The organism is Flavobacterium sp., assembly GCF_004295795.1.
GTDB lineage: Bacteria > Bacteroidota > Bacteroidia > Flavobacteriales > Flavobacteriaceae > Flavobacterium.
The window spans coordinates 230,685-288,355 of the sequence record NZ_SEBR01000002.1 but is presented as its reverse complement, the minus strand read 5'-3'; the positions used below and the strand labels follow the sequence as shown (position 1 = coordinate 288,355).

The window sequence follows — 57,671 nt, the reverse complement described above, 5'->3', positions numbered from 1 at the left end:
TCCACAAGGAAACGCTCGAATCCGGGATCGTTTTGCAAAACATCACTTTCGGCTATCTCGAAGATAAGGTCTTGCGCGACTTTTCGCTCACGGTCAAAAAAGGCGAAACGGTCGCTTTGGTAGGACAATCGGGCAGCGGAAAGAGTACGATCGCGAATTTGCTGACGCGTTTTTACGATGTCGACGCAGGGGAAATCCTTGTGGACGGAACAGATATCCGCGACCTTGACATGCAATCGCTTCGAGGCCTTATCGGACTTGTCACGCAAGATTCGATCCTGTTCAACGACACGATCAAATCGAACGTTTCGCTTGGCCGTCCGAATGCTACTGACCAAGAAGTCATCGAAGCGCTCAAAGTCGCCAACGCCTATGAATTCGTGAAAGATTTGCCTGACGGAATTTTCACGAATATCGGTGACGCCGGAAACAAATTGTCGGGCGGACAAAAACAGCGTTTGAGCATTGCGCGCGCCGTTCTCAAAAATCCGCCGATCATGATTCTCGACGAGGCGACTTCGGCACTCGATACGGAAAGCGAGCGTTTGGTGCAACAAGCTTTGGAAAACATGATGCAGAATCGCACTTCGGTCGTGATTGCGCACCGGCTTTCGACAATCCAAAAAGCCGACAGAATCGTTGTGATGCAAAAAGGAAAAATCATGGAACAAGGCACGCACGACGAACTTATCGCCAGAGACGGCACTTACAAGAAGCTCGTCAACATGCAATCATTCGAATAACCTGATTTGTTGAAAAAGGCTTTTCTTCTCGTTTTGCTTTTATCGGTTGGAATTTCTTTCGGCCAGACGAAATACGAAAAAGATTTCGACGAATTCTGGAGCGACATCGAGGCCAATTACGGGTATCTCGACCAACAGAAAATCGACTGCAAAAAAGCCAAAGCGGTTTATGCCGATAAAATTCGAGAGGTAAAAACACGAGAGGAATTCGTGCGCCTGCTCGAAAATATGCTGAGCGAATTCCACAACGGACACGTTTCGCTGAACACGAATTTGAGTTCTTCGAACCGCATTGTTCCAACGGGTTCAGATATTTGGATTGAAAAATCCGGAGTAGATTTCATCATCAAGGATTTGCGGAAAGGCAGTTCGGCTGAAAAGTCCGGACTGAAAATCGGGATGAAAGTTGCCAAATTCAACGATTTGGAAGTCGCGCCACAAGTACAGCATTTTCTTCCGAAAGCCGAGACTTCGATCGATTCCGACGCGACGCAATACGCGATCTCAATGCTTTTCGCCGGAACGCACGACAAACCCCGCAAAATTTCAGTTCTCGAAAACGGATCGGTCAAAGATTATTTTCCGGACAGTTTCAAGCGCGATGAAACTATTTCATTGCTCGAAAGCAAGCTTGTGAAACCGAACGTCGGCTACATCAAAATCAACAATTCGCTTGGAAACAATGCGTTGATCGCTGCATTCGATTCGGCTCTCGACGAACTGGCGTACACAAAATTCCTGATTCTCGATTTGACCGAAACGCCCGGCGGCGGAAATACCACGGTGGCGCGCGCAATAATGGGAAGATTCACTACGGACAAAAAACCTTACCAACAACACGAATTTGACGAAAAAGAATTCGACACAAAACGCTCGTGGATCGAGTATGTGACGCCCAGAAAATCGCGCTATCAGGGAAAAGTCTACATTTTGGTCTCGCATTGGACGGGAAGCATGGGTGAAGGACTGGCAATCGGTTTCGACGCGATGAAAGCCGCAGAAATCATCGGGACGCAAATGGCCGGACTCATTGGTGCAATCTCGAATTTCAGATTATCGGAAACCAATATCGGTTACCAAATCCCAACCGAACGCCTGTACCACGTCAACGGCACGCCGCGCGAAGACTTCAAACCCAAAATCCTTACTTCGGATACTGACGCCACTTGGCGAGAAGTCAGGAAACGCACGAAAATCGATTAACAAAATCGCCAAAATTTGGTAACGTTTGCGTGGGTTTAGTTTCGTAGCTTTATTACAATTAATAATGGATTAACAATTAATAATTGCTCGGAGTCGAGGTTAACAAAAGTTGTTATTCATTTCCCATCGATCACCACTCATTATTCATTATTAATTATTAATTATTCATTATTAATTGAAATGTACATAAACGACGACCAGATAAAACTTCCCCCCGACCCCGACACGATCGTCTGGAAATACATGGATTTGTCGAAACTCATCGATGTTTTGCTATCGGGAAAAATGTTCATGTCGCGTTCCGACAAGTTCGAGGATCAATACGAAGGCACTTTTTCTGAACCGACATACGAGGAAATCAAGAAGCTCTCGGCCCACAATCCGGAGTTTTTGCAATACTACAAACAGCATCGCGAGCAAGTTGCGATCTCGAGTTGGCATTTGAACGAGTACGAATCGTTCGCGATGTGGCAGATTTTTACGCAAAGCCAGGAAGGACTCGCGATTCAGTCGACGATTGGGCGGTTGCAGAAAGCGCTCGCTCCCGAAACCCAATTTGCACAATACATCGGCGAAGTGAATTACATCGACTATAAAAAGGAATATATCCCGTTCGACAATGCGTTTTTCCCGTTTCTGTTCAAACGAAAAAGTTTTCAGTACGAACGCGAACTGCGCGTGATCACAGACGTTTCTGACTTCGATATCAAGATCGACAACGGCCTCAAGATCGACGTAGACATTTCGCAGATGATCGAGAAAATCTACATCCACCCAAAATCTGAAAACTGGTACAAAAACCTTGTGATCGAGCTCGTGAAGCGACTTGGATTCGATTTTGGGATTGAGAAAAGCGATTTGGAAAGCGACATACTTATTTGAAATTCCAAAAATCAAATTCCAAATTCCAATTTTTTTCCCGACAAATCGGGCTTATTGGAATAGGACCGAAGCCATCTTGTGGCACGCAGGCGAAGCGACGAATGCAAAAAACGCGTTCAAACAACTCAACGTCACCGAACACACCGATTTGCTGAATTTCATCAATTCTATGATATTTCCTGGATAAAAACTTGGGAAAGACAGCGTCAGACTTAAGCGCAATACTGGCAAAAGCGACGAAAAATAAAATCCTGATTAAAAGGAATCCCAATTAGGACAACCCGCAACTGCCACCGCTTCTGCTTCTGCTACTGCTACTGCCACTGCTTCTGCTACTGCCACTGCTTCTGCTACTGCCACTGCTTCTGCTACTGCCACTGCTTCTACTACTACCGCTACTTCTGCAACTATTTCTGCGACTGCCGCTTTCTGCAACTGCCACTGCCACTGCTACTTTCTGCAACTGCCACTACCTTAAACCGGCTTATATTCCACAACCTTCCACTCGCCCGAAAGCAAGTCGATATAATTGTAGTGCATCACGTCTTCTTTGTCGAATGCGCCACTTTTGTTCGTGTCCTCGATTGTCCTGAAGTAAAGACGATTCTTGGCTTCGACGAAATTCCAGTCGATGAGTTCCTGATATTCCGGAGAGATTTTTACCAGGCGTTTTCCTCCCACTTCGCTCATGTAAAGCGTCTGTACATCGCTTGCGTCGAGGCGTCCGTCTTGGTTCGTATCCATGTCGGCCAGCGAATAGACCATGATTTGCTGTTTGGTCTTGTCGGCGAAAGCCTTGAGAAAAGTCGCGGTCTGGATCAGGACAGGCTTGTCGAAAACAGGTTTGATGGAATCGGAAGCGACTTCCTGAACCATTAGATTCTTGAGATAACCCGTAATCTCGAATTCCCCGTAATTGGAAACCGTAAAACTGCCTTTTTCATAGCTATAACCCGATTTTCGCGCGCCATCCATTACACGATATTGTCCGACGGGATGAATCAAATACGAAGTTCCGGAAATGTGAATTGGCAGATCCGCAATCTCGATTTCGGACGTGTCCGCAACTGGCGATTGCTTCGTCTCGCGCGTCTTGTAAGTCACTTTCGGCTTTTCGGTTTCTTCATTTTTACACGAAGCCAGCACGAGCAAGGCCGAGAACGATAAGAGCAACGCTTTTTTCATAAGACGGAATTCGGTTAACGATTCAAATATAGGCAAAAATAAAAAGGCCGTTTTTCACTTAGTTCAACCTTGCGGAAAGTTTAACGTTGAAAACGCGCGTGGTCATGTAATTCGGAATTCCGTACTGGTTTTTCGTGTACACGTCGCGCACCCAGGTGTTCGTGATCGCATTTTGGTTGTTGAACATGTTGAAGATCTCGAATCCGAGTGACAGATCCTGGAATTTCTTGAGCCAATGACCTTCCGGACGTTTGTCATTCGTTTCCGTGAAAACATAAGAGAAGCCGACGTCGGCACGGCGATAATCGCGCAGACGGCTTTGATAAATATAAGGATCGGCATAAGACGGAGAACCGCCAGGCAAACCTGTGTTGTAAACCAAGTTGATGTAGACTTTGACGTTCGGGATCGTCGGCATGTAATCCTGGAACAAAACACCGAATTTCAAACGTTGGTCTGTCGGACGCGCGATATAACCGCGATCGTTGAGATTTTCCTCGGTTTTCATATAACTGAAGCTGAACCACGATTCGGTTCCGGGCACGAATTCACCGTTGAGTCGCATGTCGAGTCCGGTCGCGAACGCTTTGGCGTCGTTGTTGGCGCGGTAGCGGATTCGGACGTTTTCGAGCGTATAGGTATTGATGTCAGACATTGATTTGTAGTAAGCTTCTGCCGTAAACCTGAACGGACGGTTCCACATCTTGAAACTGTAATCGCCTCCAAAAACGTAATGGATCGAACGTTGCGCTTTCACGTCAGGATTTACCGTTCCCGAGGAATCCCGCAATTCGCGATACATTGGCGGCTGGTAATACATTCCACCGGAAATTCGGAACATCAAGTCGCGGTCGCCCCATTTCGGCTTGATCGAAAACTGCGCTCTCGGGCTGAAAACCGTCTGGCTTTTTCCGTCGGCTCCGTATTCGTTTTTGACCGTCCAATTGTGGGCGCGAACACCTAAGTTGAACCAAGCGTCGGCTCGACCGACATTGATTTTACGGCTAAATTGCGCAAAACCCGAAAGCCTGTCGATGGTCGTATAATTCAGGGCGCGCACATTTTGATAAGGAACAAGCGGCCCGGTATAAGGATTGTAAGGTTGGTCATTATTGGGAAGATTCACAATTGGCGGATTCAACGAAAACCCCGCGGAATCGATGACTTCCCATTCTACCAAGCGGTCGCGGATATCTTCACGCGAATATTTGAAACCCCATTCGATCGTGGTTTCCTTCGGAAGTTTGTGCGAACCTTTCAATTCGGCGTTCACGATAAGCGCGTCGAGGTCGTTTCGGCCGTGGTTCAATTGGGTTCCGATGCCACGATTGAAAGTCACATCTCCGAATGTATCCGATCCGATATTGGCATCGACTTCACCCAAAAAGTAAGCGGCGAAAATGTCGAAATATTCTCTCTCGATCGCGTGGTAAGCAGATCCAATGAATTTCAGGGTAAAATTTTCCGAAACTTCATAAGTCGTCTTGATCGTTCCGAAGTACGTTTGATATTTGTCTTTTTCCTGTCCGTCGTAGAAAATCTGCAACGCGATCGGTTCGTCTATCGTTCCGAAGTTCGTCTGACGCGTCAATGGCGCATAATTGTATCGGTTCTCGGAAATGTTTCCAAGGAAACTGAACGTCCATTTAGGAGACGGCTTGAAGTTGATGCTGGTTTGGATGTCGTAAAACCTTGGGCGATAATTCGTGGAAGTTTCCTGACTGTTCACGAGCAAAGAGTTGTCGCGATAGCGCGCACCGATAATTCCGCTCCATCTTTTGTCTTTGGAAACCAAGTCTGCGGAAAGCGCGCCTCCGAGGAAACTGGCTTCGGCCGATGCAGCGAATTTCGTAGGAACTCTATAAGTGATATCAAGTACGGACGACAATTTGTCCCCATATTTCGCCTGAAATCCGCCTGACGAAAAATTCACGTCCTGAACCATATCGGTATTGGTGAAACTCAAACCTTCCTGTTGGCCCGAACGGATCAAAAACGGACGGTAAATCTCGATTTCATTGACGTAAACCAAGTTCTCGTCATAGTTTCCGCCTCGCACCGAATAAGCCGTACTGAGTTCGTTATTGCTCGTGACACCTTGCAAAAGCTTGACTACGGCCTCGATTCCGCCGTTTGCGCTAGGAAGTTTCCTGGCCAATTCCGGCTTCAGGTTGGTCACGCCTTCAATTTGGTCGCGATTCGCTTTGTTGATGACAACGTCCCGAAGTTGTTCGAATTTCGCGCTCATGACAGGATTGAACTCCATGGTTTCATTTGGCGAAAGCTCGAATTTCTGGACAAGTTGCTTGTAACCCGGATGCTTTACGGAAAAGCTGAAGACCTGACCCGAAGGCACGTCGATTACGAAAAATCCGTTTTCCAGCGTCATTACCGTTTTGTCGCCCGCAGTCACGCTCGCGCCATCGATCGGCTTGTTTTCCTCGTCCAAAAGCACTCCCGTGATCCTTGCATTCTGCGCAAAAGCGACAATTCCGAACAATAGGAAAAAGAGCGAAAATAAAAGTTTGTTGGTCTTCAAATGGTTGGGTTTTACGGAGTTTTACTCCTTAAAAAATACGTTTCAAATATAGCGGAATTTCCCACATTGTCGGTCACGACGAGCTTTAATTCGTTCCTTCCGTCGACTAGGAAATCGTCTGTCGAGAACCAATGCGTGATGCGTTTGCTCTTGTAATCGAACTCAAAAAGCACCCAATGTCCGTTCAGATACCCTTTGTATTCTCGAATTCCCGAAAGCGCGTCAGAGATCGCGAACGAAATATTGGCGTCGTTCAAGGTTTTGCCCTCGATTTTTTTGACCGATGTGATCTTTGGCGCATCGACGTCCTTGGCGAGCTTGAATCCGCCGAGGTTTTTGGTGTAAGTCGAAAAAGTCGTGCCTTTGCGCTTGGTCGAATTGTAGGACAGACGCGATCCGTTGATCGAGGCGATGAAGGTTTTTTCCCTGTCGGATTCGGGAATCGATTTATCGTCGATCACGACATTGAAATTCGAGTGCACCGGAATGTCGTCGTTTCCGAAGACCATCGTGCTTGCGTTCACGTCGAAATTCAAAAAAACGTCCTCGTAAAAAGTCTTGGCCGGAACGAAAACCGAAAACGGGCCTTTCTCGAAATTGTTGTCTTTGGCTGCGTAAACAAGATAACCTGAATTTGGGATCGCGGTTTGAGGCTCGGTGGCAACCGGCGCGACATACTCGACCGGAATGTTTATCACGATCTTGTTGCCGTAAAAATCAGAAATCTCGAGACGAGAGACCTTGTTCATGCTGGGTTCGATCAAAATCGTGCCGTTGGTTTCGTCGGTTTTGGTGAGACTGAAATCGTTTGGCTGGCGTCGGAACAGCTTTTGGATTCTTTGTCCCGTTTTGCGAAACCTCGGATAATCGATCAAGGCGTTGATGTAGCGCGATTCGTCGAAAGCGAACGTGTTGAACTCGTATCCGTAGGACAAATTCCCGTTCACGTAATTCTCTACCTTATAAACACCGTTTTTTCCGGGCGAATAATCGCATTGGTCGTAGGCCGAAATCCCGATGCCGATTCGTCCGGTGCCCGTGATTTTTTCCGCCAGATAATTTCCGTCCTCGCCCATTCTCACGTCGACCATGACCGGAGTTTTTACGCCGTTCACTTCGGAATTCGCGTCTATCGGATAAACCAGAAGATTCGTCAGAACCGGCTTTTTGTTGTCGAGGATGATTTTGTCGAATCCGAAGAAAAGCGGATTGATGATCTTTTCGGACTTCGTCGCCCGGATCTCAAAGTGCAGATGCGGCCCTTCCGAACCGCCCGTATTTCCTGAAAGCGCGATCACGTCACCTTTGAGAACCTGCAATTCGCCGGGCTTCGGAAACAGTTCGACTTCGAAAGATTCTTGTTTGTACTGATTTTCGAGAATGTATTTTTCTACCGTCGCCGAACCCATTTTAAGGTGTCCGTAAACCGTTGTGTAACCGTTTGGATGGTCGATGTAGATCGCTTTCCCGTATCCGTAAGGCGAAATCTTGATTCGGGAAATGTAGCCGTCTCCGGCCGCGTAGACATTCAGGCCTTCTTTTTGTTGTGTCCGAAAGTCGAAACCGGCGTGAAAATGGTTGGAGCGCAGTTCACCGAAATTCCCCGAAAGTTGCAGCGGAATGTCGAGTGGCGAGCGAAAAAAGTCTTTGGGATAAACGTCCTGGGCGTAGATTGGCGCGTAAAAAAACAAAAGGAGTAGAAAAAATCTCATGGCGTACATATTAGATTGAGTGGTCGTCGGACGCTTGTCGTCCATTTTGCTAAGATAAAAAACCACGGCCAATTGAGATTACGTTTTTTCTGTATATAACAAGCTTTCGCGCAAATTATTATGGGCTACATCGATGGAAAAAATTGTTTTTCACTCAAAAAAATTTCGGTAATTGAAGTGAAATGCTACCTTTGTGATTCAGCTAATGATAAGGTTTTTGCATGAGCGAAATAGCAGGAATCATTGACACTCTCGAAAGCAGGATCAAAAAACTGCTGCAAAAAGTAGACGCTTTGGAAGCGCAAAACAACGTACTTCGGGAGGAGAAAACGAACGCTGCGGCAATGCTCGAAAGTCAGTCTGACGAAATTGAAGGACTAAAATCGGCAAACGAAACGCTCAGGTTAGCCAATTCATTGCTTGGCAGTGACGAAAACAAAAGAGATACGAAGCTCAAGATAAATTCATTGATACGGGAAATTGATTACTGTATCGCCCAGCTCGCGGACTAATGGACGAAAAGCTAAAAATCAAACTCTCGATCGCCGACCGCGTTTATCCGCTTACGGTGAACATGTCTCAGGAAGAAGGCCTTAGAAGCGCCGCCCGAAAGATCGAAGTCATGATCAAGCAGTTCGAGGAAAATTATGCCGTGCGCGACAAACAGGACGTTCTGGCCATGTGCGCCTTGCAGTTCGCTTCGCAATTGGAGCAAAAACAGCTTGACAACGCCATAGACGGAACAGAAACCATACAGCGTTTGAGCGCCATGAATGAAATGCTTGCCGAATATCTCAACAGATAAAAACACGTTCTTTTACAAGAAAACGATACTGCCTACATTAGTTTCCATTTGATAAACTCAACACTAAACAATTCAAATGGGTGAATCTCCGCTCCTAAAGCACGCCGGCTTGTCCCGGATCCTTGAACCGCGGGTTAACCCAAATCTTGTCATAACGAGTTTATGCAAGCGCCTAATGTAGGCTTTTTTTATGCAATCAGATTTCGATTGCGACGACAGCAAATGGAGTACGAACCAAGCTCCACTAACACTTAATTTAACACCAAATGGATAGCATTTTATTTATAATCATCGCAGCCGTAGCGGGAATCGGAGCAGGATTTGCCGTGGCCAAGTCGCTCGACAAAAAGAGCGCCGGCAGCGTAATCGGATCGGCCAAGAAAGACGCCGCGCTTATCTTGAAAGACGCCCAGCAAGAGGCCGAGAATATCAAAAAGGACAAAATCCTTCAGGCGAAAGAGAAATTCATCGAACTCAAAGCCGAACACGAACAAGTGATCCTGGCCCGCGACAAAAAAACCGCCGAATCCGAGAAACGCATCCGCGACAAGGAATCACAGGTTTCCAACGAACTTTCCAAAACCAAAAAACTCAACGACGATTTCGAGGCCAAAGCCGCCGATTACACGTCGAAAATAGAAATGCTCGACCGCAAGACGCAGGAAGTCGAGAAAATGCACAAGAGCCAACTCAACCAACTCGAGGTAATTTCGGGATTGTCTGCTGACGACGCCCGTGAACAGCTTGTGGAAGGTTTGCGCGCCGAGGCCAAAACCAGAGCGATGGCACACATTCAGGAAACCATCGAAGAGGCGAAATTGACGGCGCAACAAGAAGCCAAAAAAGTCATCATCAACACGATTCAACGCGTCGGAACTGAGGAAGCCGTCGAGAACTGCGTATCGGTATTCAACATTGAATCTGACGACGTGAAAGGTCGAATCATCGGTCGCGAAGGACGCAACATTCGTGCTATCGAAGCCGCAACAGGCGTTGAAATCATCGTGGACGACACTCCGGAAGCGATCATCCTTTCGTGTTTCGATCCGGTTCGCCGCGAGATTGCGCGTTTGTCGCTTCACAAACTTGTGACCGACGGACGAATTCACCCGGCACGTATCGAGGAAGTCGTCGCCAAAACCACGAAACAGATCGAGGAAGAAATCGCCGAAGTCGGAAAACGCACGGTAATCGACCTTGGCATCCACGGTTTGCATCCGGAATTGATCAAGATCGTAGGTAGAATGAAATACCGATCGTCTTACGGACAAAACCTTTTACAGCACTCGCGCGAAGTGTCGAAACTTTGCGGAATCATGGCAGCCGAACTCGGCCTGAACGTGAAACTCGCCAAAAGAGCCGGACTTTTACACGATATAGGAAAAGTGCCCGATACGGAAAGCGACCTTCCGCACGCCTTGCTTGGTATGCAATGGGCTGAAAAATACGGGGAAAAAGAAGAAGTTTGCAACGCGATCGGAGCGCACCACGACGAGATCGAGATGAAGTCACTTCTCTCGCCTATCGTCCAGGTTTGTGATGCGATTTCAGGTGCACGCCCGGGCGCGCGCCGCCAGGTTCTGGATTCTTACATCCAACGTTTGAAAGATCTTGAGGAAATCGCCTTCGGATTCCACGGCGTAAAGAATGCTTATGCCATCCAGGCGGGACGTGAACTTCGCGTGATTGTGGAAAGTGAAAAAGTATCGGATGAAATGGCCGGAACACTCTCTTTCGAGATTTCACAAAAAATCCAGACGGAAATGACTTATCCGGGCCAAGTGAAAATCACCGTGATTCGCGAAACCCGAGCGGTGAACATCGCGAAATAAAATTCCAACTGAATAGCCAAATCCCAATCTTCTCGGTTGGGATTTTTTTTGCGCCATCGACAACCTTGGATTAACGTTTGCACGAAACAACTCTCGGAGACAAAACTTTGACATTTCCAAATCCGATAGCGTGCTAGAACTGTATGAAGCGAAGCACAATAAATTCGACAACCGATTCCCGGTTTTTCCCCGAATTTCGACCAGAACCGCAGTCTTGCGAGGGACTTGGTAGGTCGCCAAAATCGGTCGTGCCGCGAGCCTTTTTGTTACTTTTGCGGCGAGGCAAAAGTAAGCCCCGCTGGCAGGCGACGAATCAAAATCAAAGCAAGCGACGGCGCAGCCGGCGAAAGAAGCAAAATGAGCGAAGCTCATTTCTATTAGGTTTCGAGAGTGAGATAACTTTCCGGTTTCACAGAAAATAATGAAGAAAAGATATTTGCGGCTAAAAGAAATAGCCCGGATAACGGCAACTAGCCTTTTGCAGAAAAAACCGAATTTTTCTAAGTTTAAAACAGCGACCGCAGGAAGCTCGTTTTAAACCCAAGAAAAACCGGATTTTTAAAAAAAGCTAGTGCCAGTAAGCCGGAACCAGCTCCAAAAAAAAGCGAATAACTCCAACACTTTTCGCTATGTTCAAATAGCGAACTTCAACTAATTTTGCGCCTTCAAAACGCGATCTTCTTCACCGTCCGCGATTTCGTCTCCTTTACGCCGCCTTTACTCACGATCAATTTATTGAAACGCCCTTTTTTATCGGACACAAATTCAAACGTTCGATCGGGATTTTCCCGTTGAAAGAATTTCGTCGGCGATTCCGGGACAAGTTCAATTTGGATTGAATTCAAGTACAACTTCCCTTTCTCGAACATGATCTTTGTTCCGCTGAAATCACCTGCGAACGACTGCCAACTCTTGGAATCGGCCTTTATTTCTTTGTGGACATACGGCAAATCGACCGGAATTCCGAATACAATCGCCGAGAGCGCATAACTGACGATGTGCGATTCCGAGCCGTTATTCGACAAAACCACCACGAACATATCGTCATCGGGATAGCGGTCGAATGTGGTCATCACGCCAATGAATCCGCCGCTGTGCGTTCGCAACGAATGGTTATGGTTGTAATACGGATCGACGAAAATCCCGTATCCGTAAGAATCGAAAAAGCCGCCATCGCGATATTTCGCGTTGTATTTCGTTTCCATTTTGGCGCGTGAAGCCGACGAAAGAACCGCATCTGTGTAAAGCGCGCGGTCCAACTTGTACAAATCTTCGACCGTCGAGTACATTCCGTCATGGCCGACATTCAAATTCCAGTTGAGATACGGGTTTTTCGCATATTTCCCGTCTTCCTTATAATAGATATCCGCTTTGTTTTTTACGACCGAATCGTTATTGCAAACGCCACTGTTTCGCATTCCGGCCTTGTCGAAAATATGTTCTTTCAAAAATTCCGGATACTTTTTCCCAGAAACTTTCTCCACAATCTGTCCGAGCAAAAAATAACCGATATTGCTGTATTTGCAAGACGTTCCGGGCTCGAACAAAAAAGGTTTGCGCATCAAGACCTGAAGTGCCGAATCTTTGGAAATCACTGTCGAATTCATGTACAGATCGTCGAAATCCAGCGGCAATCCTGCGGTATGCGTCAATAACATGTGAATTGAAACCTGATCTGCTTTTGGATAGTTCGGATAGAACTTTGAGAGTTTGTCATCGACCGATAACTTTCCTTGTTCGACTAACTGCATAATTGCAATTGCCGTAAAATACTTCGTGACCGATGCCAGCACGAACTTCGTCCCGACCGCATTTTCCACCGCAAATTCACGATTCGCAAGTCCGTAAGCTTTCTTGAGCAACACCGAATCTTTCTTCATCACGAGAACAGTTCCGCTGAAATCGTTGACATCAACCTGTTTGTCCATGTACCTCCCGAGTTTTTCAACTTTCGGATTCTGGGCAAAACAAAAAATCGGAATAAGAAAAAACAGCAGTTGTTTCATTGGAATTTGCAATTGGGATTTTAGGATTCTGATTTGGGATTTGGGATTTGGGATTTGGAATTTAGGATTTGGAATTTGGAATTTGGGATTTGGGATTTGGAATTTGGGATTTGGTCCCGATAGCTATCGGGATTGGGATTTGGAATTTATTTCCTCGGATGAAACCGATTCATGACCTGAGTAAGATGCTTGCGGTCGAGATGCACGTAAATTTCGGTCGTCGTGATTGATTCGTGTCCCAACATCAATTGGATCGAGCGCAGATCGGCACCGTTTTCGAGCAAATGTGTGGCGAATGAATGCCGAAAAGTGTGTGGGCTGATTTTTTTGCCGAGTTTGATCATGTCGGCCAATTCGCGGATAATCGTGAAAACCATCGCGCGCGTGAGACCTTTTCCGCGTCGGTTCAGGAAAATCGTGTCCTCGTGCCCTTTTTGGACTGCCAAAATCGTTCTGACCGAATTTATGTAGGTCTCGAGATATTTTTGGGTAACATTTCCGACGGGAACAAAACGCTGCTTGTTCCCTTTTCCCGTCACGCGGATGAAACCTTCGTCGAAAAACAGGTCGGACATTTTCAGCGTCACGAGTTCGGACACGCGAAGCCCGCATCCGTAAAGGGTTTCGAGCATCGTCTTGTCGCGTTCGCCGATTCTGTACCGCGTCGACTTGTCCTCGAACGATAAATCGATAGCCGAAATTAGTTTGTCGATGTCGGACAGTGAAAGCGTGTCTGGCAATTTGCGTCCGATTCTGGGCGTTTCGAGCAATTCCATCGGATTCGTATTTCGGAAATCCTCGAAAATCAGGAATCCGAAAAAACTTTTGAGCCCGGAAATGATGCGCGCTTGCGACCTCGCATTGACTTCTTTTGAAACTTCGTAGATGAATTGCTGAACGGTTTCCTCTTCGATTTTTATCGGATTCACCTCGATGCCATTTTGCGTCAGATAAAGACAAAGCCGATTGATGTCGAAAGTGTAATTCTCGATCGTATTGGGTGACAACCCGCGTTCGATTCGCAAATATGAGCGATAATTCTTGATGTACGATTTCCAGCTGTCCATTGTTCAAATAAACGAAATCCGAAGCGAACAAAATCACCTTCGTTCCAAATTCTTACGATTATCACAAATTCAATATTCAGTTACAGAATTTCCATATCGTAAAAATATCGTTACACTTTAATATTTTTTGTTGCAAAATTCTCATTTTTTACACCATTTTACACTGTTAAAGAAACGTGAATTAAGAGTTTTTTAAGGCTGTCAGAAATGTCACGGATATAATTTTGGCATCAAATAACCCTTTAAACATTAACAATCATGAAATCATTGAAAATCTTTGCAGCCGGACTTTTCCTTTTTGGTGCGACAGCAACTTACGCACAGGACAAAGTCGACAATTCAACAACAAGAACGCCTAGCCTTGGTGTAAAAGGTGGTGTCAACTTCGCGAGAATCGCCGGAGACGACGTTGGCGATAACGACATGAGAACCAATTTCCACGTAGGTTTGGTAGGAGAACTTCCGTTGGCTGACATCTTCTCGCTACAGGCAGAGGTCTTATATTCAGGACAAGGTGCGAAAGCTAAAAACCCTGGATTTCTTGGAGCCGACGAAATCGAGTACAAATTAGATTACATCAACGTTCCGGTTTTGGCCAAAGTATACCTTTTCAAAGGTTTCAGTTTGGAAGCTGGCCCGCAGTTCGGATTTAAGGTGAACGAGAAAATCGAAGTTGACGGAGACGAGACAGACGAACTTGACGGAGCTGAAGATTTCGAATTCGGTGCAGCCGGAGGTTTGACTTTCCAAACAGAAATGGGACTTTTCGCTTCAGGCCGTTACAACTACGGATTCACCGATCTTTTCAAGGATTCGGATTCAAGAAACTCGGTTTTCCAGATCAGTATCGGATACAAGTTCTAAGAACAAACATCCAGAATAAAAAAAGCCTCCCCAAGCTCGGGAGGCTTTTTGCATTAAATTCAACTCCATATTTTCAGAAACGGTAACCGGCTCCGACCATAAAACTGGCCGTGTGCCAATCGACGCCGTCGATATCGCTGATGTTTACCAAACCTGCGTTGAATCTCGCATCGACAAAAAGTCCGAAGCTGAATTCGTAAGCCGCGCCTCCGGTCAAGGCCACGTCTACTTTCTTGAACGCATCCTCGGAATCGTCTTCGGCGGCAAGCATCGCCCCAAAAGTCGGTCCGGCCTCGAGCGCCAGATTCTGGATGATGTAATATTTGGCCAGCACAGGAATTCTTGCGTAGGCCAGATTCACTTCGTCGGCACCTTCGCTCGTGAACAAAAGTTCGGGTTGGAGGTGGAAATTTCCGGCGATCGGCAAGTCGACGACTCCGCCAATGTACCCTCCGATTTTGGAGTCGAATCCGTAATTGTCGATGCCGTCTCCATAATCGTCTCCCGTAATCGTGCTGTGAAGCAAACCGGCCTTTACCCCGAATTTGATTTGTTCAGATTGTGCATTGGCGAGTCCGTAAGCCAAAAATGCACAGGCGCAAATGATTATCTTTTTCATTTCCTGTTCTTGTTTTTAGTTAGTACAGTAAAGTTAGACAGCTGTTAAATGCGTGTCCGATTCTAAAAACCGCACTTGTCAACAAACTTATAAACAGCTAAGGATAACCTATTTCCATAAAAAAAGCCTCCTGAATTGGAGGCCTTGATTTGAATTATGCTTACAAATCAGAATTTGTAGACAACGCCAAACTGAACTTCGGTAAGGTTTACACCGATCTCGAAAGAATCTGTAGATTCACCTCCGTCCGGCTCGATTGACGAGTAGCTCAAAGCTCCGATCGAAGCCTCGATAGCGACATTTTTCGAAAGGAAATAGCTTACGCCCGGGCGCAAAGCCACTTCGAATCCGTCAACTTTGAAATCGCCTCCGCCTTCTGGCTTGGTTTTTCCTGTTCCGTAGTTGAAGCCCAACTGTCCGAAGAAAGAGAAATCGTTGGCCGGAGTCGCGTAGTAACGACCAAAAGCTCCGATCACGAACAAATCTGTATCGACGTCTCCGTCAACAGGATTTTCTTCTTTCGTAGAAACATAGCCTACGTTCAATCCAACAGCGATGTTGTTCGACACGAAATAACCCGCAGTTGGAGCAATTGTGAACTCATTCGTCTTAAAATCACCAGTCTTTTCAGACGAGAAACCAACGGCGCCAGTCATGTAAAAATCACCTTTTTTGAAACCTTTTCCCGTTTCCGTTTCCTGAGCGGACGCGAAAGCAACTGCCAACAAAGCGGCAGCTGAGAACAATACTTTTTTCATTACTCGATATGTTTGAATTAGTGATTCAAAATTATTGCAGATTGATTCGCCGATTTGGCAACGGATTTGGACTTTTCAACAAAATTCTTAACAAATGTTTAATCTTTTGAATATTTATTATTATCGAAAGCAAACTGTGTAACCTTTGACCGAACTCGTGTAAAAAATCGTCCGAATCTGTTAATACTTTTACGAAACCTAAATTGTGAATTATGAAAACCCGCATCCTTTTCGCTCTCTTCCTTCTTGGAAGTGCCTTTACGGCTCAGGCGCAACTGCTAAAATTCGGAATCAAGGCCGGCCCGAACTTCGCCAATTTCAGCGGAGGCGTAAGCGGCATCGACTACACTTCACGCACGAGTTTTCACGCCGGAGCGTTGCTTCAGATAAAACCGCTCGAGAATTTCGCGTTGCAACCCGAAGTTCTGTATTCGTCGGTCGGAGCCGATGTGGAAGGTGTTGGCGATTTCAACCTCGACTACATTTCCGTTCCCGTGATGGCGCGTTTTTTCGTCGTGACAGACAGACTTTCGATTGATGCCGGACCACAATTTTCGTTCCTCGTAAAAGATGCCGATGTCGTTTTCGACGAAGTATCGGGCGAGGCCGACACCGAATCGTTTGACTTCGCGGTCGCTGGCGGCGTCACGCTTAATATCGCCGGCGGACTTTTCGTTTCCGGACGCTATTCCATCGGCTTGACCGAAGCCTCGAAACAAGCCGAAGTCAAGAATGCCGTTTTCCAGCTTTCACTCGGATACACTTTCTAGAAACACCAGAATCTTTATACCGAAGCCGTCTTTCTTTGCGAGAGATGGCTTTATTTTTGGCCACTATCGCTATTTTTACCCAAAAACGACAAATGCGCATCATCATCATAAACGGCCCGAATCTGAACCTGTTGGGAAAACGCGAACCCGAAGTTTACGGACATCATACTTTTGACGACTATTTCGAAACTTTGAAGTCGGTTTTTCCAGATGTGCAACTCGAATATTTCCAGAGCAACATCGAAGGCGAAATCATCACGAAAATTCAGGAAACGGGATTTTCGTATGACGGAATCGTCTTGAACGCCGCGGCTTACACGCATACATCCATCGGAATCGGGGATGCGGTAAAAGCGGTTTTGACGCCAGTTGTAGAAGTGCACATCTCGAATACTTTCGCGAGAGAGGCATTTCGGCACCAATCGTACATTTCGGCGAATGCAAAAGGCGTGATTCTTGGCTTCGGATTCAAAAGTTACGAACTAGCCATTCGATCGTTTTTGGTCTGAAACGTATTGAAATCTGAACTATCGGTTCCGTTCACTGTCCTACAATCCGAAACTCGAACAATCCAATCCATGAAACAACTTTTCCCTATTCTATTCCTGTTCTTTTGTCTGCCGATGCTTTCCCAGATTCGCGGAACGGTCAGCGACGACAAAGGCGTGACGTTGCCGCTGGTCAACATTTACGTCGAAAACACCTACAACAGCACGACTTCGAACGATCAGGGCAAGTACGAACTCAACATCAAAAAGCCCGGAAAATACTCGGTTTTGTTTCAGTTTTTGGGATTCAAGACGCAAAGGCGCGAGGTCGAGATCGAGGCTTTTCCATACGAACTCAACGTGTCGATGCCAGAAGAAAGTTTCGATCTGCAGGAAGTCGTGATCAATACCAAAGACAATCCGGCGGATCGCATCATGAGAGCCGCGATCAAGAACAAAAAGGCAAACTCCGAAAAAACCTCGAAATACACCGCAGACTTTTATTCAAGAGGAATTTTTCGCATAAAGGACGCACCAAAAGCGGTGTTGGGACAAAAACTCGATATGTTCGACGAAGTGCTCGATTCTACGCGTAGCGGCATTTTGTATCTGTCGGAAACGGTTTCCAAAGTCGTCTACCAAAAACCCGACAAACTCAAGGAAACGATCATCGCCTCGAAAGTGAGCGGAAACGACAACGGATTCAGCTTCAACAACGCGGCCTCGGCCAACTTCGACGTTTACGACAACAATATGCCGTTTTATGTTAACATCGTCTCACCTGTTTCGGACGAAGCTTTTTCGTATTACAAATTCAAGTTGGAAGCCACTTTCGTCGACGAGAACAATCACCTCATCAACAAGATCAAGGTCACGCCGAAACGTCCGCTTGAACCCGTGACTTCTGGCTACATTTATATTGTGGATGACAGTTTTGCGGTTTATGCGTGCGAACTCGACGTCACCGGACAAAGCATGCAGAATCCGGCAATCAATTTGCTGACTTTGAAGCAGACTTTCACTTTCAATACGCAAAACAATCTTTGGGTGAAAACGGCACAAACGATCGATCTCAAGGCCGGATTACTCGGAATAAACGTCGACGGACGATTTACTTATGTGTTCAACAATTTCGAGTTCCAGCAAAAATTCGAGAAGAACACGTTTACGCGAGAAGTCCTGACCGTGGTTGAAGGCGCGAACAAAAAGGACGACAAGTTCTGGGAAAGCATCCGCCCGATTCCGCTTACGGTCGAGGAAACCAACGATTACATCAAAAAAGATATTCTTCAGACCAAGAAAAAATCGCGCACTTACCTCGATTCGATCGATGCCAAAAACAACAAATTCAAGCCTTGGAGTCCGCTTACGGGTTTCACTTACAAAAATTCGTTCCGCGAATGGCAATTATCTTACGATGGAATCCTCAAAGGTTTCAGCTTCAATACAGTTCAGGGCTGGACGTTCCGAACGGGTTTGAACTGGCTCAAAAATCGCGAGGAAAAGCGCACATTCACGTCGGCGAACGCCAATTTCACTTATGGCTTATCCGAACAAAAACTGCGCGCGACCGCCAATTTCACGCATTTGTTCAACAGGCAGAACGATGCGACGATTCGGGTTTCCGGCGGAAGTCAGGCGGCTCAGTTCAATCCGGCGAATCCGATAGGGCCGCTCGTGAATTCGATCAGCTCGCTGTTTTTCAACGACAATTACATGAAGTTGTACGAGCGCAATTTCGTCAATGCGAATTATTCCATGGAAGTTCTGAACGGAATCACCATGACGGCAACGGTCGATTATTCCGAGAGAAAACCGCTTTGGAACAACACCGATTATGTAATTATTGCTGAAGATCACGACAAGTACACCTCGAACAATCCGCTTGCGCCTGACGATTTCACGACGCCGGCATTCACCAAACACAATGTTTTCAAAACTGGACTTTACGCCAGAATCGTGTTCGCCCAGGAATATTGGACGCGTCCCGACGGAAAGGTCAAAATCGGGAACGATCTTTATCCGACGATCAATATCGGATGGGAAAAAGGCATCGGAAACCAAAGCCGATACAGCTTCGACCACATCATGGGAACGCTGCGCTACGAGCGCACTTTGGGCAATAAAGGCAGTTTCGAGACGATAATCAAGGCCGGGAAATTCTTCAACGCCGACGATATTTCGTTTGTCGACTACAAGCATTTCAATGGCAACCAAACGCACATCGGCAAGAATGACCGCTATCTTTATGGATTCAACCTGCTTCCGTATTACGAACAAAGCACGAACGATTCTTATCTGGAAATCCACGCCGAGCACAACGACAAAGGTTATATCATGAACAAAATCCCGTTGCTGAACAAGTTGCGTTCGACGCTGGTTTTGGGCTACCACAACCTTTGCGTGCCAGACCGAAATCCTTACCACGAATTCTCGGTCGGATTGGACAACGTAGGAATCGGCAAATTCAGATTGATGCGAATTGACTATTTTAGGGCTTACCAACACGGATTCGTGACCGACGGCGTTGTGTTTGGGCTCAAATTCCTGAATTTGTTTGAATAGGGAGATAATAGACGGATAGATGATAGACGGATAGATGATAGACGCGTCTTTGTTGCAAAATCCGTATTCAAAACGAGACTTGTCACTTTCGATTTGTCTATCATCTATTTTCTTCAATTCTATTATCTTTTGCCTCAGAATCTAGTATATTTCAGTCTATCATCAACTATCTTAAAAAAATGTCATTCAAACCAACCAACTACAACTCGCTTTCACCGTACGTCATGGTCGAAGGCGCACAAAAATTCAGTGATTTTACGAAAGCTGTTTTCGATTCCGAGGAACTTCGCAAGTTTGAACGCGAGGACGGCTCGCTCATGCACCTCGAAATCAGGATCGACGACACGGTCATCATGGTCTCGGATGCGACGAAAGACTATCCGGCAAACGCGCTCATTTTACATGTTTATGTAGCCGATGCCGATGCCACTTACCAAAAAGCGCTCGATTTCGGTTGCCAGGCTTTGGAAGCTCCGACGCGACACGAAGGCGATCCCGACAAACGCGGTTCGTTTTTGGATTTCGCCGGAAATTATTGGTCGGTTTCCACTCAGGTTTCGGAGTGATGAAAGCGCGATTTTTGGCGATCGCCTTTGTGGTTGTTTTCGGGATTTTGTCTTGCAACCGAAAATCGGAAGTCGAAAAAACGGAGCAACTTGCCTCGGATGAAGTCAAAGTCGACACCTCAAATGCGGTCAAAATCGATGGCTTTTGGGCGAAACCCAAACCGTCATTCGATTTGCAGTCAGTCGAAAAAAGCGGCTCGCCCGACACATTGAAACTCGTGACTTGCGCAAAATTCGTATACGAGCCGTTCGGACAATTGGAAAGCGCGGACGATTTCCCGAAAAGCCATTTGAGAAACTTTTCGGCAGTTGAAAAAACAGTAAAAGCCGATGGAATCGACTACAAAATCCAGTCGTTGAAACTCGGTTCCAGCCGACTGGTTTTGTTTTTCGACCAAGGCGACGAAGCCGAAACCCATTCGTATATTTTAGGCGGTGAGATCGATGACGAGTCGGTTTTGTTTGCCGATGGAATACAGATTGGAATGACCAAACAGGATTTCCTCAACACTTTTTTTGATGATTTCCGATTGACGGATTTCGACCGATTCGAGGTCGTGCAATTGATTTCTTGCGTGGACGGCATTTCGCATTTGTATACTTTTAAGAATCAAGAATTGGCTATGGTTCTTTTTAAGACCGATACTTCACTGCCGACAAATTTGTGACCGATAACAATGAAAAAGCGCACGACCCATACTCTTTGGCTTTACACGATCGCATTTGCCGCGGCATTACTGGTTTGCGATGTTGCGACTGACCACTGCACAGGCTTTGAGGTTCTTATAATTTTCGGATTGGAACTAGTATTCGGATTTCTTCTTGCCGGATTTGTAATTTTCGGGTTTTTTCAAGCTTTGTCTGATAGCCGCTGGAAAACTGCCATTCCGTCGATCGTCGGCATTTTTGTACTGGCTTTTGTCGTCTTTTCCCCGATTGCCAGAATTCGGGAAGCACTGAAAGCCGACGTGATTTTCTTCGGAAAATGTGAACACACGGTTTCCATGGCTCGGATCAAACTCAGGAATGACGGCACTTTCGAATATTTTCCTGCAACTTTTCTCGATCCTAAACTTTTCGAAGGCGCTTATTCGAGATCTGGCGATTCGATTGTGCTTTCGTTTGAGGAAGCGACACCTCTGGCGAAATCGAAGATGGTTTTTAAAAAGTCTGGAACGGGTTCGGTGTATTTGTCTGAGCTGGATTCCGTGGATGGAGTCTGTCATGAGTTTTATCAGATTTTGGATAAACCGGACTAATCTGTTTGGAAATTGTTAGAATTCGGGCGATTCCAATTCTGGATTTTGAACTATAAAATTTAAGATTTTTTACAGATTTTCTGTACCTACCCAATTCGCGATCCGCCTAAATTTACGGGTGGGTGGTGGTGGTTTTTTACCCAGGTGACATTTTTGCTAAAAGAAAATCCGGAAGCTAAAAACCTCCGGATTTATATTTTTTGACCAAACCAACAAAGTTGAAAAAACCTTGTAAGTCGCATCGGCATTAATCGATTCTTTCAATCTTTGCACCAAGCGCTCTCAAACGATCGTCGATACTCTCATACCCACGGTCGATCTGCTCGATGTTCTGGATCACGCTCGTTCCCTTGGCCGAAAGGGCAGCGATCAGTAACGAAATCCCGGCGCGAATATCCGGTGAAGACATCGTCGTGGCTTTCAAGGTCGATTTGAAATCGTGTCCGATTACCACGGCGCGGTGCGGATCGCAAAGGATGATCTTCGCGCCCATATCGATAAGCTTGTCCACGAAGAACAAACGGCTTTCGAACATTTTCTGGTGGATCAGGACATCCCCTTTCGCTTGAGTGGCGGTTACCAAAATGATGCTTAGCAAATCTGGTGTGAAACCTGGCCAAGGCGCATCCGAAACCGTTAGGATCGAGCCGTCGATGTCTGTTTTTACTTCGTATGATTCGTGGGTTGGGATGAAAATATCATCTCCGCGTCTTTCCAAAGTGATGCCGAGTTTTCGGAACACCGACGGAATCACGCCAAGATTCTCCCAACTCACGTTCTTGATCGTGATTTCAGATCTTGTCATGGCCGCCAAGCCAATCCACGAACCGATTTCGATCATATCCGGCAAAATCCTGTGCTCGCATCCGCCAAGGCTTTCGACACCTTCAATCGTAAGCAAGTTTGAACCAACGCCCGTGATTTTTGCGCCCATAGAGTTGAGCATTTTGCAAAGTTGCTGCAAATATGGTTCACAGGCCGCGTTGTAAATTGTAGTTTTTCCTTTGGCCAAAACGGCTGCCATAACGATGTTTGCCGTTCCCGTAACCGAAGCTTCGTCGAGCAACATATCGGCTCCAACCAAACCTCGCTCCGATTTTTCGACTCCGTAGAAATGGTCTTCAGGATTGTATCTGAACTTGGCTCCGAGGTTGATGAAACCTTCAAAATGCGTATCGAGACGACGACGCCCAATCTTGTCTCCGCCCGGCTTCGGAATAAAACCTTTGCCAAAACGCGCCAAAAGTGGTCCCACTATCATGATCGATCCTCTCAACGATCCGCCTTCTTTTCTGAAAGCTTCGGTTTCAAGATAGCCCACGTTGACCTCATCGCTCTGGAAAGTGACAGATCCTTTTCCATTTCTGGTGATTTTCACGCCAAGGTTTCCGAGCAGCGTGATAAGTTTGTTCACGTCGATGATGTCGGGAATGTTGTTGATGGTAACTTTCTCAGGAGTGAGCAAAACCGCGCACAAAATCTGCAACGCCTCGTTTTTTGCTCCTTGCGGAGTCACGTCTCCTTTTAGGCGAATGCCGCCTTCTATCTTAAAAACGCCCATTTAAATTGGTATTTGGATTATCTTTTTTAGAGGAACGATGATAGATAAAAATTAGGATGTCCAAAATCGGCGACGACAAATCTGTCTCAAAAACCCAATCTTGCTGCCGTTACATCTCACAGAAACGCGTCTATTATCTATCCGTCTATTATCTATTATCTCAAGAAATCAATTCTTCTTCTTGAAAGGTTTCTTGTTATTGTTGTTGTTTTTCTTCTGATAAGGATTCTGGTTCTGTTGTTGCATCTGCATGCCGGACTTGTTCGAAGTTTTCTTGTTCGTGCGCATGATTTCGGTCGTGCCCAGCAACGATTCACTGCTCTCGATCAAATTCAGCTCGCCTTTCGACATTTCGTACAAGTGCTCGAAAATCACAGCGTCGGTCACATCGTCCTTGTTCCAACTCAAGTATGATTTTTTCATGTGGTTGGCAATCACCTTGATAAGTGCATCCCGCATTTCGCCTACTTCCCAACTGATCGCTACATTGATCATGAACTGAATGTTGTTTCCGTAGAAGCGATACTTCGGGAAATTCTGCGGATAATTCAAAGGATCCGGACGCAACTGCAAAACATCGCGCGTCGGCGTCGGATAAGGCGAATCGACGTCAATCCTAAAATCGCTCATGATGAACAATTGATCCCAGAGTTTGTGCTGGAAATCAGGCACGTCACGCAAATGCGGATTCAGGCTTCCCATGACCTGAATGATGTATTTCGCAGCTTTGTTGCGCTCGTCGCGGTCGGCGATATCGGTCGCCTGATCGATCAATTTTTGCAAGTGGCGTCCGTATTCGGGAATGATCAACGGAGTGCGCTCCGCATTGTATTCCAGATTGTAGACGACATCGCCGGCTTTTTCTTTTTCGTACTTCATGTTATAGGGAAACGATTCCTTCTATGGTGGAAACTTTAAGGTATTGATCAATGATGCTTTGCGCATCTGGCATGACAACGTTAACCGACAAACTGGTGTATTTTCCGGTTTTGGATTTCGTCGTGTTTATCACCGCTCCAAGTCCGTTGAAAGCCGCTTCGACCGCATCGATCTTTGCGTCGTCTGTAGGAACGATGAATTTGTAAAGATACTCGGTAGGCCATTTCTCGGTCGTGTTGTTCAACTCATCCCGAAGCCTATCGTAAAATTCTGATGATTTCTGATCCATAATAATAAAAGGCAAATATAACTGACAATTGATAATTGGTAATTAATAATTGGCAATTAATAATTAATAATTGATATGTCGTGTAGTTTCGACTTCTGACATTTTTTGAAGCTGTTTCCCGCTGTCTGCTTTTAGTCCTCGCTTCAACGGCAGGTTTTTGTAGCCGTGGCAAGAGCTTCCTTCGGTCGCTTCGCCACGACTCAAAAACCAAGCCATTGAAACTGCGGGCTAACCGCGTCCATCGGGGCTAGGGGAATTGGCTTTTTTATGCCATTTTGGCTGGGTCGGGAAGTCTGTGACTTCGAGAATTGTGTGGTGAAGTCTGTGACTTCGGCTCTGCGGCACTTTTGAAACGCAACAACTCGAGCACTCAACAACTCAGACACCAACGCACCCACTTTGGCACTTTTTTACTATTTTCGCGCCCAATGAAACAAATTGTCGTAATCATCGGCGGGCCAGGTTCGGGCAAAACGACCTTGATCGACCGCCTAACCGAAATTGGCCATTGCTGCTACAACGAAATTTCGCGCGAGGTCATTCTCGAGGCGAAAAAAAACGGCATCGAACAATTGTTTCTCGAAAATCCGCTTTTGTTCAGCGAACTCTTGCTCGAAGGCCGCAAACGACAATTCCGCGAAGCCCAGCAGGAAGCGCGCGAAGTCGTCTTCATTGACCGCGGACTCCCTGACGTTCTCGCTTACATGCATTACATCGGAGATTCGTATCCGCAGGCATTCGACCAAGCTTGCCACGACCACAAATACCACAAAATTTTCCTTTTGCCGCCTTGGGAAGCAATCTACCAAAGCGACAACGAACGCTACGAAAACTACGACCAGGCCAAATTGATACACGAACATTTGGTCGAAACCTATTCGAAGTACGGGTACGAACTTGTCGAAGTTCCAAAGGAAACGGTAGAAAACCGCATCGCTTTTATACTCGAAAGGCTTTAATTCAGGCACTTTTACAGATTTTCTGTAATCGGCGACGGCCAAAAATCCGTACTTTCATCTTTCAAAAAACCCATCGCTCATGACCGCGCTCGACGTGCTCAAAAAATACTGGCGATTCGACGTTTTCCGCGAACCACAGGCCGAGATCATCGCCTCGGTGCTCGACGGGAAAGACACGTTCGCGCTCTTGCCTACCGGCGGCGGAAAATCGATTTGCTTCCAGGTTCCGGCGATGATGAAAGACGGGATTTGCCTGGTCGTTTCGCCTTTGATCGCGCTTATGAAAGACCAGGTCGCGAACCTGCAAAAGCGCGACATCAAAGCCATTGCGCTCGTCGGCGGAATCCGCGAGGACGAAATCTCTGACCTGCTCGACAACGCCCGTTTCGGCGGCTACAAATTCCTGTATGTTTCGCCTGAAAGACTGCAGTCGGAATGGATTGTCGAACGCATAAAAGCCTTGCCCATAAACCTCGTCGCTGTAGACGAAGCGCACTGTGTTTCCCAATGGGGACATGATTTCCGTCCGGCCTACCTCAAGATTTCCGAACTCAAGTCGCATTTGCCAAAAGTGCCTTTCATCGCGCTTACGGCATCGGCTACAGACCGCGTCCGAAAAGACATCGTCGAGCAGCTCAAACTTGATTCGCCCGCGGTTTTCCAAAAATCGTTCGTGCGCGAAAATCTGGGTTACATGGTCATAAAAGTCGAGGACAAATTGTTCCGCGTGAGCCAGATTCTGCAAAAATACCCGCAGTCGTCCATTATATATGTAAGAAACCGAAAATCCTGCGTAGAAGTGTCCGAACAACTCAAAACGCTCGGCTTTACGGCGACTTTTTACCACGGCGGTTTGCATCCGAAGGAAAAAGACAAAAACATGAACGCCTGGATGACAAATTCGGTTCAGGTAATCGTCGCCACGAACGCCTTCGGAATGGGAATCGACAAACCCGACGTCAAATCGGTGATCCACATACAACTTCCGGAAAACCTCGAAAATTATTATCAGGAAGCCGGACGCGCCGGACGTGACGGGGAAAAAGCGTTCGCCGTTTTGCTGCACGCGCCAAGCGACGCCTCGATTGCCGAAAACCAATTCCTGTCGGTTCTGCCGGACAAGGAATTCCTCAAAAAAGTTTACGTCAAATTGTGCAACTATTTCCAGATCGCTTACGGAGAAGGCATCGACGAGGAATTTTCGTTCAACCTCAACCAATTTTGCGCCCAATACCAATTTCCCGTGATGAAGGTTTTCAACGCGCTGCAATTTCTGGACAGGCAGGGAATTTTGTCGCTTTCTCAGGAATTCTCCGAAAAGATAACGGCACAATTCGTCATCGAGTCGAAAGAAGTCATGCGTTACATCAGCCTGAATCCGAACGACGAGGCGATTTTACTTGCGATTTTACGTGGTTATCCGGGCATTTACGACATTCCGGCTACACTCAATGTTTCCGCGATCGCCAAAAAATCCGGGCGACACGAATCTGAGGTTTATGCGTTGCTTCTGAAATTGAAAGAGCACCAAGTCATCGATTACCAGGCGCGCAACAACGACGCGACAATGGTTTTCAACGAAGTGCGAGAGGACGAACACACGATCAACCGCGTCTCCAAATATCTCGAAACCCAAAATCGGTTGAAGCACGACCAATTGGAGTCGGTGCTGAAATATGTGGCTGACGACAAACATTGCAAAAGCAAGCAACTAATGGCGTATTTCGGCGAAACGACCGACGATTGCGGCCAATGTTCATACTGTATTTCCAAGAAGCAAAAAATTTCCGACGGCATTGCGGTATCCGAAAAAATCAAGATGTTGCTTTCCTCCGAAGATTTGAACTCGAGAGAAATCGAAAACCTGACGCGCGAACCGTCAGACGAGGTTATCTTTGCGCTTCGGGAATTGCTCGAGTCGGGTTATGTCCAGATCAAACCAAACAACAAGTACACTTTATCCAAAAAATAAATCGGGAATCGAATCCGATCAAAATCAAACAAAAAAAAATGAGTCAAAAACTCCGAATCGTCTTTATGGGAACGCCCGAATTTGCCGTGGGCATTCTCGATTCCATACTCAAGGCCGGGCACGAAGTCGTGGGCGTGATCACCGCCGCAGACAAACCCGCCGGCCGCGGACAGAAACTGAAATATTCCGCCGTGAAGGAATTCGCGCTCGAAAAAAACCTCACATTGTTACAACCGCCGAATCTGAAGGACGAAAATTTCCTGTCACAATTGCAGGCCTTGAACGCAAACCTGCAAGTAGTGGTCGCTTTTCGCATGTTGCCCAAAGCGGTCTGGGCGATGCCGGAATTCGGGACTTTCAACCTTCACGCTTCGTTGCTTCCGCAGTATCGCGGCGCGGCTCCGATCAATTGGGCGATCATAAACGGGGAAGCCAAAACTGGGGTCACGACTTTCTTTATTGACGAGAAGATCGATACGGGCGCGATGATTCTGAGCAAGCAAATCGAGATCGGGCCAAATGAATCGGCTGGTGAATTGCACGACAGATTGATGGAAATTGGCAGTAAGGCCGTTGTCGAGACTTTGGAAAAGATTGCCTCGGGCGAAGTCCAGACCACGATCCAATCGGATTCGTCCGAGCTCAAAACCGCTTACAAACTCGATCGGGACAACTGTAAAATCGACTGGACAAAACCGGCGAGTGAAATTCACGACCTGATTCGCGGACTTTCGCCTTATCCGTCGGCTTGGTGCTGGTTCAAGGACAACGGGCAGGAATGGAACGTGAAAATCTATGAATCGGAAGTCGAATCAAACGCAAACGATTTCGCTGTAGGAACGATCGTGAGCTCGAAAAAAGAATTGAAAATCGCGGTGAAAGACGGTTTCGTGAAAATTTTGTCGCTGCAATTTCCGGGTAAGAAAAAAATGACAACTTCGGAACTTTTGAACGGGATTTCGTTTTCCGAATCGGCGATTGCGTCCTAACCCGCGTCATTGTTGGACTGACGTAAATTTTAACATTTGCAACACGCTTTTCCACAAAAACACCGAAGTTATCAACAAATCAGTCAAAAACACGCGCCAAGTCTTGCGTAGTAAGCTTTTCCTTTTAAATTTGTTTGAAAGAACGGAATGTTTAACCAATCAATTAATAACTATTATTATGAACAAATCAGAATTAATCGATGCTATTGCTGCTGACGCAGGAATTTCAAAAGCGGCTGCAAAAACAGCTTTAGAGTCATTTCTTTCAAACGTAGGAAACACGCTTAAGAGCGGAGGCAGAGTATCGTTGGTAGGTTTCGGTTCATGGTCAGTTTCAGACAGAGCTGCACGTGAAGGCCGTAACCCACAAACTGGAAAAACGATTAAAATCGCTGCTAAGAAAGTGGTTAAATTCAAAGCTGGCGCTGAACTTGAAGGTGGTGTAAACTAAGAATTTAGATCATACAGAGTAAAATTGGCCTTTCATTTGAAAGGCTTTTTTTTGCAAAATCCTCACCTTTTTTGGCGGTTCAAAACTTTTTTCGTTAAATTTAAAACAAAAAGTCAGGCGTATGATTTCAGAAAAACTCACAAAAGGGCTTTTGCTGATTGCCGAACCCTCAATCTTAGGAGATATTTCTTTTAACAGGTCGGTGATTCTATTGGCCGACCACAATGTAGATGGTTCGGTCGGATTTATCCTGAACAAACCACTGAAATATACCGTAGGAGATTTGGTTCCGGACATCGAAGCCAACTTCAAGATCTACAACGGCGGACCTGTAGAACAGGATAACCTGTATTTCATCCACAACATTCCAGATTTGATTCCCGACAGCATCGAGATCTCGAACGGGATTTATTGGGGCGGCGATTTCGATTTGACCAAAAAACTCATCAACGATGGTTTGGTCAAAAAGGAGAACATTCGTTTTTTCCTGGGTTACACCGGATGGGCAGCCCAACAGCTCGAAGACGAAATGCAGTCGAATTCGTGGATCATTGCCGAAAACAACTACAAAAACAAGATCATCGGGAAGTCGACGAACGATTTTTGGAAGGAAAAAATCCTGGAACTCGGGGGCGATTACATGCTTTGGTCGAACGCGCCCGAAAATCCGATGTTGAATTAGGCCAACCTGATCTGGGCGTTGAGCCTTATAAGCAATTCCTCCGAAACCTTTTGGGTGTAAGATTTCTTGCGATATTGTGAAATCGGTCGGATTCCGGAAATCACGTTTGTCAGGAACAATTCGTCAGCTTTCTGCAAGTCGAACGGCGAAATCACTTCTTCGGACACTTCCCAATTCTCATTTTTTCTGGCAAGCGCCAAAATTTGCTTGCGCATCACCCCGTTGAGGCAACCTTCTGAAATCGGTGGTGTTGAAATCTTGTTTCCGACAACTATAAAAAGATTGGCGTTCAAAGCCTCGATCACGTTTTTGGAATCGTTCATCAGCAGGCAATTCTCGTATCCGTTTTCATCTGCAAAAACACTTCCCGTGATGTTGACGAGTTTGTTCGTGCTTTTGATCGTTGAAAGCAATTGCTTGGTGACGTAAAAGTCCTTGAAAAGCTCGACTTCGTATTTTCCTTCCGATATGGAATAAACTTTGTTCTCGAGCGCTGTCGCGGATAGAATCCAGTCGACGTCGTTGGTTTGTGGCAGATAATAACCCTGTCCTTTCCTGAAAACAGTCATCCGGACGCGCGCCGAGTCAAGATAGCCAACTTCGTTCGCCGTATCAAGAATTTGTTTTTCGAGGAACTCCATCGTGAATTCCATCGGGATTTCCATACGGACGATTCGCATGGACGACATCAGACGGAAATAATGATCTTCGAGAAAAAGTACTTTCCCGTCTAAAACTTTGACGGTCTCAAACACGCCATCTCCAAACAAAAGGCCGCGGTTGTTGATTTTGGGATCGGATTCAGGAATAAACTTCCCATTGAAATTGAGCATAAAAAAACCCTGAGTTAAGTCAGGGCAAATATACGTTTTAAAAAGATTTCGCTATACCGAACCGATTACGTGTTTGAGATCAGAAATCTGATTTTCCCACAATTGCTTGGCTTCGTCGATTTCATCTTCGTCGGCGTGGTCGACAACCATCAGCGAAACGTCTTTGGTGATCTCGTCTTCGAGGATTCTCAGCTCGAAAAATACATCTGTATCATTATTGTTTTCGTCCAACCAACGGAATTTCACTTTCTCACCGGTTTTTTTCGACGTCAAACGCGCTTTTTCTTCGCTGTCGTTCCAAATGAATGTAAAAATTTCCCCACGAGAGTTGACATTGTCGGCAAACCACTCAGAAAGGCCCGAAGGCGTGGAAATATATTGGTAAAGCAGTTGTGGTGAGGAATTTAAAGGGAATTCTATTTCGTAACGGGTTTTGACATTCATTTTAAAAATGGTTTAATTTTAGGGAATATATAGAATAAAAAGTAAAACGGCCGCTTTTTGAAAAATATTTTTTTTGACCGCAGATTTGCCTAAACCCAATTTAGTTATATATTTGCACCCGCAATTAAGCCGTTAGGCGAATCACTGAACAAAGCTTCAAAGTAAACGTCAGTGAGGTATTGCGGAAATACATAACCGAAAATTTGGCGAGGTAGCTCAGTCGGTTAGAGCGCAGGATTCATAACCCTGAGGTCACGGGTTCAACTCCCGTCCTCGCTACAAGTTAAAAAACGCAGGGCGTATGCGGGTTTGGAGAGATTCAAACCCGTTTTTTTATGTCGCAAATTATTGCTTTATTGCGTTATAATCCGATCTGAAAAGACTGACATTTTGAAAATACCTCCTATTTTACAATAAGGGCAATCCGCAAATCGGCTAAATTTGCCCGCTTGCAAATTCCAAAAACAGCAAGCGGTGTCCGCTAACCGGACTTGAAATACCACAGAGCGATATTTTATAATAACCGTAAAAACTTAACTTTTTATAAAAGGAATTGCTTTGTCTTTACTTTTCCCGCTTGCAAGCCTCGCACAGTCTTGGACTTCGGATGCTGAAGTAGACTACATGAAAAACATTTATCCCGCTCAACTTAACAGCTTCTCGCAACCCACGCTTGACGGATATACGATTAAAGACTTAAAAACATTCGACTATGATGGCTGTACATTTAAGTACCAAGCGCTTATCGACAACCAAAAAAAATTGACCAAGGCTATTTTGATCGCTGGATTCTCGAAGCACAAACAAAAGCCGGGATATTCCGGGATTGTATTCAATAATGAAAGTAAGTCTTACAACACTTTGAGCGGCAAGGCAATTTTCAGTATGTCGTACAGCCGTATCTAGGCTTGGTTGAAGTTTGCACGACAAATGGCGCAGGAGGAGGAGGTACATACACTGGTGGTACCACTGGAAATGGAGGGCCAGGAAGAAGCGGCTATACATCGACATCAAACATCAGCCCCCAAACCTACGCAAATACTCGCAAAAAAAACCTAAAGCAGAATTCACCTATTGGAATTGGAGCCACAAATGACACCTGGCTGCGCAATTGGATTGCCGCTAATCCCGGAGAGAATTCAAATTTCGTTTACAGGTATCTCGACGGCGTTTACAACAACATAAACAATATCACTCCTGTTTGGACTACCGCCAATTATCCGCAGGACCGGGTTGCGGTCGTAAAAAAAGCAATAGAAATCTCCCGCAACTTAAATCTGCCAGTGGTTGCTGTTCTCCAAGTAGTTTCAAATTTAAAGCCTTGCCATGCCAATATTGTGTTACAAATCTTTGAAAGTAGCGGCGCTCTACAAGCGTCTATAAACAGTACACTAGTAGTCCCAAATGATGTGCAATACTATATAAATGATGCAGAAATCACTACTCCCGGCGTAAACGGCGAGACTTCGAATGTGCAAGTAGTGGACGGCATCAAACATGTAATAACCCAACTCGATAAAAATCCATTTTTAAGTACGAGTACGGATCTTGGAATTTTTGTAACCGCACAACATGAGCTGCTGCACGCATATTTGCTAATTCTCTGGAAAAATGGAACATTAGCAACGTATTGGCCAGCTGCCGCAAATTTAGTTACCGATTTCAACAATTTTTACGCAATTGCGAACCCTACTAACCAACAGCAGGAAGCTATTTTAGCAACTTCCCACAACTATTTTTATATCTTCGACAATTATATCGCAAACCAAATTGTTCAATATTGTGCACAGAATGGAATCCAAGGGGTAGATTTGAATTATGCAAAAAAGATGTTTCATGGCACACTAAGCGATAGTGCAACATTTCTACAAAATCCCAGCAATGGCGGGACGACGAAGACTGGATTTACAAACGCGAATCACATAACTCATCATATGGATCACCCGCTCAAGGACCTAAAAGTCCAAAAACTTGCAACTAAGGCTTTACTGGCCATTTTTGCCTACATGTATTCTAGCTTTTCCTATTCTCAGCAAAGTCTGTCTAAAAATGACTTTGATGTTATGCTGCTTTCCATTCCCAAGAATGAAAAAAGCTCTTTTGAAAAATCATGTTTCGAGATAGGTGATATTCAGGAATACTACAATTATAGGTATCTCAATGCTGAAAAAGCAAACGTTATGGTTATGCGAGACTCGACTTATTTTTTTGAGAACCTAGATAAACATCCCGAAGCGCAAAAGCGTTACCACGCATTGTACTCAAAATTGGACAATTACTTCACAATGCAAGATTTTGAAGCAATGTTCAAGGAAAATCTTTGTTTCGATATCAAAGAACTGGAAGGTTCTTCAAAGTTAAAACGATTAGCTGTGTATGATCCGGCAAATACCAGAATGTTTTCACGCCCACTCTATAATCTCACTCGAAAAACAGCGATTGTGCAACGCAGAGGCGGTTATCTACATCGCTACATCATTTTACGAATCGAGAATAACAAATGGACGAAGGTCGATGAAATTATAATTTTCTAAGATACGAATCCGCATACGATTGCTATTTTTTGACAAGATTTACCGCTTGCAAGCCCAGCAAATACGTTGAGAAATTGCACCCGTGTAAGTTCATAACCCTGAGGTCACGGGTTCAACTCCCGTCCTCGCTACAAAATCCCGAACCCAGAAAGGTTCGGGATTTTTTTTGCCCTACAAACTGCGTTGGCGAGTACACTTCCAATTCCTCACAAAATCGAGCTTCGACATTTTCTACGACTCTGACGGCTAGCTACTTACAAACCGTGATTTTCGAACAGTATATTCTCATTCAACGGCTTAAATCTGTAATCATATTCCCTCAAAACGGACTTTAAAGTGCATTTCATCGATATTTATTGCATTTAATCGATTAAAAAGTTTTTTTTTCTGAACTGAAATTCTACATTTGAACCGTCAAAACTTGTTTAGTACCACGATCGAATTTTGTCACGTCCTAAACAGGATATCAATAACAACATACCAACACCAATTCTAAACAATCTTAACCTCGTCAGGCGCACTACACTTGACAAAACACCAAAAGGCGTTATGGATAAAATTACGCGACTACAAAAACAACTTTTTTCGACCCTTATCCTACTTTTTGTAGGCTTCGTTGGTCAGGCACAGCAAGAAATCATCGACACTCCGGGAACTGGGCAGTTTACTGTTCCGACGGGCGTCACCTCAATCCAGGTTCAGGTCTGGGGCGCGGGCGGACATGGCGGGGACAGAACCGGAAGCAGCGGAAAATCCGGAGGCGGAGGCGGAGGCGCGTATGCCTTCAGAACAATAACCGTAACTCCGGGTCAAACAATCAACTACAGCGTCGGTGCGGGAAGTAACGACAACAATCCGGGTCAAGACACTTGGTTCCTCGCGGCCAACAACATCATGGCCAAAGGCGGAAACAGTGCGGCTAACAACAGCAATTCTGGCGCTACGGGCGGATCGGCGGCAGCTTCTTTTGGAGCAGCCAAATATTCGGGCGGAAGCGGATCTGGTTCTTCGAACTCCTTCTTCGGAGGCTATTTCTCGGGCGGCGGCGGATCTTCTGCAGGTTCCGGTGCCGACGGAAACTCGGCCAACAGCGCCACTGGTGCAACAGCGCCCGCAAACGGCGGAAACGGCGGAGCGGGAATTTCAGGAAGCGCAACAAACGGAGACGGCGCGAACGGTGCCCAACCCGGTGGCGGTGGCGGCGGCGCATCAAGACAAAACAACAACCGCGAAGGCGGACAAGGCGGACACGGACTTATCAAAATCTGGTACCAGGACATCAATGTCCGCGGCAATAACGTGGCGATCGCGAATAACGACATGACGCCATCCACGGCAGATTTCACCGATTTCGGATCCATAAATGTGGTCTCGGGCACGCAGTCGAGGAATTTTCAAGTCGACAACACAGGCGGAATCGTACTTTCGTCGGTCTCCGTAAGTATCGGTGGCGCTAACGCATCCGACTTTACGATCACGGCTTCTCCAACGGCCACAATAAATGCCACATCAACTCAAACGCTTACCATCGTGTTCAATCCTTCGGATTACGGAACGCGATCGGCAATCGTTACGATCACAAGCAACGACCCGGACGAGAATCCTTATATTTTCGCCATTCGCGGAACAGGAACGGGCTCAGATATGAGCGTCACCGGAAACTCGATTTTCATCGCCGACGGAAACACAGCCATTTCCACCTCAGACAACACTGACTTCGGAACGATGAGCGTCGCCACGGGAACAATCGTAAAACAATTCGTCGTATCGAATTCAACGAATGCTTCCAGCCTTACTGTCAGCGGCGTTACTTTTTCGGGAACGAATCCTGGTGATTTTTCGGTGACGCCAACCACAGCCACAATTGCCGGCGGTGCGTCCCAGATTTTCTCGGTGACTTTCAACCCAAGCGCGGTCGGTGCGAGAAACGCGATGATCAATTTCGCCACGAACGATGCAGACAACAACCCTTACAACTTCAACCTTAGAGGAACTGGTGGCGATGCCGATATCAGCGTAAGAGGAAACGGAAACACGATCGCGACGGGAACGACAGGAACTTCAACCGCCACAGGAACGAACATGGGAACGGTTGCGGCCGCCGGCACAGCGAATTCAACCCAGACTTTTCTCATACACAACCTAACCGGAGCAAGTTATCCACTTACGGTTTCGAGCGTCACTTCGTCAAATGCACAATTCACGATAAGCGGATTCACGGCCAACACGACAATTCCAGTAGGAAACTCCACTCCTTTCACGGTGACTTTCGATCCGACTTCGGCCGGAAACCAGACAGCGATCATCACCATCAACAGCGACGACATAACCAGTGTTTACACTTTCGCGCTTTCGGGAACCGGAACGGCTCCGGAAATCGACGTGCTAGGAAACGGAAACAGCATCGTTGACGGAGACACGACGCCAAGCACGACCGACAATACCAACTTTGGGGCGACTTTGCTCAACGGAGGAATGCTTACGAAGACCTTCACGATCGCCAACACATCGGTCGGTTCAATGCCTCTTAACATCGGAACAATTACCGTCATTGGCGCGGCAGCTGGCGATTTTACGGTGACTCAACCGACTGTTACGACGCTTGCGGTCAATGCGACTGTAAACTTCACCATTGCCTTCGATCCGTCGGCTACCGGCGCAAGAAATGCGACTGTCGTGATTCCGAATGACGATCCGAACGAAAATCCATACGATTTCGCGATTGTGGGAACAGGAAACGATCCGGAAATGGGCGTGACAGGAAATTCCGTAGCGATTGCTGACGGAACTACGACAACTTCGGTTTCCGACAACACAGATTTCGGATCGGTAAACATCGACGGAGGTGCCGCCATTACGACATTCGTGATTACGAACACAGGCGTCGGACCTTTGAACATCGGAGCGATCTCGTTTTCCGGAGCCGCAGCAGCCAACTACTCTATCGCAGCAGCGCCGCCGGCATCGATTGCACAAGGCGCATCCGCAAGTTTTCAGGTGAGTTTCAATCCGACAACAATCGGAATCAAGAACGCCACGATGTTTATCGTAAACGACGATTTCGATGAAAATCCATACAATTTCAACCTTACGGGACTTGGTGTAAGAACGTATCCGGATACTGACGGCGACGGAATTACCGACAACATCGACATCGATGACGACAACGACGGGATCATCGACACGCTCGATCAGTCGAACTGCCAACTTTCGCCTCTTTCTTCGGTTTACGAACACGTGTTTCTCAATGAGACTTTTGGAGCCGGAACTACTAAAGGCTTGATCAACATCAACATTCCAGGTGCGACTTCCACTTATTGTTATGAGGACGGAATCGTGCAAGCCAACACTACGGCTTGTCCTTACCAATCGAGCACGGTTCTTGACGATGGCGAATATGTCGTCGTACACAGGATTGCCAATACGACTTACGGACATCCGGACAACATCCACTACGATTTGGCCTGGAACGGATTTGAAGATCACACGCCAGGCGACACCTTCGGGCGTATGGCGGTTTTCAACGCGAGTTTCGCTCCCGGAACTTTCTACGAGACGACCATTCAAGGTGTCATGCCAAATGTGCCGATCGCCTACAGTTTTTGGGCGCTGAACATTCTTTCTTCAAGCGTTTACAACGGAACGATCAAACCGAACATCACCGTAGAATTCCTTACAACGACAGGAACGCTTATCACAAGTTACAACACGGGCGACATCGGGCGTTGCGGAACCAGCGGAACCGGCGACAATAGCTGCACTGACAGCCAATGGAGACAATATTCGACGAGTGTCAACCTCGGGAACGTGACTTCGTTCATCATCAGATTCAAAAACAACGCTCCGGGCGGAAACGGAAACGACCTTGCGCTCGACGACATCGTGATCAAGCAAACCTATTGTGACCGCGATTCTGACGGAGTTGCCAACGTTTTCGATTTGGATTCTGACAACGACGGAATTCCAGACATCGAAGAAGCCGGTTTCGCAAGCCTTAGCGGCGGACTTGGAAGAATGGATCTCACAGCCGGAGTTTGGGTCGATGCGAACGGAAACGGTCTTCACGACACGATCGACGCGATGATCGCAAACGGAACATACAATTTGCCTGACACGGACGGTGACGGAGTGCGCAACTTCCAGGATCTTGACAGCGACAACGACAGTTTGTTCGACGTGGACGAATCAGGACTTTCCAACGGAGACGGAGACGTCAACGGAGACGGTCTTGGAGACGGAATCGATACTGACAAAGACGGAATCCTCGACAAGTTCGACACATTCGTTGGTTGGGGAACACAAGTGCGTCCGTTCGCAGCCAATACTGACGGAGCCGGAAACCCTGATTACATGCAACTCGATTCGAACAGCGACGGCGTTTTTGACATCGCAGGCAGTTTGTATGCGAATCTCGATACGAACAACGACGGAAGAATCGACGGAAACACAGACGTCGACAAAGACGGAATTCTCGACAATTTCGACACGACGGTCACGGCTTTGGGCTCGCCAAGAAATCTCGAGCGCAAGTTGTACATCGATTTTGACGGACGAAACGATTATGCCGAAGGTTCCCAAATCCTGAGTTCGCTTCCTCAGTCGACGATTATGGGTTGGATCAAGATTCCTTCCGGCTATGCTTCGGATGCGATCGTCTTCGGACAGGAAAATTTCATGATAAGAATCCCGGCAAACATGCAACTGCGCACCGTGGCCAAAGGCGTCACAGTTTCCGGCGGATCGACAAACGTGTTGCAACCAAACCGTTGGTATCACGTAGCGGCAACTTTCGACGGAACACAATCGTCCCAACAGTTGCGACTGTACCTGAACGGAACGCAGGTTGCGGTTTCGGCGGCATCGTCTAACGCAACGCTATCTGGCGCTTTGGCTGCGAGCACAAACAAATTCACGATCGCCAAAAATGCGGCCTCGAGTGCCAATTTCTTCAACGGATCTGTAGAAGAAGTACGCGCTTTCAATGTCACGCTTACGCCAGATCAGCTCCAGAAAATGGTCTATCAGGAAATTCGTGAAAATGCGGGCGCGATTCGCGGTGAATTCGTTCCGAAGAACGTCGAAGGAACTTCCTGGCCATCGGTTCTTGCCTATTACCGCATGGACAATTTCAAGGACGACGTGATCGACAACCATATCACGACGGCGATCGACGCGGGTTCAAGCACGTCATTGGCGAGAATCTACAACGTCAAGAACATCCGCTACCAATTGGCTCCGATGCCTTTTGTGACCACGCAGTCTTCGAGCATCGAAACGGCGGTAAGCCAAAACAATTTCGTGAACGGAGCCGACATTTACACCTACAATTATTCTATAGTCGACGTGCGCCACAACATCAACCTCACGCAAAACACTACCGGTTTGGGTATGAGAATCCTTCCTGGCGTGCGCGTCAACCTCAACAATAACAACAAACTCGAGAACAATTGGTGGCTCAAGCTCGACGGAATCCTCGATCTTCAGGGCAAGTCCCAATTGGTTCAGGGCGAGTTCAGCGATTTGGATGCCACGAGCGCAGGTTATTTGGAAAAAGACCAGCAAGGAACGACCAACAGGTTCAATTACAACTATTGGTCTTCTCCGGTAGGCGCGATAAATGCCGCCACGAACAACAACAATTACACGGTTTCGGGTGTGATGAAAGACGGAACGAACGCGGCCAATCCACTCAACATGAACTGGACGACAGGCGTAAATTCATCGGCCACGAGCCCAATCACATTGAGCAGTTATTGGATCTACAAATTCCAGAACACCTCGAACAATTATGCGAACTGGGTTGCGGTTGGACAAAACGGCCAATTGACTCCGGGTCAGGGTTACACGCTCAAAGGCAGCAACGCTCCTTCGGAAAGCCAGAATTTCACGTTCAGGGGAAAACCTTACAACGGATTGATCACTTTGCCGATCGCACCTAACATGCTCAACCTCGCCGGTAACCCATACGCATCGGCCATGGACGCAAATGCCTTCATTACCGACAACGCCGGTGTAATCAACGGAGCGATCCATTTCTGGGAACACTTCGGAACTAACACGACGCACGTCACGGCTTTCTACCAAGGCGGTTATGCAACTTACACTTTGGTTGGAGGAACGCCTCCGGTAGCGCATCCGGACGCGAGTGGCCTAGGATCGAGTACCAGAACGCCAAAACGCTACATTCCGGTGGGACAAGGTTTCTTCGTGACTGCGACTGCGACTGGCGGAACGATCAGGTTCAAGAACACGCAACGCGCTTTTATCAAAGAAGACAATGCGCTTTCTTATGCGATGTTCAGACCGTCGGGCAATGCTCCAGTTGGCGACAACAGCAATGCGGAAGACGCGATTCCATCAGAAGTCGCTTATCCAAAAATCAGGATCGGATACGATTATGCCAATGGCTACCACCGTCAGGTTTTGATCGGATTCATGGATGACTTGGCGACTCCGGATTTTGATTTCGGATACGATGCCGACAACTACGATTCGAACCCGGACGAAATGGTGTTCCGAATCGGCGATCACAGAGCTATTATCCAAGGCGACGGCTACTTCGATGCGACGAGCAGTTATCCGTTGGAAGTGAAAGCGGCCGCAGCCGGAAACGTCAAATTCAGCCTTGACGGAACCGAGAATTTCGACGCAGACCAACCAATCTATATCTTTGACAACCAAACCGGATTGTACCACGACCTCAGAGACGAGAGTTTTGCGCTGAACCTTCCGGCGGGAACGCACGAAGGCCGATTCTATCTGAGATTCCTGCAGCAAGCCCAATTGCTCAAAGCGGACGAGAAAACGGCGAGCGCAAACCTCAAGATCGCTTATGACGAGAAAACCTCAGTGCTTTCGATCCGAAATATGTTCGACGACATGACGGTCAAAAAAGCCACGTTGATGAACATGTTGGGACAAAGCGTGAATTCGTACGACGTCGAAAGCCAGGATCAGGACAACATCCAGATCAAGCTCAAAAACGTTAGCGCCGGAACGTACCTCGTGAAAATCGAGACAACCGGCGGCCTGATGACGCAAAAAGTCGTAATCAAATAACGAACAAAAAGAACACCCACTATTTTACCCTTTTTCCCCAAAACAGAAAAGCCTCTTGATTCGAGAGGCTTTTCTATTTCTGGTTATGAGTAAAGAGTGATGAGTGTTGAGTAATGAGTGTTGAGTAATGAGTATCGAGTGGTGAGTTTTGAGCATTGAGTATCTAGTGCGGAATGACGAATATAGAGTATTGAGTCGGCAGGAGTAAACTAGTAGCTTAATTCTCATAACTCGTAACTCATAACGTGAGGCCGCTAAACGCCGTCGAGGCCTTCCTGAGAGAAATCTATCTGCCGAACAAAACCGAAGTTATGTAAAAAGTTGGTTCTATTAACCGTGAACCAGCGATGGCGATTAGCGGCAGTTTCATTTTTTATTCAAAACAGGACTACTTTTTCCACTCTTCAGGGCGAGTGTAGTTTTTTTGTTTTCCTTTTATGTCACCAGTTACCGTACCTGACATTTTTGCATTTTTGAACTTGTCTTCGTGGTTTTCCAAAAATACAACCGTTTTCATGAGATGACGTATTTCATTCGATTTCCTTTCTGGTGGAAAATATACTTTTATTTTTATTTTAGGAAATTTCTCCTTGATATATTTGATTGTTGAAACCTGGTCGCTGTCCGCAGTAATCAAAGTTATAACATCTACATTTCCTTCGATGCAATCATTTATCATTGCCAAGGCTAAGTTTACATCTGTACACTTTTCTTCTGGCACCATAAATCGCTCTTTGCAAGTTGCATGACAGTCGATAAATTTATCCGAGTAGTGTCCATTGATGACCTCAAACAAATCTCCATTTAAAATAGTATTTGCTGAGAACAAAGCGCTTTGCTTACTTCGTTTTTGTACGTTCTTCGGAGGCGCTGTAAAATATCTAACCTTATGTAATTTCTGATTGTCATCTTCATTAACAAATTGCGAGCAAAATTTCCCAAAGTCTAACCAATAATAGTTTTTCCATTCATCGTTGATTAACGTGTAGGCTTTGAATCCGTGATAGAAATTAAAGCCATCGAAATAGAAGACAACTTTTTTAGGAGGTATTGGTTGTTCCATAATCTAGCATAAAAAAAATGCTCCCAGAAGGAGCAGGTCCGCAGTACAGAGACTACGGGGTGGCGTTATGAGTGCAAATATAATAACTATTTGTAATATACCAAGTAATCTGCAAGATTTTTATTTTATACTGATAACTCGATTTGACTAGTAGCTGTTCGAAAATCGCTCACAACATCCCTCAAAAAATCTCCAAAAAAAGTTCCTTCAATTCGCGTAAGGAAACCGTAGATTTTTGGCCACTGATCAAATTCTTGACCGAATAATTCCCATCGATCAATTCCTGTTCGCCAACTGTCACGACGAACGGAATATTGCGTTTTTCGGCAAACTTGAACTGCTTGTCGAATTTGGCCTTGTCCGGATACATTTCCACGCGAATGTTGGCGTTGCGGAGTTCAGTCACGGCCTGCATCGCGAACAAAGCTTCACCTTCTCCGAGGTTGAGGAAAAGTGCGGTCGGAGCCGATGTGACCGTTTCCGGGAAAAGTCCCAGTTCTTCGAGAACGAGATAAATCCTGTCCAGTCCGAAAGAAATCCCTACGCCACTCATATTCTTGAGCCCGAAGATTCCCGTCAGATCGTCGTAGCGTCCGCCGCCGCCAATCGATCCCATTGCAACGTTTGCAGCCGAGACCTCGAAAATCGCACCGGTGTAATAATTGAGGCCGCGCGCCAAAGTCACGTCCAGATCCAAAACAGAACCTTTTAATCCCAAAGCTTTCACGTTGTCACAGATGAAACGCAATTCGGCGATCCCTTTTTTTCCTTCTTCGGATTCAGACAGCAAAACTGACAATTTTTCGAGTTTTTCATCGACGCTTCCCATAAACGAAAACAGCGGTTGTACTTTTTCAATGGCTTCGGCCGATATTCCTTTCTCGAGCATTTCGGTCTTCACACCGTCGGCACCGATTTTGTCGAGTTTGTCCAAAGCCACCGTGAAATCGATGAGTTTGTCCTTCGCTCCTATCGTCTCGGCGATGCCCGACAAAACTTTCCTGTTGTTGATTTTTATCGTCGCTGCGTCCAATCTTAACTCGGCAAAAACCGAATCGTACAATTGCACGAGTTCGACTTCCTGCCAAAGCGAATCCGATCCGACGACATCGGCATCGCACTGGAAAAACTCCCTGAAACGGCCTTTCTGCGGACGATCGGCACGCCAAACCGGTTGGATTTGGTAACGCTTGAACGGAAACTGCAAATCGTTTTGGTGTTGCACGACATATCTCGCGAACGGCACGGTCAGGTCGTAACGCAGGGCTTTTTCGGAGATTGAAGAGGTGAGTCGCAAACTGTCTTTGTTCGACAAATGACTTTCATCGGCTTTGGCCAAATAATCTCCCGAATTCAATATCTTGAAAATCAAGCGATCGCCTTCTTCCCCATATTTGCCCATCAAAGTCTCGGAATTCTCGAAAGACGGCGTCTCGATGGGTTGATAACCGAATTTCTCGAAATTCGAGCGCATGATCGACATGATGTATTGACGCTTGGCCACTTCTTCCGGAGAAAAGTCGCGCGTGCCTTTGGGTATGCCTGTTTTTTGTGCCATAATTGTGGAATGAGGCGCAAATATCGGGATTTAACCTAGGAATAAAAAGCGATTGCGAACCTGTTTGACGGGTGGAAATAATCGTATTTTAGTGGCGGAATAAGATTCAGTCGATTCAGAAATCCGACATCACGACATTCCGATAATTTCACAACAAACCAATGTTCAAACTACTTCGGGAAAACATCAACATCGCCCTCGGCTCGATCAAAGCCCAATTGCTGCGCACGATTCTGACGGTTTTCATCATCGGGATCGGAATCATGGCCTTGGTTTGCATCCTTACGGTCGTTTCGGCGCTCGAGAACACACTTTCGAGAGATTTTGCCTCGATGGGCGCAAACACATTCAATCTGCAACAATACGATTACAGCCAACAATACGACGGAAACGACGAAAAACGCCCGAATCCTGTGATTTCCTACGCGCAGGCCAAAGCGTTCAAAGAAAATTTCGACTTTCCCGGAACGACCGTTTCGCTTTCGTTCACGGCAACCTCAAAGGCCGAAGTCAGGTTCGAATCGGAAAAATCAGATCCCGACATCACGATTTTGGGTGCCGATGAATTCTTCCTGCCAAACTCCGGACTCGAAATCGACAAAGGCCGCAATTTCACCACTTTCGACGTTTCGAACAATACGTATTCGTGCATCGTAGGATCCGATTTCGGCAAGGGATTGCTCAAGAACGTCAACCCGATCGACAAAGTAATTTCGGTTCGCGGCGCGCGTTTCCGCGTCATCGGAATCCTCAAGGAAAAAGGTTCGACTTTCGGCAACAGCCAGGATTTGCGTGTGATTATCCCAATTCAGGTCGCGCGGTCACTTTTCACGGCTCCAAACATCAATTACAACGTGAGCGCGATGGTGCAACGCAAGGAAATGCTTGGCGACGCGGTCGATCGCGCGGCGCTGGCTTTCCGGAACATCCGCGGTTTGCATCCAACACAGGTAAGCAACTTCGGCATTTCAAGAAGCGACGATCTCATCAAGAAAATCCAGGAAATTACGGGTTATCTCACGGTCGCAGCCGGCGTTATCGGCGCAATCACGATTTTCGGATCTTCGATTGCGCTCATGAACATCATGTTGGTTTCTGTCACCGAAAGAACGCGTGAAATTGGTGTGAGAAAAGCTTTGGGCGCAAAACGCACGACGATCGCGGTACAATTTTTCATAGAAACCGTTGTCATTGGGCAACTTGGCGGCATTATGGGTATGATTCTTGGAATTTTGCTCGGATGGATCATTGCCATGGCGCTAAAATTCTCGTTCGCCGTACCGTGGATCGCGATGTTGCTGGCTTTCGGAATCGCTTTCGCCGTGGCTGTCGTTTCAGGACTTTATCCCGCGATCAAGGCCTCGCGACTCAATCCTATCGAAGCTTTGCGTTACGAGTGATTTTCGGGCAAAGTCCCAAAACTGTTCTCGTAAATTTTTCCCTTTTTCGGATGCGTGAATTTTATCGCCGACCAGGTTTCGTCGATACTGACCGTTTTGCTTTCGACCAATCCGAAGGTATAGCCGATTTCAATTATTTTGGGCAGATTCAGATCGGAATTGAGTTTACGTGATTTCGGCCACGAAAGCCAGAGCATTCCGGTTTTTTTGAGGTGGATTTTGAGTTTCGGAAACGTCCTCTTGAATTCCGATTGGGTTTTGAAGAACGCCATGATGAAGTCGAATTCTGCCGACAATCGCGTTTTCAAGTCGACGTCGGGCAAACCGAAAGTACTTTCGAGCTTTTCCGAATTCACGAAAATTGCGCGCATTCCGGTTTTGACTCCAAGTTTTTGGGCGGTCGATCTTTCCATCGCGAAATTATTTTTGCGCCTTTATCATTCTGTCGTTCCCGAACAGATCTTTGCGAAGTTCCACTTTTGAAAATCCTTTCGACTCTAGCATTTGCACGGTTTCCGAACCCAAATACTGGTTGATTTCGAAGTAAAGCGTTCCATCTTGATTCAAATTTTCAAAAGCCAATTCCGCGATTTTGCGGTAGAAGATCAAAGCGTCGTCGTTTTCGACAAAAAGCGCCAAATGTGGCTCGTGTTCCAAAACATTCTTGCGCATTTCCTCTTTTTCCAAATGGCGCACATAAGGCGGATTCGAAACGATAACGTCATATTTGCGATCCAAACTTGATGTTTCCAGAATATCGCGACGCACGAAATTTACGGCAACTTGATTTGTGTCGGCGTTGCGTTTGGCCATTTCCAAAGCTTTGTCCGAAACATCGATGGCAGAAACTTTCGCATCGGGCAAATTCCTTGCGAGTGAAACCGCGATGCAACCGCTTCCAGTTCCTATGTCGAGGATTTCAGGATTGCCTTTGAATTCAAAATCGGTTTTGATCCAATCGACCAATTCCTCGGTTTCCGGCCGCGGAATCAGTACATTTTCGTTCACTTCGAACTCGAGTGAATAAAAATACGCCTTACCTATTATATATTGTATCGGAATTTGGGCTTTGAGTTTTTCTTTAGCCGATTCGAAACGGTCGATTTCAGCTTTCGGAATTTCCTTTGTCGGATGCATCGCCACATCGATCCTTTTCATCGAAAGATACGCTTCGGACAACAAATAAAAAAAGCTCTCGGCCTCGATCGCGTCGTAAACTGGAGTCAGTTCACGCAAAAACGCCTCGCGAAGCTGCTTAATTTCCATCGGACAATTCCTTTTGCAGCCAAACCGTGCAAGCCGTGTGGCCTGTCGAACCTTTCGAGGAATTCAAGTAGTAAAATCCAGCTTTCACATACAATTTCTGGGCATCGCGCATGGACGGAAACGTTTCTATGTAGCAGAATTTGTATCCGAAAAATTGCGCCTGGTTGAGACAAGCTTGCATCAACGCCGCCCCGATTCCCTTTCCGCGCGAATTTTGCGACAGATACATTTTTCGAAGTTCGCAGGTTTCTTCGTCAGACGTGTCGAGAGACGCGATTCCGGCTCCGCCCAAGATCTTGCCGTCTTCCTCGGCGATAAAATATGCTGATTTTTCTTCTGAAAACGCTTTTGTCATGTAGTCGAGTTCGGCGTCTCCAAGGGCACTTCCGGCTTCGGGAGCGTCAAATTCCAAAAGGCTTTCCCTGATGATTGACGCGATTTTGGCGTCGTCTTTTTCGTTGATAAGGCGTATAGTAAGTTCAGACATGAGTAGATTCGGTTTCTTACAAATATAGCTCATACGGCCGTGATTGCCTATTTTTGTGTCATGGTCGAACACGAAAAATTCATGGAACGCGCGCTCCAACTGGCTTCAGGAGGTTTGGGTTTAACATATCCGAACCCGATCGTGGGCAGCGTAATTGTGTGCGACGGCAAGATTATCGGCGAAGGCTGGCACAGGAAATCGGGCGAAGCGCATGCCGAAGTCAACGCCGTGAATTCCGTGAAGGACAAATCGCTTCTGAAAAAATCGACGATTTACGTCACGCTCGAACCTTGCAGCCATTTCGGAAAAACGCCGCCTTGTTGCGACCTGATAATCGCCAACGAAATCCCGAATATCGTCGTGGGTTGCGTCGACCCGAACGAGAAAGTTTCCGGAAAAGGCATCGCCAAACTCATGGAATCGGACAAAACCGTAACCGTCGGAATTCTCGAAAAACACTGTTTTGAACTGAACCGACGATTTTTCACTTTCCAGAACAAAAAACGTCCGTACATAATTCTGAAATGGGCGCAAAGTCAGGACGGATTTTTGTCGCCAGAATCCAAATCTGAAGCAAAACCAATCTGGCTCACAAATCAATATTCGCGTCAGCTTGTGCACAAATGGCGAACCGAAGAACACGCGATTTTGGTCGGAACACAAACCGCGATCGACGACAATCCTTCGCTTACGGCTCGCGACTGGAAAGGAAATAATCCGGTCAGAATTGTTCTCGACCGAAAACATCGCATTCCGAAAGAAAATTATATATTTGATAATCAGGCAAAAACAATAGCGCTTTCGCAATCGAAATTGGAGTATGCGCAAACCGCGATAGTAGATTTTGACGATACGCCCGTTACTCAAATTTGCGAGGTTTTGCGACAGCACGACATCCAATCGGTGATAGTCGAAGGCGGACGCAAAACGCTTCAGGCTTTTATCGATGCCGGAATTTGGGATGAAGCTCGGGTATTCCGCTCCAAAACTGTTTTAAAAACAGGAACCAAAGCGCCCGATTTTCAGCACAATTACGACGAAAAACGCGATGTTTTCGGGGACGAACTTTTAATGTACCGCAATTATGATCAACACCATAATCTTTGACTTTGGCGACATTTTCGTGAATCTTGACAAGGAAGCTTCGGTTGAGGCTTTTCGCAAACTCGGGATCGACGGCCCAAATGACGAACTCGTCGAGCTCAACGACAAATTCGAGAAAGGCCATATTTCGGAAAAATCGTTTCTCGACGGATTTTCAAAATTCATCCCAAACGCAAAAGTCGAAGAAATCCGCGCCGCGTGGAACTTGGTGATAGGCGATTTTCCGCTTGAAAGGTTGGAATTCCTTCAGATGCTTTGCGGGCGTTACAGAATGTTCCTGCTCACGAACACTGACCAGATCCACATCGCACATTTTGAAGAACTCGTCGGATCGACCTTTGCGGGCGACTTTTACCGCTGTTTCGAGAAAGTCTACTATTCCTACGAAATGGGCATGCGAAAACCAGATGTCGAGATTTTCAACTACATCATCCGCAAACACGACCTGTCGCCAAAACGAACCTTGTTCATAGACGACAAAAAAGAAAACACCGATGCGGCGCGCCAGGCCGGACTTCAGGTTTGGAACCTAAAAGTCGGTGAAGAAGATGTCGTACATTTGTTCGAGAAAAAATTCGAGACCGCTTAATTGGACGACACTTACAAAACGCTTGAAAATCCATCCGAAGAAACGCTTTACAAGGAAAAAGGCAGCAAGTTTTTCGGATACGCTTTCCCGGTAAATACAGAGGAACAAGTCAAAATGCACTTGGAACAACTGCGCAGGCAACACGTCGGCGCGGTGCATTTTTGCTACGCTTTCCAGATCGGAACCGACAAAATCCAATACCGCGCCAACGACGACGGCGAACCGTCAAACTCGGCCGGAATGCCCATTTACGGGCAAATCCAGTCGTTTGGCGTCACCAATGTCCTGGTGGTTTCCGTGCGCTTTTTCGGAGGCGTGAAACTGGGCGTCGGCGGACTGATTTCGGCATACCGAACATCGGCACAAATGGCACTCGAAGCCAGCGAAATCGTCGAAAAAACGATCGACCTATATTATATGGTCGCTTTCGAATACAAAGACATCAATAAGGTCATGCGGATAATCCGCGAGAAAAACCTCAATGTCGTCTCTCAAAAAATGGAGCTTGACTGCGAGATCACGTTTTCGGTCAGAAAAAGAAACGCCACGGAAACGCTGACGGCTTTCGAGGCGATTTACGGGATTTCAGTGTCCGAAGTATAATTATTAATTGATAATATTAATTGATAATTGTTAATAACTCTAGTTGTTTTCGGGTTCGTTTTCAAAATTGACCAGGATTGTTTTGATGTAGTCGGGAGGCGCAACCGGACGTCCTGTTTTTATATCGACGAACACCAAAATGAAGTGTGCCGTCGTGAGCAAATCGCCTGCCTCATTTTCGATTTTACAGTCGAATTCTATTTTGACCGAAGCGTGTTTTTTTAGCGTTGTCTTAACTGTTAAAAGCTCGTCGTACCTCGCGGGTTTTTTGTAGTTTAAGTGCATGGAAACTATGGGCAAAGCGATCCCGTTTTCTTCCATTACCTTGTAGGAAACGCCAAGCTTGCGAAGCCACTCCACGCGCCCTATTTCGAAGTAAGGAATGTAGGAACCGTGGTAGACGACGCCCATTTGATCGGTCTCGGAATAGCGCACCCGCACTTGGATTTTGTCTTCTCTCATGAGTGTATTAGTAATGAAATTTTAACATTTTTCTAACGTTGTGCTTACAATAATAATTTTGAAAAATCAACGTGGAAATTATTTTTTTTTAAGGATTTTTGTTCACATATTTGTTCTCCCAAAAGAGGTACAAAAGACGCCACTTTTCTTTTGTAAGATAACCTTTAATAATTAAAAATTTTACAGTCATCTATGAGCAAAACTGCGCAATCGGTATGGGAAAACTGTCTATCGTTTATAAAGGACAATATCCAGGAGCAGGCATACAAAACCTGGTTCGAACCAATCAAGTCAGTTGAGCTCACCGACAACGCGCTTTACATTCAGGTTCCGAGTAAATTCTTCTACGAATGGCTCGAGGAACATTACGTAAAGTTGCTCAAGGTTGCCCTGACCAAAGAACTCGGAAAAAACGCGAAGTTACTCTATAAAATCAAAATGGAGAATACCTATGGCAACAAACAGCCGTTCACGGAACAGTTGCCAAGCGCACATCGTTCGCCTATGCGCGCGCAAGAGGTCGACGCTCCGGTTCGCAATCTAAGCCCGGAACTCAAAAACCCTTTCGTGATTCCCGGCATTCGCAACCTAAAAATCGAATCACAACTCAATCCAAATTACAGTTTCGACAATTTCCTCGAAGGCGATTCGAACCGTTTGGCGCGTTCTGCCGGTATGGCGGTCGCAAACAAGCCGGGCGGAACGTCGTTCAACCCGCTTTTGATTTTCGGAGGTGTCGGTTTGGGGAAAACGCATTTGGCACACGCCATCGGAGTTGAGATCAAAGACAAATATCCCGAAAAGACCGTGCTGTATATTTCAGCCGAAGTTTTCACCCAACAATACATCGACTCGGTAAAAAAGAACAACCGCAACGACTTCATCCACTTCTATCAATTGATAGATGTTTTGATCATTGACGACGTGCAGTTCCTTTCCGGAAAATCGGGAACGCAGGACGTTTTCTTCCACATTTTCAACTATCTGCACCAAAACGGAAAACAGGTCATCCTGACTTCTGACAAAGCGCCGGTTGACATGCAGGACATCGAACAAAGATTGCTTTCGCGTTTCAAATGGGGGCTGTCGGCAGAATTGCACCAACCCGATTATGAAACCCGCGTTTCCATCCTTCGCAACATCTTGTACCGCGACGGCGTCGAAATGCCGGAAGACATCATTGAATATGTGGCGCGCAACATCAAAACAAACGTGCGCGAACTCGAAGGCGCTATCATTTCACTGATTGCCCAATCGTCTTTCAACAAAAAGGAAGTCACGCTCGACCTGGCCAAAAATGTCGTCGAGAAGTTCGTAAAGAACGTAAAGCGAGAGATTTCCATCGAATACATCCAAAAGATCGTATCCGATTATTTCCAGCTCGACATCGAGACGCTTCAGTCGAAAACCAGAAAACGCCACGTAGTCCAGGCGCGTCAGTTGGCCATGTTCTTTGCCAAGAAATTCACGAAAGCTTCTTTGGCGAACATCGGATCACAAATCGGCGACCGCGACCACGCCACGGTTTTGCATGCTTGTAAAACTGTCGACAACCTGGTTTCTACCGACAAGCAATTCAAGAAATTCGTAGAGGATATCAACAAGAAACTTTCTTTGTAATCATGTCGGTTAAAATCCTGATGGTCTGCCTTGGAAACATTTGCCGTTCTCCGCTGGCGGAAGGACTTTTGGCAGCCAAGCTACCAAGCGATAAATTCACGGTCGATTCTGCCGGAACAGGCGATTGGCACGTCGGGTCTTGCCCTGATGAACGTTCGATCGAAGTCGCAAAACGCAACGGACTCGACATTTCGAGACAACGTGGCCGTCAATTCAAGGTTTCCGACTTCGATACCTTCGACTATATTTTTGTGATGGATGCGAGCAATCTATCGAATGTGAAAGCATTGGCAAGAAACGACGACGACCGAAACAAAGTCAAACTTATCCTGAACGAACTTTTTCCTGGCGAAAACATGGACGTGCCTGATCCCTATTTCGGATTGCATGACGGATTCAACAAAGTCTACGCAATGCTGGACGAAGCCACGGCCAATATCGCCGACAAACTAAAAGCGGAAAATCCATGAAACCGTTTACTGTCTTAGGGAAACTCTACCTGATTCCGACGACGCTTGGCGAAAACGACGACCCGAATGACGTCCTGCCGCAAACCATAAAACGCACCATCGATTTCATCAGCGACTATATTGTCGAGAACGAAAAAACGGCGCGAAAGTTCATCAAACTCGTCCATCCCGAAAAAAAACAGCCTGATTTGCGCATTTCGCTTCTCAACAAAAGAACCGAAGAAAGCGAACTCAAAGCCATGATCGAACCTTTGCTTCACGGCAAAAACATCGGTCTTATGAGTGAAGCCGGTTGCCCCGGAGTCGCTGATCCGGGCGCGGTGATCGTAAAACTCGCGCATGAAAAAGGCATTCAGGTGATTCCGCTTGTCGGGCCTTCGTCCATTTTGCTTGCCATGATGGGTTCGGGCATGAACGGACAGAGTTTTGCCTTCAACGGTTATCTTCCAATCGACAAATCTGAACGAAAAACCGCGATCAAGAATTTCGAGAAACTTTCGGGCGACAAGGATCAATCGCAGCTTTTTATAGAAACGCCTTATCGCAACAACAAATTCGTCGAGGATTTGTTACAAACCCTTCAACCGAATACGCTTTTGTGCATCGCCGCAGACATTACGCTTCCCACGGAATTCATCCGAACGCTCAAGGTTTCAGACTGGAAGAAACATTTGCCCGATTTGCAGAACCGTCCGGCGATTTTCATCATTCACAAGAACTGACATTTTCTGTCCGGAAATTATTGCCTTTCGAAATCGGATACATCTGGAATTTATGCCAAGACAAATACTGAAACATCCGAAACTGCGTTAGATATCCGTGATTTCGATAACTATTCAACCACAAAAATAAAGACATATGAAACGCATTCTCCTATTCGCCCTTTTTTCGATCTGCTTCTTCTCTACTTCGCAAGTATTCGCCCAAAAAGCAAAAACCGAAAAAGCACTTGTCGGATGCTGGAAACTCACGGACTTCAAGCTGACTCCGGAACCGCCGCAAATGGCAGAAATCAAAAAACAGGTCGTCAGCACTGTCGTCTGTTTTGAAAAGGACGGAAAATTCAATAGCAAAAGCGCCGCCGGACAAGCTGCGGGAACCGGCACTTACACGGTTTCGGAAGACGGAAAGTCACTGTTCCAAAAAACCGACGGAATGCCGAACGAAACGCCAGAAGGAAAAATCACGAAAATCACCGACAAAGAACTGATTTTCCAAGCAGCCGAAGCGACGCTGATCTTCACCAAAATGTAGACTCCGAAAATACAAGAACAACAAAACCTGCCGAACACGCAGGTTTTTTTATGCTTTTGGATTTCCTTGAATGACCAATCTTGAAGCGCTTGCAGTTCGATACAAAAAAAACCTGCCGAAGCAAGTTTTCACGAATCAAAGTATCTTTTTTCGATCAAAGTTGAACAGTCGCGTTACTGTCGGCGACGATTCCCACGGTTTCGTAACCTCCGAATTTTCGCATGTAACTTTTGATTGAAGTTCCGTATCCGTCTCTAAGGAAACGCGCGCCGTTGCTGGCGAAAAAGCGTTTTACCGAGGCCGCTCCGCCCAAATGCGCCGCAGCAAGGATGCCCGATTCAGTGACTTTTATTCCGCCGACGATCTTCCCGTCGTATCTCGCAATTTCCTTTCGCAACTCATATTTGTTGCGCGAGCACAAAGCCTCGAACGCTTTTTCCTGAAGTGAAGGATTGCGCAGGAAGTTGCTGAAGTTGTGGATTCCGATGGCGCGCAATGCCGATTTACCGAACTGGTATTTGCCCATATACCCGAAAGTATTCACCAACTTATATTGGCCTTGGGATTCGCGCTTGGCGATGGCTTCTTTGTAAGCCACGAAAAATTTTCCGGTAAATGGAATTCTTTGGTTGTCGTACTCGGCTGAGTTGAGCGAAGGATAATTGTAGGAAAGTTGGTCTTCACCCGAAGTGTTGAACCAATCGTGAGCTTGTAGATTGAACGGTTTGAAACCGTAACTCAGAAAGGCGATAATTGCGATGATGCTAAGATAATATACCCATTTTTTAATCACGATGTTTGTTTTCTTTCGGCGGACGTCGCCAAAAAAGACAAGAAAAACGCGTTAGAACGTATAGTCATCTCTCTGGCTTAACCTAACTGTGGCAGAGTGACTTGTAGGTCATTTCTGCTCAAAATTTTAGGTATCTCACTAAAAATTTCTGCGGGGGCAAATATACGACAATTAAACAAATACTGAAAATCAATCAGTTAATGTTTTCTAAAAGTAAAGTGGATGGAATTTGACTTTGCCACTACCATTGAACTCTAAAGTAGGTGCAGGAATTTTTACGGTGTTCACCACAGAGAAAATTGTTTTCAACAAATGGGATTTTGTACGGATTTTCGTAAGGTCGGCGTCTATCGAAAAATAGAATTCGCGAACCTGTTTTTTCTCCGGAAGAAACACGAGATTCACCGGACGGTTTTCTCCTGTGACCATTCCGGTCGCTCCGTATCCGACGGCAACATTGAACCACCTTGGAATAAAATTCGCCTCCTTGAAGAAAGATCTCGCGTTGGCCGAAAGCCAGTAGGTTTGTCCGTTGTAATCCTTGACGATCTGTTCGGTGAACGTACTTCCCAAAACCTCGGGTCTAACCGATGCGTATTGGGTTTTGTGGAACGAGAATTTGGGCACGATACGCTGCTCTTTCCACAGCAATTCCTGACCGATGAAAAGTAAAGTTCCACCAGCATTCGCCGCCAAATCTCCGGTAGACGCGCCCCATTCCTGCGAAAATCCATCGAAAATCTCGATTGCCGATACAAAGACGAATCCTGTCGCGGCTCCGTAAATAGCGCTTTTGCGCTTGTCCATTCCGCTCCATTGGAACAAATTCGCACTTTGGCTGCTCAAATGATAAGTCGAGAACGCGTGTCCGGCTTTGTCGACTTGCATCCATTCGGCATTGTCGTTTATGAAATGAAAATCAGATTTGTCGTAATCGGCGTACCAAAGTTGGTTCAGCGCGGCATAAGTTCCAACAGCCACGACCGCTTCGCCAATGATGACAGCATTTCTTCTGCCGACACTCAAGGAATCGGCGGGCTTGAGAAAGCGCTCCACTCCATTTTGTGCCGCTGCCGAAATTCCGACAAGGCCAAAAATCATGACGTATATGGAGGCGCGAAAATCCATTTAGCGCTTGATGCCTTGAGCGTTTATCCAAGCCACATATTTCTGGCGATTGGCCTCGTGTTGGGCTGGCGTCACGGCAAATTCGTGGTAGCCGAAGTTGGTCACGCTGGCGCAGAAGTAAATGTAATTGTGCTTTTCCGGACTCAAAACCGCGTCGATTGCCGTAATGTCTGGCATCGCGATCGGTCCCGGCGGCAATCCGTTTACGGCATACGTATTATAAGGAGAAACTGTTACAAGATCTTTGTTCAGCACGCGTTTGATGACTTGGTTCCAGTCGCCGGAATTCTTTTTCACGGCATAAATCACCGTAGGATCGGCTTCGAGTTTGATGCCTTTTTCAAGTCTGTTAAGATAAACGCCGGCCACGCGCGGACGCTCGTCGGTTTTGACCGTTTCCTTGTGCACGATCGATGCAAGCGCCGAAACCTGAAGCGGCGTCAAACCGAGCGCTTCGGCTTTTTTGTTTCGCTCATCGTTCCAGAACGCGCGATATTCCTTGGCCATCCTGTCGCGAAATTTATCGGCTGAAGTATTCCAGAAAAACTCGTATGAATTCGGGATGAACATCGACAGCACGTTTTCTTCGGTGAATCCGTTTTCTTCCAAAAACTTCTTGTCGAGAAAAGCCTTCATCAAACTCGTGGAATCGGCCTCGATCTGTTGCCCTATGCGACCCGCGAAATCCTCGAGCCTTTCCTGATTGTTGAAAGCGATCTTGACCGAAACCGGTTGACGCAAAGCGTTTACGATCTCGTTGTTGTTCATGCCTTTCCTGAGAATGAATTTCCCGGCTTTGACATTGGTTTGGTACGATTTCTTTTCGGCCGTCGACACGAAATTTTCCATGTTTTCGATATAAGGCGAAAGCACTTCCCTGACCTTGTCGAAATTGGCGTTCGTCGGAACAAAAACAGCTTGTTCCTTTCTGTCAAACTTAGTGTTCGACGAAAATATGTTGCGATAGAGAATATATCCGTAAACGATGGCGGCGGTCACGACGATGACCGAAACGATGCCCGCGATTTTTTTAAAGCTCACTTTATTTGTTGTTGATTAGTTGATAGAACGCTTCGTCTTTATATTTCCCTTGGCTGCGGTTCCAGTCTTTTTTGACGCCGCCCAAAGTGAAGCCAAATTTAGTAAAAAGCGCCACACTGCGAACGTTCTCGGGATCGATGTTGGCATACAATTGATGAAGGCCGAGATGTGCGAAAGAATATTTGATGAGAAGTTCAAGCGATTCGCCACCGAAACCCTTGTCGTGGTTGGCTTTGTCCTTGATGACGATTCCGATTCCGGCGCGGTGATGACGCGGATCGTAGTCGAAAAGATCGATCAATCCGATGGTTTTTGCCGTGTTTTGTTGCGCGATCGCGAGCCGAAGCTGTTTGGCTTCGTAAATATCCTGTTGTGCGTTTTCGAGATATTGTTTGATCAAAAACCTACTGTAAGGCGTTTGCGTGTTGCTGACTTCCCAAATCGATTCGTCGTTCTCAATGGCGAAAATGAACTCGAGATCTTCGGGTTCGAGCGCGCGCAAAAAGACGTTATTTCCGGAAAGCGTCAACATGGAAAAGTGCCTTCGAATACTGATTTCGCCGGTCCGATCAAAAAGACATCGGTAAAATTCCCGTCTTTTTCAGAGAACGAAACCTCGAGTTTTCCGCCTTGCACGTTCAATTTTACGCGATCGGAGGTCGTTTTCCCGAGTTTGTACATCGCGATAGCGACCGCAGTTACGCCTGTTCCACACGACAAAGTTTCATCTTCGACGCCGCGTTCGTAGGTTCTGACCGAAAAACTTCCGTCGCTTTCGGGCTTCACGAAATTCACGTTCGCGCCTTTTTGTCCGTAAAGCGATCCGTACCTGATTTCCTTTCCTTTTCCGAAAACATCGAAATGCTCGAGATCGTCGACGATTTCAATGTGGTGAGGCGAACCTGTGTCGAGAAAAACGTAATCAGGCTGGACGTTCACCGAATCGACATCTTTCATCTGAAGCGAAACGATTCCGTCCGATACATTGGCGAAATGCGGTCCGTCTGACGCAATGAATTCGGCCGTGTCTTCGATAACTCCGAGGTTTTTGGCGAATGCGACCAGACAACGCCCGCCGTTTCCGCACATCGAACCCAAATTTCCGTCAGAATTGAAGTAAACCATCTTGAAATCGAAGTCGTGATCGTCTTCCAAAAGCAGCAATCCGTCGCCTCCGATGCCAAAACGCCGGTCACAAAGCTTCGCCACGAGTTCGGTATCATTTTTGGGAAAACGGAGCGAACGGTTGTCGATTATCACAAAGTCGTTGCCTGTTCCCTGATATTTTGAGAAGGTGATTTCCATAGCTCAAAAGTACGAAGTTTTAAAGTAAAGTTAAACGCTGTTAAGGCGTGGTTAAAGTGATTTCACGCAAGCAATAAAGGAATAATTTTGGTGTTAAACCCAAACATGATTATTCAAACAAACAATCCGCTTCTCGACAGATTCCCAATTTTTAGGGAAAATGTTTGAAGCATCTCAATTTATCAAACTAAAAAGATGAAAAGATTCTCTGGTTTATTCTTGGTTTCCCTGTTGAGCGCGGGCGTTACGCTTGGTGCTTACAAGATGTTGTCTGAGGAGAATGTATTCCCTGACAAAGCGAACATCATCACATCGGCTCCCGAAAATTACACGCGAACGGTTGGTTTCGGCGGCGCTGAAAATGTCGATTTTACACAAGCGGCAGAAAAAGCCGTGCACTATGTGGTTCACGTGAAGAACGTTTCGTATCGCACGGTTTCGAATCCGATGTTGGAATTTTACTACGGCTATCGCGGCGGCCAGCAACAAGAGCAAGTTGGTACGGGTTCGGGCGTGATCATTTCAGAAGACGGCTATATCGTGACGAACAATCACGTGATCAAGGACGCGTCCGAATTGGAAGTGACTCTGAACAACCGCAAGTCTTATAAGGCGAAACTCATCGGAACAGATCCAAAAATGGACATCGCGCTTCTCAAGATCGATTCCGATGAAAAATTGCCTTACACCGCTTTCGCCAATTCCGACAATATCAAGGTGGGCGAATGGGTTTTGGCTGTCGGAAATCCTTATAACCTGACTTCGACCGTCACCGCCGGAATCGTATCGGCGAAAGCCAGAAACCTAAGCGGCGACGGATTGCAGTCGTTCATACAAACCGACGCGGCCGTGAATCCGGGAAATTCGGGCGGCGCATTGGTGAACACGCAAGGCGAATTGGTGGGAATCAACACTATGATTTCGTCGATGACCGGATCTTACGTTGGATATTCGTTCGCGGTTCCGTCTAACGTGGCGAGAAAAGTCGTCGAAGACATCATGGAATACGGAAA

55 protein-coding genes, 1 tRNA gene and 1 other RNA gene (2 of these 57 cut by a window edge) are annotated in these 57,671 nt (G+C 46.5%); 33 read left to right on the top strand and 24 right to left on the bottom strand.

Going from position 1 to position 57,671, the window contains the following annotated elements; genetic code table 11:
- The 4 genes from EOO49_RS02305 to EOO49_RS19290 all read left to right on the top strand — a co-directional run.
- Positions 1-743: the 3' end of an ABC transporter ATP-binding protein gene (locus EOO49_RS02305; RefSeq protein ID WP_290842334.1), read on the top strand. It extends 1,084 nt beyond the left edge of the window; 743 of the gene's 1,827 nt are visible here — the last part of the coding sequence; its start codon lies off the left edge, out of view; it ends in the stop codon at positions 741-743.
- A gap of 9 nt (positions 744-752) precedes the next feature.
- Positions 753-1,946 (top strand): S41 family peptidase, encoded by a 1,194-nt coding sequence (locus tag EOO49_RS02300; protein ID WP_290842332.1) that lies wholly within the window; start codon positions 753-755, stop codon positions 1,944-1,946.
- A 180-nt stretch (positions 1,947-2,126) separates the two neighbouring features.
- Positions 2,127-2,828: a hypothetical protein gene (locus EOO49_RS02295; RefSeq protein WP_290842330.1), complete on the top strand. Its 702-nt coding sequence runs from the start codon at positions 2,127-2,129 to the stop codon at positions 2,826-2,828.
- Positions 2,773-3,015 (top strand): di-heme oxidoredictase family protein, encoded by a 243-nt coding sequence (locus EOO49_RS19290; protein ID WP_366927229.1) that lies wholly within the window; start codon positions 2,773-2,775, stop codon positions 3,013-3,015. The genes EOO49_RS02295 and EOO49_RS19290 overlap by 56 nt, the downstream gene beginning before the upstream one ends.
- 68 nt (positions 3,016-3,083) lie before the next feature.
- On the opposite strand, the gene EOO49_RS02285 is transcribed toward EOO49_RS19290, so the two are convergent.
- Genes EOO49_RS02285 through EOO49_RS02270 form a run of 4 tightly spaced genes read right to left on the bottom strand, consistent with a single transcriptional unit; the run spans position 3,084 to position 8,264 of the window.
- A complete protein-coding gene (locus EOO49_RS02285; RefSeq protein ID WP_290842328.1) occupies positions 3,084-3,263 on the bottom strand; it encodes a hypothetical protein in 180 nt (59 codons plus the stop codon).
- 39 nt (positions 3,264-3,302) lie between these two features.
- Complete coding sequence (locus tag EOO49_RS02280; RefSeq protein ID WP_290842327.1) at positions 3,303-4,013, bottom strand: hypothetical protein; 711 nt, start codon at positions 4,011-4,013, stop codon at positions 3,303-3,305.
- A gap of 58 nt (positions 4,014-4,071) precedes the next feature.
- Positions 4,072-6,552: a carboxypeptidase regulatory-like domain-containing protein gene (locus EOO49_RS02275; RefSeq protein ID WP_290842326.1), complete on the bottom strand. Its 2,481-nt coding sequence runs from the start codon at positions 6,550-6,552 to the stop codon at positions 4,072-4,074.
- An 11-nt stretch (positions 6,553-6,563) separates the two neighbouring features.
- Complete coding sequence (locus EOO49_RS02270; RefSeq protein WP_290842324.1) at positions 6,564-8,264, bottom strand: M23 family metallopeptidase; 1,701 nt, start codon at positions 8,262-8,264, stop codon at positions 6,564-6,566.
- Between the two features lie 221 nt (positions 8,265-8,485).
- On the opposite strand from EOO49_RS02270, the gene EOO49_RS02265 reads away from it, so the two are divergent.
- The 4 genes from EOO49_RS02265 (at position 8,486) to rny (ending at position 10,901) form a co-directional block, all read left to right on the top strand.
- Positions 8,486-8,776 (top strand): hypothetical protein, encoded by a 291-nt coding sequence (locus EOO49_RS02265; RefSeq protein ID WP_290842322.1) that lies wholly within the window; start codon positions 8,486-8,488, stop codon positions 8,774-8,776.
- Entirely contained in the window at positions 8,776-9,069 is a 294-nt protein-coding gene (locus EOO49_RS02260) for a cell division protein ZapA (RefSeq protein WP_290842320.1), read from the top strand. The genes EOO49_RS02265 and EOO49_RS02260 overlap by 1 nt, the downstream gene beginning before the upstream one ends.
- 55 nt (positions 9,070-9,124) lie before the next feature.
- A non-coding RNA gene (gene ssrS, locus EOO49_RS02255) (6S RNA) lies at positions 9,125-9,231 on the top strand.
- 104 nt (positions 9,232-9,335) lie between these two features.
- Positions 9,336-10,901, top strand: coding sequence for a ribonuclease Y (gene rny, locus EOO49_RS02250; RefSeq protein WP_290842318.1), 1,566 nt, complete (start codon positions 9,336-9,338; stop codon positions 10,899-10,901).
- Positions 10,902-11,566: 665 nt separating this feature from the next.
- Here the strand turns inward: rny and EOO49_RS02245 are convergent.
- A complete protein-coding gene (locus tag EOO49_RS02245; RefSeq protein WP_290842316.1) occupies positions 11,567-12,907 on the bottom strand; it encodes a serine hydrolase in 1,341 nt (446 codons plus the stop codon).
- A gap of 146 nt (positions 12,908-13,053) precedes the next feature.
- A complete protein-coding gene (gene xerA / locus EOO49_RS02240) occupies positions 13,054-13,974 on the bottom strand; it encodes a site-specific tyrosine recombinase/integron integrase (RefSeq protein WP_290842314.1) in 921 nt (306 codons plus the stop codon).
- A gap of 258 nt (positions 13,975-14,232) precedes the next feature.
- Here xerA and EOO49_RS02235 point away from each other — a divergent pair, with 258 nt between their 5' ends.
- Positions 14,233-14,838 (top strand): porin family protein, encoded by a 606-nt coding sequence (locus EOO49_RS02235; RefSeq protein WP_290842312.1) that lies wholly within the window; start codon positions 14,233-14,235, stop codon positions 14,836-14,838.
- Between the two features lie 73 nt (positions 14,839-14,911).
- Here the strand turns inward: EOO49_RS02235 and EOO49_RS02230 are convergent, their stop codons facing one another.
- A complete protein-coding gene (locus EOO49_RS02230) occupies positions 14,912-15,457 on the bottom strand; it encodes a porin family protein (protein ID WP_290842310.1) in 546 nt (181 codons plus the stop codon).
- Positions 15,458-15,624: 167 nt separating this feature from the next.
- On the bottom strand, positions 15,625-16,215 hold the full coding sequence (locus EOO49_RS02225) for an outer membrane beta-barrel protein (RefSeq protein ID WP_290842308.1): 591 nt from the start codon (positions 16,213-16,215) through the stop codon (positions 15,625-15,627).
- 212 nt (positions 16,216-16,427) lie between these two features.
- On the opposite strand from EOO49_RS02225, the gene EOO49_RS02220 reads away from it, so the two are divergent.
- The 6 genes from EOO49_RS02220 (at position 16,428) to EOO49_RS02195 (ending at position 21,863) form a co-directional block, all read left to right on the top strand.
- Positions 16,428-16,985, top strand: coding sequence for a porin family protein (locus tag EOO49_RS02220; RefSeq protein WP_290842306.1), 558 nt, complete (start codon positions 16,428-16,430; stop codon positions 16,983-16,985).
- Between the two features lie 92 nt (positions 16,986-17,077).
- Complete coding sequence (gene aroQ, locus EOO49_RS02215; RefSeq protein ID WP_290842304.1) at positions 17,078-17,494, top strand: type II 3-dehydroquinate dehydratase; 417 nt, start codon at positions 17,078-17,080, stop codon at positions 17,492-17,494.
- A gap of 69 nt (positions 17,495-17,563) precedes the next feature.
- Positions 17,564-20,038, top strand: coding sequence for a DUF5686 and carboxypeptidase regulatory-like domain-containing protein (locus EOO49_RS02210; RefSeq protein WP_290842302.1), 2,475 nt, complete (start codon positions 17,564-17,566; stop codon positions 20,036-20,038).
- A 179-nt stretch (positions 20,039-20,217) separates the two neighbouring features.
- Positions 20,218-20,604 carry a VOC family protein gene (locus EOO49_RS02205; RefSeq protein ID WP_290842299.1) on the top strand — a complete coding sequence of 129 codons (387 nt, stop codon included), beginning with the start codon at positions 20,218-20,220 and terminating at the stop codon, positions 20,602-20,604.
- Positions 20,604-21,272 carry a hypothetical protein gene (locus EOO49_RS02200; protein ID WP_290842296.1) on the top strand — a complete coding sequence of 223 codons (669 nt, stop codon included), beginning with the start codon at positions 20,604-20,606 and terminating at the stop codon, positions 21,270-21,272. Before EOO49_RS02205 ends, EOO49_RS02200 begins: the two co-directional genes overlap by 1 nt.
- A 9-nt stretch (positions 21,273-21,281) precedes the next feature.
- On the top strand, positions 21,282-21,863 hold the full coding sequence (locus EOO49_RS02195; protein ID WP_290842294.1) for a hypothetical protein: 582 nt from the start codon (positions 21,282-21,284) through the stop codon (positions 21,861-21,863).
- Between the two features lie 247 nt (positions 21,864-22,110).
- Here the strand turns inward: EOO49_RS02195 and murA are convergent, their stop codons facing one another.
- The 3 genes from murA to EOO49_RS02180 form a co-directional block, all read right to left on the bottom strand.
- Positions 22,111-23,424 carry a UDP-N-acetylglucosamine 1-carboxyvinyltransferase gene (murA, locus tag EOO49_RS02190; protein ID WP_290842292.1) on the bottom strand — a complete coding sequence of 438 codons (1,314 nt, stop codon included), beginning with the start codon at positions 23,422-23,424 and terminating at the stop codon, positions 22,111-22,113.
- Between the two features lie 168 nt (positions 23,425-23,592).
- Positions 23,593-24,303 (bottom strand): DUF4290 domain-containing protein, encoded by a 711-nt coding sequence (locus EOO49_RS02185; protein ID WP_290842291.1) that lies wholly within the window; start codon positions 24,301-24,303, stop codon positions 23,593-23,595.
- A 1-nt stretch (position 24,304) separates the two neighbouring features.
- A complete protein-coding gene (locus EOO49_RS02180; RefSeq protein WP_290842290.1) occupies positions 24,305-24,592 on the bottom strand; it encodes a DUF493 family protein in 288 nt (95 codons plus the stop codon).
- Between the two features lie 428 nt (positions 24,593-25,020).
- Here EOO49_RS02180 and EOO49_RS02175 point away from each other — a divergent pair, with 428 nt between their 5' ends.
- The 5 genes from EOO49_RS02175 to EOO49_RS02155 all read left to right on the top strand — a co-directional run bounded on the left by EOO49_RS02175 (position 25,021) and on the right by EOO49_RS02155 (position 29,645).
- On the top strand, positions 25,021-25,551 hold the full coding sequence (locus tag EOO49_RS02175; RefSeq protein ID WP_290842288.1) for an AAA family ATPase: 531 nt from the start codon (positions 25,021-25,023) through the stop codon (positions 25,549-25,551).
- Positions 25,552-25,630: 79 nt separating this feature from the next.
- A complete protein-coding gene (locus EOO49_RS02170) occupies positions 25,631-27,523 on the top strand; it encodes an ATP-dependent DNA helicase RecQ (RefSeq protein ID WP_290842287.1) in 1,893 nt (630 codons plus the stop codon).
- 38 nt (positions 27,524-27,561) lie between these two features.
- On the top strand, positions 27,562-28,512 hold the full coding sequence (fmt, locus tag EOO49_RS02165; protein WP_290842285.1) for a methionyl-tRNA formyltransferase: 951 nt from the start codon (positions 27,562-27,564) through the stop codon (positions 28,510-28,512).
- Positions 28,513-28,690: 178 nt separating this feature from the next.
- Entirely contained in the window at positions 28,691-28,963 is a 273-nt protein-coding gene (locus tag EOO49_RS02160; RefSeq protein WP_290842393.1) for an HU family DNA-binding protein, read from the top strand.
- 121 nt (positions 28,964-29,084) lie between these two features.
- On the top strand, positions 29,085-29,645 hold the full coding sequence (locus EOO49_RS02155; protein ID WP_290842284.1) for a YqgE/AlgH family protein: 561 nt from the start codon (positions 29,085-29,087) through the stop codon (positions 29,643-29,645).
- Here EOO49_RS02155 and EOO49_RS02150 read toward each other — a convergent pair.
- Together EOO49_RS02150 and EOO49_RS02145 are read right to left on the bottom strand one after the other, a co-directional pair.
- Positions 29,642-30,478, bottom strand: a complete 837-nt coding sequence (locus tag EOO49_RS02150; RefSeq protein WP_290842282.1) for an aminotransferase class IV — start codon at positions 30,476-30,478, stop codon at positions 29,642-29,644. The genes EOO49_RS02155 and EOO49_RS02150 overlap by 4 nt on opposite strands.
- Before the next feature lie 51 nt (positions 30,479-30,529).
- Positions 30,530-30,922, bottom strand: a complete 393-nt coding sequence (locus EOO49_RS02145; RefSeq protein WP_290842281.1) for an START-like domain-containing protein — start codon at positions 30,920-30,922, stop codon at positions 30,530-30,532.
- Between the two features lie 205 nt (positions 30,923-31,127).
- Here EOO49_RS02145 and EOO49_RS02140 point away from each other — a divergent pair.
- The 4 genes from EOO49_RS02140 (at position 31,128) to EOO49_RS02125 (ending at position 40,515) form a co-directional block, all read left to right on the top strand.
- A tRNA-Met gene (locus EOO49_RS02140) sits at positions 31,128-31,201 on the top strand.
- Positions 31,202-31,480: 279 nt separating this feature from the next.
- Positions 31,481-31,828, top strand: coding sequence for a hypothetical protein (locus tag EOO49_RS02135; RefSeq protein ID WP_290842279.1), 348 nt, complete (start codon positions 31,481-31,483; stop codon positions 31,826-31,828).
- Positions 31,829-31,830: 2 nt separating this feature from the next.
- Complete coding sequence (locus EOO49_RS02130) at positions 31,831-33,456, top strand: hypothetical protein (RefSeq protein ID WP_290842278.1); 1,626 nt, start codon at positions 31,831-31,833, stop codon at positions 33,454-33,456.
- Positions 33,457-34,005: 549 nt separating this feature from the next.
- The gene (locus EOO49_RS02125; protein ID WP_290842277.1) at positions 34,006-40,515 is read left to right on the top strand and encodes a choice-of-anchor D domain-containing protein; all 6,510 of its coding nucleotides are present in this window, start codon (positions 34,006-34,008) and stop codon (positions 40,513-40,515) included.
- A gap of 388 nt (positions 40,516-40,903) precedes the next feature.
- Here EOO49_RS02125 and EOO49_RS02120 read toward each other — a convergent pair whose 3' ends face one another.
- Complete coding sequence (locus tag EOO49_RS02120; RefSeq protein WP_290842276.1) at positions 40,904-41,578, bottom strand: NYN domain-containing protein; 675 nt, start codon at positions 41,576-41,578, stop codon at positions 40,904-40,906.
- 181 nt (positions 41,579-41,759) lie between these two features.
- Positions 41,760-43,136 carry a histidine--tRNA ligase gene (hisS, locus tag EOO49_RS02115; RefSeq protein ID WP_290842274.1) on the bottom strand — a complete coding sequence of 459 codons (1,377 nt, stop codon included), beginning with the start codon at positions 43,134-43,136 and terminating at the stop codon, positions 41,760-41,762.
- A 161-nt stretch (positions 43,137-43,297) separates the two neighbouring features.
- Here hisS and EOO49_RS02110 point away from each other — a divergent pair, with 161 nt between their 5' ends.
- On the top strand, positions 43,298-44,536 hold the full coding sequence (locus tag EOO49_RS02110; RefSeq protein WP_290842272.1) for an ABC transporter permease: 1,239 nt from the start codon (positions 43,298-43,300) through the stop codon (positions 44,534-44,536).
- Here the strand turns inward: EOO49_RS02110 and EOO49_RS02105 are convergent.
- From EOO49_RS02105 to EOO49_RS02095, 3 genes are read right to left on the bottom strand one after another with little or no spacing between them, the layout of a single operon-like run.
- On the bottom strand, positions 44,527-44,949 hold the full coding sequence (locus tag EOO49_RS02105; protein WP_290842270.1) for a hypothetical protein: 423 nt from the start codon (positions 44,947-44,949) through the stop codon (positions 44,527-44,529). The two genes, EOO49_RS02110 and EOO49_RS02105, sit on opposite strands and share 10 nt — an antisense overlap.
- A gap of 7 nt (positions 44,950-44,956) precedes the next feature.
- Positions 44,957-45,802 carry a peptide chain release factor N(5)-glutamine methyltransferase gene (gene prmC, locus EOO49_RS02100; RefSeq protein WP_290842268.1) on the bottom strand — a complete coding sequence of 282 codons (846 nt, stop codon included), beginning with the start codon at positions 45,800-45,802 and terminating at the stop codon, positions 44,957-44,959.
- Positions 45,792-46,322 carry a GNAT family N-acetyltransferase gene (locus EOO49_RS02095; RefSeq protein ID WP_290842266.1) on the bottom strand — a complete coding sequence of 177 codons (531 nt, stop codon included), beginning with the start codon at positions 46,320-46,322 and terminating at the stop codon, positions 45,792-45,794. Before EOO49_RS02095 ends, prmC begins: the two co-directional genes overlap by 11 nt.
- 27 nt (positions 46,323-46,349) lie before the next feature.
- Between EOO49_RS02095 and ribD the strand changes: the two genes are divergently transcribed.
- From ribD to EOO49_RS02080, 3 genes are read left to right on the top strand one after another with little or no spacing between them, the layout of a single operon-like run.
- Entirely contained in the window at positions 46,350-47,396 is a 1,047-nt protein-coding gene (gene ribD, locus EOO49_RS02090) for a bifunctional diaminohydroxyphosphoribosylaminopyrimidine deaminase/5-amino-6-(5-phosphoribosylamino)uracil reductase RibD (RefSeq protein ID WP_290842264.1), read from the top strand.
- A complete protein-coding gene (locus EOO49_RS02085) occupies positions 47,374-47,982 on the top strand; it encodes an HAD family phosphatase (RefSeq protein WP_290842262.1) in 609 nt (202 codons plus the stop codon). The genes ribD and EOO49_RS02085 overlap by 23 nt, the downstream gene beginning before the upstream one ends.
- Entirely contained in the window at positions 47,983-48,585 is a 603-nt protein-coding gene (locus EOO49_RS02080) for a YigZ family protein (RefSeq protein WP_290842260.1), read from the top strand.
- A 39-nt stretch (positions 48,586-48,624) separates the two neighbouring features.
- On the opposite strand, the gene EOO49_RS02075 is transcribed toward EOO49_RS02080, so the two are convergent.
- Positions 48,625-49,047, bottom strand: coding sequence for a thioesterase family protein (locus EOO49_RS02075; protein ID WP_290842258.1), 423 nt, complete (start codon positions 49,045-49,047; stop codon positions 48,625-48,627).
- 192 nt (positions 49,048-49,239) lie between these two features.
- On the opposite strand from EOO49_RS02075, the gene dnaA reads away from it, so the two are divergent.
- From dnaA to EOO49_RS02055, 4 genes are all read left to right on the top strand, one after another.
- Entirely contained in the window at positions 49,240-50,667 is a 1,428-nt protein-coding gene (gene dnaA / locus EOO49_RS02070; RefSeq protein WP_191020238.1) for a chromosomal replication initiator protein DnaA, read from the top strand.
- Between the two features lie 2 nt (positions 50,668-50,669).
- Entirely contained in the window at positions 50,670-51,137 is a 468-nt protein-coding gene (locus tag EOO49_RS02065) for a low molecular weight protein-tyrosine-phosphatase (protein WP_290842254.1), read from the top strand.
- A complete protein-coding gene (locus EOO49_RS02060) occupies positions 51,134-51,859 on the top strand; it encodes an SAM-dependent methyltransferase (RefSeq protein WP_290842252.1) in 726 nt (241 codons plus the stop codon). Before EOO49_RS02065 ends, EOO49_RS02060 begins: the two co-directional genes overlap by 4 nt.
- Positions 51,860-51,995: 136 nt before the next feature.
- Positions 51,996-52,391 carry a lipocalin family protein gene (locus tag EOO49_RS02055; RefSeq protein WP_290842250.1) on the top strand — a complete coding sequence of 132 codons (396 nt, stop codon included), beginning with the start codon at positions 51,996-51,998 and terminating at the stop codon, positions 52,389-52,391.
- A 154-nt stretch (positions 52,392-52,545) separates the two neighbouring features.
- On the opposite strand, the gene EOO49_RS02050 is transcribed toward EOO49_RS02055, so the two are convergent.
- The 5 genes from EOO49_RS02050 to dapF form a co-directional block, all read right to left on the bottom strand.
- The gene (locus tag EOO49_RS02050; RefSeq protein ID WP_290842247.1) at positions 52,546-53,184 is read right to left on the bottom strand and encodes a transglycosylase family protein; all 639 of its coding nucleotides are present in this window, start codon (positions 53,182-53,184) and stop codon (positions 52,546-52,548) included.
- 207 nt (positions 53,185-53,391) lie between these two features.
- Positions 53,392-54,312: a DUF2279 domain-containing protein gene (locus tag EOO49_RS02045; protein WP_290842245.1), complete on the bottom strand. Its 921-nt coding sequence runs from the start codon at positions 54,310-54,312 to the stop codon at positions 53,392-53,394.
- Entirely contained in the window at positions 54,313-55,353 is a 1,041-nt protein-coding gene (mltG, locus tag EOO49_RS02040) for an endolytic transglycosylase MltG (protein WP_290842243.1), read from the bottom strand.
- 1 nt (position 55,354) lies between these two features.
- A complete protein-coding gene (locus EOO49_RS02035) occupies positions 55,355-55,885 on the bottom strand; it encodes a GNAT family protein (RefSeq protein WP_290842241.1) in 531 nt (176 codons plus the stop codon).
- Positions 55,879-56,658: a diaminopimelate epimerase gene (gene dapF / locus EOO49_RS02030; protein WP_290842239.1), complete on the bottom strand. Its 780-nt coding sequence runs from the start codon at positions 56,656-56,658 to the stop codon at positions 55,879-55,881. The genes EOO49_RS02035 and dapF overlap by 7 nt, the downstream gene beginning before the upstream one ends.
- A 195-nt stretch (positions 56,659-56,853) precedes the next feature.
- Between dapF and EOO49_RS02025 the strand changes: the two genes are divergently transcribed.
- Positions 56,854-57,671 carry the 5' portion of a trypsin-like peptidase domain-containing protein gene (locus tag EOO49_RS02025; protein WP_290842237.1) on the top strand. The gene runs 580 nt beyond the window's last position, so 818 of the gene's 1,398 nt are visible here — the first part of the coding sequence; it begins with the start codon at positions 56,854-56,856; the stop codon falls past the right edge of the window.

Coding starts and splice junctions, on each gene's coding strand:
- EOO49_RS02180 (WP_290842290.1), bottom strand. CDS start 24,592: ATGGATCAGAAATCATCAGAATTTTACGATAGGCTTCGGGATGAGTTG.
- EOO49_RS02035 (WP_290842241.1), bottom strand. CDS start 55,885: ATGTTGACGCTTTCCGGAAATAACGTCTTTTTGCGCGCGCTCGAACCC.
- EOO49_RS02245 (WP_290842316.1), bottom strand. CDS start 12,907: ATGAAACAACTGCTGTTTTTTCTTATTCCGATTTTTTGTTTTGCCCAG.
- EOO49_RS02260 (WP_290842320.1), top strand. CDS start 8,776: ATGGACGAAAAGCTAAAAATCAAACTCTCGATCGCCGACCGCGTTTAT.
- EOO49_RS02200 (WP_290842296.1), top strand. CDS start 20,604: ATGAAAGCGCGATTTTTGGCGATCGCCTTTGTGGTTGTTTTCGGGATT.
- dapF (WP_290842239.1), bottom strand. CDS start 56,658: ATGGAAATCACCTTCTCAAAATATCAGGGAACAGGCAACGACTTTGTG.
- EOO49_RS02105 (WP_290842270.1), bottom strand. CDS start 44,949: ATGGAAAGATCGACCGCCCAAAAACTTGGAGTCAAAACCGGAATGCGC.
- EOO49_RS02110 (WP_290842272.1), top strand. CDS start 43,298: ATGTTCAAACTACTTCGGGAAAACATCAACATCGCCCTCGGCTCGATC.
- EOO49_RS02185 (WP_290842291.1), bottom strand. CDS start 24,303: ATGAAGTACGAAAAAGAAAAAGCCGGCGATGTCGTCTACAATCTGGAA.
- EOO49_RS02235 (WP_290842312.1), top strand. CDS start 14,233: ATGAAATCATTGAAAATCTTTGCAGCCGGACTTTTCCTTTTTGGTGCG.
- EOO49_RS02045 (WP_290842245.1), bottom strand. CDS start 54,312: ATGGATTTTCGCGCCTCCATATACGTCATGATTTTTGGCCTTGTCGGA.
- EOO49_RS02060 (WP_290842252.1), top strand. CDS start 51,134: ATGAAACCGTTTACTGTCTTAGGGAAACTCTACCTGATTCCGACGACG.
- rny (WP_290842318.1), top strand. CDS start 9,336: ATGGATAGCATTTTATTTATAATCATCGCAGCCGTAGCGGGAATCGGA.
- EOO49_RS02175 (WP_290842288.1), top strand. CDS start 25,021: ATGAAACAAATTGTCGTAATCATCGGCGGGCCAGGTTCGGGCAAAACG.
- EOO49_RS02170 (WP_290842287.1), top strand. CDS start 25,631: ATGACCGCGCTCGACGTGCTCAAAAAATACTGGCGATTCGACGTTTTC.
- dnaA (WP_191020238.1), top strand. CDS start 49,240: ATGAGCAAAACTGCGCAATCGGTATGGGAAAACTGTCTATCGTTTATA.
- EOO49_RS02055 (WP_290842250.1), top strand. CDS start 51,996: ATGAAACGCATTCTCCTATTCGCCCTTTTTTCGATCTGCTTCTTCTCT.
- EOO49_RS02085 (WP_290842262.1), top strand. CDS start 47,374: ATGATCAACACCATAATCTTTGACTTTGGCGACATTTTCGTGAATCTT.
- EOO49_RS02065 (WP_290842254.1), top strand. CDS start 50,670: ATGTCGGTTAAAATCCTGATGGTCTGCCTTGGAAACATTTGCCGTTCT.
- EOO49_RS02125 (WP_290842277.1), top strand. CDS start 34,006: ATGGATAAAATTACGCGACTACAAAAACAACTTTTTTCGACCCTTATC.
- EOO49_RS02160 (WP_290842393.1), top strand. CDS start 28,691: ATGAACAAATCAGAATTAATCGATGCTATTGCTGCTGACGCAGGAATT.
- EOO49_RS02270 (WP_290842324.1), bottom strand. CDS start 8,264: ATGAGATTTTTTCTACTCCTTTTGTTTTTTTACGCGCCAATCTACGCC.
- EOO49_RS02155 (WP_290842284.1), top strand. CDS start 29,085: ATGATTTCAGAAAAACTCACAAAAGGGCTTTTGCTGATTGCCGAACCC.
- aroQ (WP_290842304.1), top strand. CDS start 17,078: ATGCGCATCATCATCATAAACGGCCCGAATCTGAACCTGTTGGGAAAA.
- EOO49_RS02230 (WP_290842310.1), bottom strand. CDS start 15,457: ATGAAAAAGATAATCATTTGCGCCTGTGCATTTTTGGCTTACGGACTC.
- xerA (WP_290842314.1), bottom strand. CDS start 13,974: ATGGACAGCTGGAAATCGTACATCAAGAATTATCGCTCATATTTGCGA.
- EOO49_RS02150 (WP_290842282.1), bottom strand. CDS start 30,478: ATGCTCAATTTCAATGGGAAGTTTATTCCTGAATCCGATCCCAAAATC.
- ribD (WP_290842264.1), top strand. CDS start 46,350: ATGGTCGAACACGAAAAATTCATGGAACGCGCGCTCCAACTGGCTTCA.
- EOO49_RS02095 (WP_290842266.1), bottom strand. CDS start 46,322: ATGAGCTATATTTGTAAGAAACCGAATCTACTCATGTCTGAACTTACT.
- hisS (WP_290842274.1), bottom strand. CDS start 43,136: ATGGCACAAAAAACAGGCATACCCAAAGGCACGCGCGACTTTTCTCCG.
- EOO49_RS02075 (WP_290842258.1), bottom strand. CDS start 49,047: ATGAGAGAAGACAAAATCCAAGTGCGGGTGCGCTATTCCGAGACCGAT.
- EOO49_RS02195 (WP_290842294.1), top strand. CDS start 21,282: ATGAAAAAGCGCACGACCCATACTCTTTGGCTTTACACGATCGCATTT.
- EOO49_RS02205 (WP_290842299.1), top strand. CDS start 20,218: ATGTCATTCAAACCAACCAACTACAACTCGCTTTCACCGTACGTCATG.
- prmC (WP_290842268.1), bottom strand. CDS start 45,802: ATGGAAATTAAGCAGCTTCGCGAGGCGTTTTTGCGTGAACTGACTCCA.
- EOO49_RS02145 (WP_290842281.1), bottom strand. CDS start 30,922: ATGAATGTCAAAACCCGTTACGAAATAGAATTCCCTTTAAATTCCTCA.
- EOO49_RS02265 (WP_290842322.1), top strand. CDS start 8,486: ATGAGCGAAATAGCAGGAATCATTGACACTCTCGAAAGCAGGATCAAA.
- fmt (WP_290842285.1), top strand. CDS start 27,562: ATGAGTCAAAAACTCCGAATCGTCTTTATGGGAACGCCCGAATTTGCC.
- murA (WP_290842292.1), bottom strand. CDS start 23,424: ATGGGCGTTTTTAAGATAGAAGGCGGCATTCGCCTAAAAGGAGACGTG.
- EOO49_RS02280 (WP_290842327.1), bottom strand. CDS start 4,013: ATGAAAAAAGCGTTGCTCTTATCGTTCTCGGCCTTGCTCGTGCTGGCT.
- EOO49_RS02220 (WP_290842306.1), top strand. CDS start 16,428: ATGAAAACCCGCATCCTTTTCGCTCTCTTCCTTCTTGGAAGTGCCTTT.
- EOO49_RS02225 (WP_290842308.1), bottom strand. CDS start 16,215: ATGAAAAAAGTATTGTTCTCAGCTGCCGCTTTGTTGGCAGTTGCTTTC.
- EOO49_RS02210 (WP_290842302.1), top strand. CDS start 17,564: ATGAAACAACTTTTCCCTATTCTATTCCTGTTCTTTTGTCTGCCGATG.
- EOO49_RS02295 (WP_290842330.1), top strand. CDS start 2,127: ATGTACATAAACGACGACCAGATAAAACTTCCCCCCGACCCCGACACG.
- EOO49_RS02120 (WP_290842276.1), bottom strand. CDS start 41,578: ATGGAACAACCAATACCTCCTAAAAAAGTTGTCTTCTATTTCGATGGC.